This window comes from Curtobacterium sp. MCBD17_035, assembly GCF_003234815.2.
Taxonomy (GTDB): domain Bacteria; phylum Actinomycetota; class Actinomycetes; order Actinomycetales; family Microbacteriaceae; genus Curtobacterium.
Genome location: NZ_CP126279.1, coordinates 2627645 through 2685315 on the forward strand (window position 1 = coordinate 2627645; position 57671 = coordinate 2685315).

Sequence of the window (57671 nt, forward strand, 5' to 3'; positions counted from 1 at the left end):
GCGACGAGCAGTGGATGTTCCTCGGCGACCACGGGAATCCCCCCTCACCAGAACACCATCCACTACTGGTGGACCAAGACGCTCCCTGCCGCCGATGCCGAGCCGACGCGCCTGCACGACTTGCGGCACTTCTATGCCTCGGGACTCATCGCAGCGGGATGCGACGTTGGGACAGTTCAGCGAGCCCTCGGGCACGCGAAGGCGACAACCACGTTGCAGACCTACACACACCTCTGGCCGACGGCCGAGGACCGGACCCGGACAGCAGCCGCAGGCATCATGACCGCCGTTTTCGCGGCTCCCGCGGACTCAATCCGGACTGGGACTACCGAAACCGCGTGAATCCCAGTGTCTGACTGGGGGGTCAGTTGTTAAAGCGGAACTCCACCACGTCGCCGTCCTGCATCACGTAGTCCTTGCCCTCGATCCGGGCGACGCCGCGGGCCCGAGCCTCGGCGATCGACCCCGCGGAGATGAGGTCGTCGAACGAGATCACCTCGGCCTTGATGAAGCCCTTCTCGAAGTCGGTGTGGATGACGCCCGCGGCCTGCGGCGCCTTCCAGCCCTTGCCGATCGTCCAGGCGCGGGACTCCTTGGGACCGGCGGTCAGGAACGTCTGTAGCCCGAGGGTGTCGAACCCGATACGGGCGAGCTGGTCGAGCCCGGACTCCGGCTGCCCGGTGGCCTCGAGGAGCTCCTGCGCCTCGTCCGGCTCGAGGTCGATGAGCTCGGACTCGATCTTGGCGTCGAGGAACACGGCCTGCGCGGGGGCGACGAGCGCGGCGAGCTCCGCCTTGCGGGCGTCGTCGGTGAGCACGGCCTCGTCGACGTTGAACACGAAGATGAACGGCTTGGCCGACAGGAGCCCGAGCTCCTTGATCGGGGCCAGGTCGATGGACGTGGCGGACAGGAGCGTGCCCTGCTCGAGCGCGGCACGGGCCTCCCGAGCGGTCTCGAGGACCGCGGGCTCCGCCTGCTTGAGCTTCACCGTCTTCTCGTACCGCGGCAGGGCACGGTCGATGGTCTCGATGTCGGCGAGGATGAGCTCGGTGTTGATGACCTCGAGGTCGTCGCGCGGCGAGACCTGGCCGGACACGTGCACGACGTCGTCGTCGGCGAAGCCGCGGACGACCTGCGCGATGGCGTCGGCCTCGCGGATGTTCGCGAGGAACTTGTTGCCGAGACCCTCGCCCTCGCTCGCGCCCTTGACGATGCCCGCGATGTCGACGAACGACACGGGAGCCGGCAGGACCTTCTCCGAGTGGAAGAGGTCCGCGAGCTGCTGCAGGCGCGGGTCCGGCAGGTTGACGACGCCGACGTTCGGCTCGATGGTCGCGAACGGGTAGTTCGCCGCCAGGACCTGGTTCTTCGTCAGGGCGTTGAACAGGGTCGACTTGCCGACGTTCGGGAGTCCGACGATCGCGATGGTGAGTGCCACGACGGACAAGCCTAACGGCGGCGGCCGGGAGGAACGGCGCGGGTCCGCCCCGCACTTCCGGTCCGGCGGCGGCCGGGAGGGACGGTGCGGGCCCGCCCCGCACCTCCCGGTCCGGCGGCGGGCGACGGACGCGGCGTGTGACACGAGGGGATGTCGGAGCGTCGTGCGAGCATGGCGACGTGCCCCTGGACTTCACCGCGATCGACTTCGAGACGGCCAACGGATCGAGCGCCTCGGCGTGTTCGGTCGGACTCGTCAAGGTGCGCGACGGCGTGGTCGTGGAACGGGCCTCCTGGTACATCCGGCCGCCGGTCGGGCACGACGCGTTCCTCGAGTGGAACACGCGGATCCACGGCATCGTCGCCGAGGACGTCATCGACGCCCTCGGCTGGGCCGAACAGTACGTCGAGCTGTGTGCCTTCGCCGGCGAGGACGTCCTGACGGCCCACAACGCCCGGTTCGACATGGGCGTCATCGCGGGCGGGTGCGCGGCCACGGGGATCGACGTCGTGGCCCACCGGCACCTCTGCAGCCTGCAGGTCGCCCGACGCACCTACCAGCTCGATTCCTACCGGCTCCCGATGGCTGCGGGCGCGGCCGGGTTCGACGGCTTCCGCCACCACGACGCCCTCGCCGACGCCGAGGCCTGCGCCGCGATCATCGTGCACGCTGCCGCGCAGCACGGCGTCGACTCGCTCGAGGGGCTGTCGACGGCCACGAACGCCAAGCTCGGGACGGTCCAGGCGCGGACGTCCGAGCCCCGCGGCGACCGCGCGATGGCGTTCGCCGACTGAGTTCCCGCTCGGGTCACCCGCCCGCAGCGTGGCCCCGCAGCCGGTGTCGGGGGTCGCTGCCACGCTCGGGGACATGGACGCTCTCCTGCTCGTCGTCGGACTGCTCGTCGGGGCCGCGCTCGGCGCCCTCGTGGCGTGGTCGGTGGTGCGTGGTCGCACCGGCGCCGACCTCGCGACCGCCCGGGCGACGGCCGACGGTCTCCGCGCGCAGCTGGACCGTGCCGTCGCCGACGCTGCCGCGCACGACGCCGAGCGGGCACAGGAGCACGCCGACCGCCTGGCCATGCAGGACGCCCAGTACCGCCGGCAGGTCGAGTCGCTCGAGCGCCGGGCCGCCGAGCTCGAGCACATCGTCTCCCGCATGCACGGTGCCGACACGACACGCACCGAGCAGGAGTCCCGCGTCCTCACGGCGCTCGGGCCGGTCGCGGCCACGCTCGAGCAGATGCAGCGGACGGTGACGGCGCTCGAGCGCAGCCGCGGGGAGCAGTACGGCGCGCTGTCGGCACAGCTCCGTGCCGCGGTCGAGTCGGAGGAGCGACTGCGCGCCACCGCCGAGACCCTCGCGAGCGCGTTGTCGTCGAACAGCACCCGCGGCGTGTGGGGCGAGACCCAGCTGCGGAACGTGGTCGAGGCCGCGGGGCTGCTGGAACGCGTCGACTTCGACGTCCAGTCGAGCGTCACCACGACCGCGGGGGCCGCCCGTCCGGACATGGTCGTGCACCTGCCGGGCGGCAAGTCGATCGCCGTCGACGCGAAGGTCCCGTTCAGCGCCTACCTCGAGGCCACGAGCATCCCCGAGACCGCCACGGGTGAGGCCGCCGCCCGACGCCGGGCACTGCTCGACCAGCACGTCCGCGCCGTCCGCGCCCACGTCGACGCCCTGGCCGCGCGTGAGTACTGGTCCGGGTACGACGCCTCACCCGAGCTGACGATCGCGTTCATCCCGTCCGAGTCCCTGGTGTCGAGTGCACTGGCCGCGGATCCGGGGCTGCTCGACCACGCGTTCCGGAAGCGGATCGCACTCGCCTCGCCGGTGACGCTGTGGTCGGTCCTCAAGACCGTCGCGTTCAGCTGGCAGCAGGACGTCGTCACCCTGGAGGCCCGCGAGCTGTTCCGCGTGTCCCGCGAGCTGTACGGGCGGCTCGCGACGATGGCCGGGCACGTGGACAAGCTCGGTCGGACGATCCGCGGGACCGTGGTCGACTACAACCGCTTCGTCGGTTCGCTCGAGCGGCAGGTGCTGCCGTCGGCCCGTCGCCTGTCGCTGCTCGACGAGGCCAAGGTGATCGCCGAACCCACCCCCGTCGAGGACGAGCCCCGCCTGCTCACCGCGCCGGAGCTCGTCGCCGCGGTCGACGACGACTGACAGCGACCGGCCACCGGCGACGGCGACGGGTCGCTGAGCTCGGTGAGATCGCAGTTGTTGCCGTTCCGACGGTGGTCAGAACGGCAACAGGTGCGATCTCGCGAGGGGGGTGGGGGTCAGAACCACTTCTCGACGCGGTGGTCGGCCTGGATCCGGCGGACCGTACCGGAGTGCGAACGGAGCACGATCGAGTCGGTGTGGATGACACCGCGGGAGCGCCGGACGCCGTCGACGAGCACGCCGTCGGTCACACCCGTCGCCACGAAGAACGTGTTGTCGCCCGTGACCAGGTCGTCCTGGTCGAGCACGCGGTCGAGGTCGTGCCCGGCGTCCATGGCCTTCTGCCGCTCGTCGTCGTCCTTGGGCTGCAGCTGCCCAAGGATCACACCGCCGAGCGCCTTGATCGCGCAGGCGGTGATGATGCCCTCGGGCGTCCCGCCGACACCGACGCACATGTCGATCTTCGATCCGGGCATCGCCGCCGAGATCCCGCCGGCGACGTCACCGTCGAGCAGCAGCCGCGTGCCGGCACCCGCCGCGCGGATCTGCCGGATGAGCTCCTCGTGCCGGGGACGGTCCAGGACGGCGATCTGCATGTCCTCGATGTCCTTGTGCTTCGCCTTCGCCAGCGCACGGATGTTCTCGCCGACGGGCTTGTGCAGGTCGAGGACCCCGCGCCCCTCGGGGCCGGCCGCAATCTTGTTCATGTAGAACACCGCCGACGGGTCGTACATCGACCCCCGGTCGGAGACCGCCATCACCGAGATCGCGTTCTGTCGCCCGGCCGCGGTGAGCGATGTGCCGTCGATCGGGTCGACCGCGATGTCACACGCGGGTCCGTGCCCGTTGCCGACGTGCTCGCCGTTGAAGAGCATTGGCGCCTGGTCCTTCTCGCCCTCACCGATCACGACGACACCGTCGAAGTTGACCGTGCCGAGGAACTTGCGCATCGCGTCGACCGCCGCACCGTCGGCGAGGTTCTTCTCACCCCGCCCCACCCACGGCTGCGCGCGGATCGCCGCCGCCTCGGTCGCACGCACGAGCTCGAGCGCCAGGTTGCGGTCGGGCTGGAGGAACAGGGCACCGGTGTCAGTCGCATTCACCCGTCCAGCGTACCGAGCCCCTTCCCAGTGGACGTTCGGGCGTCCCAGAGCTGAGCGACAGCTGTCGTCCGGAGCCGGACGGCGCGCCGGGCGGGAGGCCGCCCTCGACCACCTGTGACCGGCCTCCCGGCCCCTGGCTACGATCGTGGACGGATCGACACGTCGAAGGAGAGCCGAGATGCCCATCGCAACCCCCGAGCAGTACGCCGAGATGATCGACCGCGCGAAGGCCGGCAAGTTCGCGTACCCGGCCGTGAACGTCTCGTCGTCGCAGACGATCAACGCCGTCCTGCAGGGCCTGACCGAGGCGGGGTCGGACGGCATCATCCAGGTGACGACGGGCGGTGCCGACTACTTCGCCGGCCACACGGTCAAGAACCGGGCCGCCGGCGCGCTGGCCATGGCGGCGTTCGCGCACGAGGTCGCCAAGAACTACCCGATCACGGTGGCGCTCCACACCGACCACTGCCCCAAGGACGCGCTCGACTCGTTCGTCCTGCCGCTCATCCAGGCGAGCGAGGACGAGATCCGGCAGGGCCGCGACCCGATCTTCCAGTCCCACATGTGGGACGGTTCGGCGATCCCCCTCGACGAGAACCTCGAGATCGCGAAGACGATGATCCAGAAGACCCGCAACATCAACGCGATCCTCGAGGTCGAGATCGGCGTCGTCGGCGGCGAGGAGGACGGCGTCAAGCACGAGGGCACGAACGAGGCCCTGTACACGACGCTCGGCGATGTCGAGAAGGCCGTCGAGGCGCTCGGCATGGGCGACGAGGGCCGGTGGATCGCCGCGCTGACGTTCGGCAACGTGCACGGCGTCTACAAGCCGGGCAACGTCAAGCTCCGTCCGGAGCTCCTCGGCGAGATCCAGCGCGGCATCGCCGAGCACCACGGCACCGGTCAGAACCCGCTCGACCTCGTGTTCCACGGCGGCTCCGGGTCGTCCGACGACGAGATCCACGAGGCCGTGTCGAACGGCGTCATCAAGATGAACATCGACACCGACACGCAGTACGCGTTCACGCGCGACATCGCCGACTCGATGTTCACGAACTACACCGGCGTGCTCAAGGTCGACGGCGAGGTCGGGAACAAGAAGCAGTACGACCCGCGGGCCTGGGGCAAGAAGGCCGAGACCGCCATGGCCGCCCGCGTCGTCCAGGCGGCGAAGGTGCTCGGGTCGGCCGGACAGTCCCAGAGCTGAGCGTGACCGACCCCGACGCCCTCGTCCCCGACTTCGCGTCGTTCGTCGTCGACGCGCCCACGGCCCTCCACGCCGCCGACGCTGCGGCCCGCCGGCTCGTGGCGGCCGGGTTCACACAGCTCGACGAGCTCGACGACTGGCCGACCGACGCCGGCGCGTACGTCGTCGTGCGCGACGGCGCCGTCATCGCATGGCGACTGCCGGCGAGCGCGACGCCCACCACCCCGTTCCGCATCGTCGGCGCCCACACGGACTCCCCCGGGTTCCGCGTCAAGCCGAACCCGGTGGTCCGGACCGCGGGGTGGGAGCAACTCGACGTCGAGGTGTACGGCGGACCGATCCTCTCGACCTGGTTCGACCGCGACCTCCGCATCGCCGGACGCGCGGTCCTCGCCGACGGCAGCACGACCCTCGTGGCGACCGAGGCCGTCGCGCGCATCCCCAACCTGGCGATCCACCTGGACCGCGGGGTGAACGAGGGCGCGGCGATCGACCGACAGCGACACGTGTTGCCCGTGGTCGGTACCGACGGCGGCACCCTCGGCGGGCCGGACGTCGTCGAGTGGCTCCGCGCCCGGATCCCCGGCGACGTCGTGGCCTGGGACCTGTTCCTCGCCGACACGCAGGCCCCGGCCCGCATCGGCATCGACGGCGCGTTCCTGGCGTCCGGGCGCATGGACAACCTGACGAGCGTGCACGCCGGGCTCCGTGGGGTCGTCGCGGCGCCGGGGGACGCCGACCACGTTCCCGTGTTCGCGGCGTTCGACCACGAGGAAGTGGGCTCCGCAACCCCGTCGGGTGCGTCCGGACCCTTCCTCGAGGACGTCCTGCGCCGTGTCCAGGCCGGACTCGGCGCGACGGTCGGCGAGGCGGCGCGGGCGTTCCGCGCGTCGTGGCTGCTCTCGAGCGACGCCGGACACCTGGTGCACCCGAACCACGGCGAGAAGCACGACCCGGCGAACCGGCCCCGACCGGGCGCGGGTCCGTTGCTCAAGATCAGCGCGAACCAGCGGTACATGACCGACGCCCGGGGCGAGGCCGTGTTCGCCGCCGCATGCGCCGCGGCCGGCGTCGCGTACCAGCCCTTCGTCAACCACAACGGCATCCCCGGCGGCTCGACCATCGGTCCGCTCGCCGCGACCCGGCTCGGGATCCCCACCGTGGACATCGGCGTCGGGCTGCTGTCCATGCACTCGGCGCGGGAGCTCGTGCACGTGGACGACCTCGCGGCCCTCCACGCGGCGGTGGGCGCGTTCCTGGTCGGCTGAGGCCGGCGCGGTCCGGCCGCTGATCGGCGCGGTGCGGCCACCGGATCGGCGCGATGCGGCCACCGGATCGGCGACGCTCGGCCGCTGGTCCGTGGCGCTCGGTCAGAGTCCGCTGTGCGTGACCATCCAGGTGACGTACGCGGGGTCGTGCGCGAGCACGACGACGTAGACGACGACCGAGAACGCCCCGGCGACCGCACCACCGACGAGCGGCACCCAGAACGTGACCCGGCGACGGCGGAGGCGCGCCACCGACCACCACACCGTGCCGATCAACAACACGAGGTCCACGACGGCGCACAGCGCGCTCGCGGGCACGAGCGCCTCCGGGTGGGCGAGTTGGGTGTAGCGCGCGGCGATCTGGTCGGCGATGGTCGCGGCGGTGTGACTGATGCCGAAGAGCTGCTGCACGACGGTCGTGAACCCGAACGCCAGCAGCAGCACCGTCAGGAGCAGGTCTCCGGGGGACGCACCGAACCGGCCGGACGTCGGCACCGCGGGACGGGATCGCCCCGGTGCACGGCCGGGAGGCCCGACCCGGCCCACCGGAACCGGCCTTCGTTGGTCGTCGGCCTCGGCCCGGCGGCGTTCCGCCGCCTCGCGTTCGCCGCGTGCGCGCTCGACCTCGACCGGATTGACCCAGCCCTCGGGCGCGTACTCGCCGTACTGCGGGGCGGGCCGACCGACGGTACGGCCGGCAGCGTCGGCCGGATCCGGACGGCGTTCGGGAGTGGGACCATCGCCGGACGCGGGAGGGGCCTCCCGGCCGACGGGATCGGAGGGCCGACCGCCGGACGCGGGAGGGGCCTCCCGGCCGTCGGTCGCGTCGCTCACCGGGTACGGCCACCCAGGGCGCGCGCGTCGCGCTGTCCCGTCGCGTCCGTGCGGAGCTCCTTCGGCAGCGAGAACATGAGGTCCTCGTGCGCGGTGACGACCTCGTCCACCGTGCCGAAGCCGGCGTCCGCGAGCTGTTCGAGCACCTCGCGCACCAGGACCTCGGGGACGGAGGCGCCGGAGGTGACGCCCACGGTCTGCACGCCGTCGAGCCACTCCTGTTGGATCTCCTCGGCGTAGTCGACGCGGTGCGCGGCCTTGGCACCGTGCTCGAGCGCGACCTCGACCAGGCGGACGCTGTTCGACGAGTTCGCGGAACCGACGACGATCACCAGGTCGGCGTCGGCCGCCACCTTCTTGATCGCGACCTGGCGGTTCTGCGTGGCGTAGCAGATGTCGTCGGACGGCGGGTTCTCGATGAGCGGGAACTTCTCGCGCAGCAGGCGGACGGTCTCCATCGTCTCGTCGACGCTCAACGTGGTCTGCGAGAGCCAGACGAGGTTCGTCGGGTCCGGGACCTCGAGCGCGGCGACGTCCTCCGGACCGTTGACGAGGATCGTGCGCTCCGGGGCGTGCCCCATCGTGCCCTCGACCTCTTCGTGTCCGGCGTGACCGATGAGGATGATCGTGCGGTCGGCCTTGGCGAACCGCAGGGCCTCGCGGTGGACCTTCGTGACGAGCGGGCAGGTCGCGTCGATCGCGTGGAGGTCGCGGTCGGCCGCCCCCTGCACGACCGCGGGCGAGACCCCGTGGGCGCTGAAGACGACGTGCGCGCCGTGCGGGACCTCGGCGACGTCGTCGACGAACACGGCGCCCGCCTGTTCGAGCGTCGACACGACGTGGACGTTGTGGACGATCTGCTTGCGGACGTACACGGGCTGCCCGTACTGCTCGAGCGCCTTCTCGACCGCGATGACGGCACGGTCGACCCCGGCGCAGTACCCGCGAGGGGCGGCGAGGAGGACCTTCTTGGTGCCGGCGACCGGTTCGTCCCGGAGTCGGCCGCGAGCCGCCGGGACGCGGGGCGGCGCGAGCTGCACGGTGCGTCCGTTGGTGATCGTCACGCGTCGATCCTAGGTGCCGACGCTGACACGTCCCCTGGGCGTCCGCCCTGGGCGGAACCGGTGTGGAGGAACGCCCCGGACGACCGAGACCGTCCGGGGAACGGGGGATGATGGAGACCCTCCGACGACCGGCGGCACGACGTCGGCGCACGACGACAGGAGCAGTGCATGGCGATCGACCAGGGCCCCCCGACCGCGGACAACCCGTGGCCGGTCGCGCTGCTCGGCGCGAAGCTCCGGGACTGGATCGACCGGCTCGGCACCGCGTGGGTCGAGGGCGAGATCACGCAGTGGAACGTGGCCGGCGGCAACGTCTACGGCAAGCTCAAGGACTGCGAGGTCGACGCCACCGTGTCGTTCTCGATCTGGTCGAGCGTCCGTGCGCGGGTCCCGTCCGACCTCGGGCAGGGCGACCGTGTCGTCGCCGCGGTCAAGCCCAACTACTGGGTCAAGGGCGGCTCCCTGACGATGCAGGTCGTCGAGATGAAGCACGTCGGACTCGGGGACCTGCTCGAACGCCTCGAGCGGCTCCGCGCCACCCTGCTCGCCGAGGGGCTGTTCGACGCCGCGCGGAAGCGCCCGCTGCCGTTCCTGCCCCGGCGGATCGGACTCGTGACGGGCAAGGACTCCGACGCCGAGAAGGACGTGCTCCGCAACGCGCAGCTCCGCTGGCCGCAGGTCGCGTTCCGCACCGTGCACGCCGCCGTGCAGGGCGCCCGCACCGTGGCCGAGGTGACCGCGGCGATCCAGACCCTCGACGCCGACCCGGAGGTCGACGTCATCATCGTCGCGCGTGGTGGCGGTGACTTCCAGAACCTGCTCGGATTCAGCGACGAGGGCCTGGTCCGCGCCGCCGCCGCGTGCACGACGCCGATCGTCTCGGCCATCGGGCACGAGGCCGACCGCCCGCTGCTCGACGAGGTCGCGGACCTCCGTGCGTCGACCCCCACCGACGCCGCCAAGCGCGTCGTGCCCGACGTGGCCGAGGAGCTCGCGAACGTCCGCCAGGCCCGCGCCCGGATCGGACTCCGCCTGTCGCACACGCTCTCGGTGGAGGCGGACCGGATCGCCGCGCTCCGGTCCCGTCCCGCGCTCGCGTCCACCGCGTGGCTCGTCGACACCCGGGCCGAGGAGGTCGCGCGCGACCTGTCCCGCAGCCGCGAGCTCCTCGAGCGGACGATCGAGCGCTCCCACCACGAGGTCGGGCACCTCACCGGTCGGCTGCGGGCGCTGTCGCCGCGGGACACCCTCCGGCGCGGCTACGCGATCGTCCAGACCGCCGACGGCGCGGTGGTGCGCTCGTCCGCCGAGGTCGCGACGCCGACCTCGGTACGGGTGACGCTCGGCGACGGCACGGCGGTCGGCACCATCACCGCCGACGGACCCGGTCCGCAGGGCGCGCGTCCGGCGCCGGGCGACGCCGCGGCGTCCGACGGGGCCGAGTCCGACGGGGCCGAGTCCGACGGGGCGGAGTCCGACGGGGCCGAGTCCGACGGAGTGGGTCGGGACGATCCCCAGCTCGACGCCGACGACGCCGTGCTGTCACCGGGTGCTCGGTAGGATCGGACGGTGCCAGCACCAGCCGCTTCCGGAGCCGACCAGGGGTCGGACGTCGCCTCGCTGAGCTACGAGGCCGCTCGCGACGAACTCGTCCGCGTCGTGTCCGAGCTCGAGCAGGGCTCCGCGACACTCGAACGGTCGCTCGCGCTGTGGGAGCGGGGCGAGGCCCTGGCCGCTCGGTGCGAGGAGTGGCTCGTCGGCGCCCGGGCACGACTCGACGCGGCACGCAACGGCGTGCCGCCCGAGGACGACCGATGAGCGACCAACACCCGCAGAGCGCGCCGGTCGTCGCCGAACTCGGACGCCCCGAGACCGCCGAGGAGACCCGGATCCGCAAGGAGGACGCCCGTCGCGTCCGCCGGCAGCACCAGACGGCGCTCAACCTCGTGCTGTCCCTCGCGGCCTCCCTGGCCGTCGTGCTCGCACTCGTCGCGATCGTCGCCCGGCCCGATCACCCGTCGAGCACGTCGACCCACGTCGACTACCGGTCGGTCGCGGCGCAGGCCGACGTCCCGCACGTGACCCTGGCCGCGCCACGACTGCCGTCGGGGTACTCGGCGAACCGCGCGGACTTCCAGGACGACACCGCCGACGGGGTCGACGTCTGGACCGTCGGACTCATCACCCCGGACGACCAGTACATCGGCGTGCACCAGGGCATCAGGGCGAACCAGACGTGGGTCGCCAACCAGCTCGACGAACACGCCGCCACCGGCTCACGCACCATCGACGGCACGAAGTGGGCCGTGTACGACCGGCGCGACGAGGGCAAGGGCGCCGGGAACGAGGCCTACTCGCTCGTCGCGACGTTCGGTGCGAGCACCGTCGTCCTGGCCGGCACGGCGGACGACGCCTCGTTCCGCACCGTCGCACACCGCATCGCCACCCAACTGGAGGACCAGAACCGATGAGCCGCGCCGCCAGCACCCCAGCCGAGGCCCTGCGCCTGCTCGTCGAGGGCAACGCTCGGTTCGCCTCCGACAAACGTCGCGTCGGTCGCACCGACCCCGAGCGCCGGAGCGAGCTGGCCGCGTCCCAGTCGCCCTTCGCGACCGTCCTCGGCTGTTCGGACAGCCGCGTGCCGTTCGAGCACGTGTTCGACGCCGGCATCGGCGACGTGTTCGCCATCCGGAACGCCGGGCAGATCGCGGACGACGTCGTGCTCGGGTCGATCGAGTTCGCGGTGGTCGCGCTCGGCACGCCGCTGGTGGTCGTGCTCCGGCACACCCGCTGCGGAGCGGTCAACGCCGCGTGCTCGGGCGAACCCGTGCCGGCGCCGCACCTCCAGGCCCTCGTGGACGCGATCGCCCCCAGCGTCGAGCGGGTGCGGTCCACGGTCGGCGCCGCCGCGGGAGCCCCGGCGCCGGACGCCGCCGCCGACACCGCCCTCGCCGTCGACCCGGAGGCCGTGGGTGCGGCCCACCTCGAGGCCACCATGCGGACGGTCATCGAGCGCTCCGGTGCCGTGTCGGACGCCATCGCCGAGGGTAGATTGGCCGTCGTCGGTGCGACCTACGACCTCACGACGGGACTGGTCGACATCGACACCGTGGTCGGGGACGCCTGAGTCCTCCCGCCACGGCCGGGCCCCGCGCCCGACGCCTCCGTCGACCGGCGCGCATCGCCGCACTCGGCACCGCAGCCGACCGGCCGACCGCCGGGGACCGGCACCACAGGAAGGACCACGACGACGTGACCGACACCACGACCTCCCCATCCGCCGACGGCAGCACGGCGGACAGCGGCGACTACCGCATCGAGCACGACACGATGGGCGAGGTCCGTGTACCGGCCTCGGCCCTGTACCGCGCACAGACCCAGCGGGCGGTCGAGAACTTCCCGATCTCGGGCAGTGGCCTCGAGCCGGCGCAGATCGTCGCCCTGGCCCGCATCAAGCGCGCGGCGGCGATCGTCAACGGGCAGCTCGGGGTCGTCGGGCCGGAGGTCGCCGAGGCGATCGTGGCGGCAGCCGACCGGATCATCGGCGGCGAGCACCACGACCAGTTCCCCGTGGACGTCTACCAGACCGGCAGCGGCACGTCGTCGAACATGAACATGAACGAGGTCCTCGCGACGCTCGCATCGGACGCCTCGGGGACCGCGGTGCACCCGAACGACCACGTCAACGCGTCGCAGTCCTCGAACGACGTCTTCCCGACCTCGGTGCACATCGCGGTGACCGCGGCGCTCATCCACGACCTGGTCCCCGCGCTCGACCACCTGGCCTCCGCACTCGAGGACAAGGCGGCGCTGTGGGCGACGGCCGTGAAGAGCGGCCGGACGCACCTCATGGACGCCACCCCGGTGACGCTCGGGCAGGAGTTCGGCGGGTACGCCCGGCAGATCCGACTCGGGATCGAGCGCGTGCAGGCGACCCTGCCGCGGGTGGCCGAGGTCCCCCTCGGCGGCACCGCGGTCGGCACCGGGATCAACACCCCCGCCGGGTTCCCGCAGCGCGTCATCGAGCAGCTCGCGTCCGACACCGGCCTGCCGATCACCGAGGCGGCCGACCACTTCGAGGCGCAGGGCGCTCGTGACGGCCTCGTCGAGGCATCGGGGGCGCTCCGGGTGCTCGCCGTGAGCCTGACGAAGATCAACAACGACCTGCGGTGGATGGGGTCGGGTCCGAACACCGGGCTCGGGGAGCTCCGGATCCCGGACCTGCAGCCCGGATCGTCGATCATGCCCGGCAAGGTCAACCCGGTGATCCCCGAGGCCACGCTCATGGTCGCCGCGCGCGTCATCGGCAACGACGCCACCGTGGCCTGGGCCGGAGCCTCCGGCGCGTTCGAGCTCAACGTGGCGATCCCGGTCATGGGCACCGCGCTGCTCGAGTCCATCCGGCTCCTGACGAACAGCACGCGCGCGCTCGCCGACAAGACCATCGTCGGGCTCGAGGCCGACCTCGACCGAGCTCGCGGGTTCGCCGAGTCGTCCCCGTCCATCGTCACACCCCTGAACCGGGTGATCGGGTACGAAGCCGCCGCGAAGGTCGCCAAGTACGCCGTCGCCGAATCGATCACGGTGCGCGAGGCCGTCGTCGCCCTCGGGTTCGTCGAGCGGGGCGAGGTCACCGAGGAGCAGCTCGACAGCGCGCTCGACGTGCTGAGCATGACGCACCCGAACTGACCCAGCTCGGACCGGACGAGGACCCGGGCGACCTCGACTCCCCCACCGGAGGCCGCCCGGGCTGCACACGCCGCGAGCCGGCGGAGGCCGTCCCCAGAGCCGGAACCGACCCGCGGCGTGTACGGATCCAGCATGGCGGGACGACCGACGCCGCCGACCCGTCCCTCCCGGATCTGTGGAGAGACGTGTCGGCGGCGCCGGTGTGGAGGAGGAGTCGGGCGCTCCGCCGGCTCGGCGCTCCGCCGGCGCGGCGCTACGCCAGCTCGGGCGAGTCGAGCATCTCGGTGACGAGCGCCGCGATGGCCGACCGTTCGGACCGCGTCAGCGTGACGTGCGCGAACAACGGGTGGCCCTTGAGCCGCTCGATGACGGAGGCGACGCCGTCGTGCCGACCGACGCGCAGGTTGTCGCGCTGCGCGACGTCGTGGGTCAGGACCACGCGCGAGTTCTGCCCGATCCGGGACAGCATCGTGAGCAGCACGTTGCGCTCGAGGGACTGGGCCTCGTCGACGATCACGAACGCGTCGTGCAGGGAACGCCCGCGGATGTGGGTCAGGGGCAGGACCTCGAGCATCCCGCGCTCCTGGACCTCCTCGAGGACGTTGTCCGACACGAGGGCACCGAGTGTGTCGAACACGGCCTGCGCCCACGGGTTCATCTTCTCGGCGGCGTCGCCCGGCAGGTAGCCGAGCTCCTGGCCACCCACCGCGTACAAGGGGCGGAAGACCATGACCTTCTTGTGCTGCTGCCGCTCGAGCACCGCCTCCAGACCGGCGCACAACGCGAGCGCCGACTTGCCGGTGCCGGCGCTGCCGCCCAGGGACACGATCCCGATCTCGGGGTCGAGCAGGGCGTCGATCGCGAGGCGCTGTTCCGCCGACCGGCCGCGGAGGCCGAAGACCTCACGGTCGCCGCGGACGAGCGCCACCGCTCCCGGCGTGTGGACGCGTCCGAGTGCCGACCCGCGCTCCGAGTGGATCACCACGCCCGTGTTGACCGGCACGCCGTCGAGGCTGGCGGAGCGGACCTCCTCGTGCTCGTAGAGGCCCGCCATCTGGTCGCCCGAGATCTCGAGCGTCGTGACGCCCGTGTAGCCGCTGTCGACCGCGAGTTCCGCGCGGTACTCCTCGGCCGGCAGGCCGATCGACGCCGCCTTGACGCGGAGTGGGAGGTCCTTCGACACGACGACGACGTCGAGGCCGTCGTTCGCCAGGTTCATGGCGACCGCGAGGATCCGGGAGTCGTTGTCGCCGAGCTGCAGCCCCGACGGCAGCACGGTCATGTTGGAGTGGTTGAGCTCGACGCGGAGCGAACCGCCCTCGCCGACCGCGACGGGGAAGTCGAGGCGCTCGTGCTCGACGCGGAGCTCGTCGAGGATCCGCAGGGCCTGCCGGGCGAAGTAGCCGATCTCGGGGTCGTTCCGCTTCGACTCGAGCTCGCTCACCACGACGACCGGCAGCACGACGGCGTGCTCGTCGAACCGGAACAGGGCGCGCGGATCGCTGAGCAGGACGGACGTGTCGAGCACGTAGGTCCGTTGCGCGATACCGGCGGACGCATCGGCGGCCCGTCCCGAGCGGGGTGCGGCCCCCGCTGTCGAGGACGTTCCACGCGAGGTGTTCTGAGAGGTCACGACCACTCCATCCCCGGGCCGCGTTCGACCCGGTCCTTGTCCTCGGAACGGCCACGACGCGGTCTCGAAGCTCCGCCGGTGGCCGCTTCGACCGGGCACGATGCCCGATGTCGCGAATCTACGTCCGCCCACCGACACGCTCCCGGGGACACGCGGCGGCTCCGGGTTACGAGGGCGTGAACGCTCGTCACTCGTGCCCCAGGCCGCGCCGGGCCGGCCCGGCCCGGGCCATTCCGTGAGATCGCAGTAGTTGTCGTTGTGACGGCGCGAGAACGACACCTACTGCGATATCGCGGAGGTTCGGGGCCGGAAGCCGGACGCCGGAAGCCGGACGCCGGAAGCCGGACGCCGGTCGCCGGAGGCCGGTCGCCGGACGCCGGACGCCGGAGCGGGTCAGACCATCGTCGCGAAGGACACGAGCGCGTCCCGCAGCATCGCCAGGGTCTCGTTGGTCGTCGAGACGAAGACCGACACACGCAGCGTCCCGGCGCGGGTCGTCGCGGTCACGCCGTGGTTGTGGAGCGACGCGGCGAGCGCGGTCAACCGCTCGGGTGCGGGCCGGAGCACGACGATGCCAGCGCGCTCACGGCGGTCGCGCGAGGACTCGACGACGACGCCGAACTCGTCCGCCAGGTCGAACACCCGCTCGGCCCGCTCGGCGACGGCGGCCTCGACCGCGGCGACACCGACGCCGGACAGGGACTCGAGGGAGACCGCGAGCCGCGCCTGCGCGACCGGGTCGATGCGCGTCATCTGGTACGCGGCGGCGCCCGGCGCGACGGTCGGGACCTCGCCGGGCTCGCCGACGGTGCCGGCGGGCCCGGAGAGCGCGGGCTGCAGCCGCTCGAGCGCGCGGTCGCTGAACGACACGAACCCGGTCCCCCAGCCGGCGTGCAACCACTTCTGGCCGCCGGTGGCGATGACGTCCGCGACCTCGTACGGCTCGTCGACGGCGCCGAAGCCCTGGATCGCGTCGACGATGAGCAGGCGGTCCCCGATCACGTCGCGGATCGCCGCGAGGTCGGCTCGGTACCCCGTCCGCCAGTCGACGAGGCTGAGCGCGACCGCGGCGACGTCGTCGCTGAGGCGCGAGGCGATGAGGTCCGGCGTCATCCACCCCGCGCCGGACTCGATGACGAGCGGCTGCACGCGCCCCGTGGCGGCGGCGGCGCTCGCGAGCGCGAGCGGCAACGACGGGTACTCGTCCGCGGCGACGAGGACACCGCCGGTCAAGCCGAACGCGGTGTGCAGGAGTCCGGGCGTCGTCGCGGTCTGCGAGACGACCTGGTCGTCGCGACGGCGGACCAGGCGCGCGGCGACGGTGCGCACCCGCGCGTCCTGCTCGTCGAGCACCTCCATGGCGCCGAAGCGGACGTGCTCCTGGATGGTGCCGAGCACGCGCTGCTCCTCGAGCACCGCGGTCTGGACCGGGCCGAACGCCGCGTGGTCGAGGTACCCCGGCTCCTCCTGGAATCCGGCGGCGTACTCGTCGATGGTGGTCACGTCCGGTGGTCTCCTGGTTCTGGTCCGCCGACCGTCCCCATCCCCGGTCGATGCGTCCTCATGGACGCGAGCGCTGTGAGTGTACCGAGAACGCGCTGGTGCCGCTGCACCGGAGCCGCAGAGCGCACGCACCGGCGATCCGGCAGGGTCGGGAGGACCGTGGCCGGGCCGACGCGATCCGGCCGGACCGCAGTCGGGAGGCCCGCAGCCGTCAGCCGCCGAACCGGCGCGACCGCCGCCCGAAGTCCCGCACCGCGCGGAGGAAGTCGACCTCGCGCAGGTCCGGGTAGAACGCCTCGACGAAGTAGAACTCGCTGTGTGCGCTCTGCCAGAGCATGAAGTCGGACAGACGCTGTTCGCCCGACGTCCTGATGACGAGGTCCGGGTCGGGCTGTCCCTGCGTGTAGAGGTGGTCGCCGATGAGCTCGGGCGTCAGCACCTCGGCGAGGTCGTCGAGCGTCCCGCCGCCCGCACCGTGCGCCCGGACGATGCTGCGCATGGCGTCCGCGATCTCGCGCCGGCCGCCGTACCCGACGGCGAGGTTGACGTGCAGCCCCGAGTGCTCGGCGGTCTCGGCCTCGGCACGCTCGAGCGCGCGGACGAGTTCCGGCGGCAGTCCCTCGTTCGACCCGACGTGCTGCACCCGCCACGTTGGATGGGCCGCCAGGTTCGCGGCGAGTTCGGCGATGATCCCGGTGAGTTGTCGGAGCTCGTCCGAGTGCCGCCCCGTCAGGTTGTCGGCGGACAGCAGGTACAGCGTGACGACCTGGACGCCGAGGTCGTCGCACCAACCGAGGAACTCCGGGATCTTCGCGGCTCCGGCCCGGTGGCCGTGCGCGGCCGTCTCGAGCCCGAGCTGCTTCGCCCATCGGCGGTTGCCGTCGACGATCATCGCGACGTGACGTGGGGTGGCGGCGATCTGCGCGCGGATGCGGCGCTGGTAGGCGCGGTAGACCAGGCCTCGCCCTGTCCATCCCGCCCTGGCGCTCACGCGACAACGCTAGTGCACGGACCTGCACCCGGGATCCGGCCGACGCACGCACGACGGCCGGGTCGCCTACCGTTGGACCATGACCGATCCCAGCCCGGACGCGCTCCCGCACGTGCCGTTCGTCGAGGAAGCCGAGGAGGCCCGGGACGCGTCGGTCGCGTCGGCGCCGGTCCCGCCACCCGCCTGGCGTGGGTGGATCCACCTCGGGGCGTTCCCCGTCGCGGCCGCGCTCGGCATCGTGCTCGTCTGCCTGGCTGCGACCCCGGCGGCGAAGGCCGCGAGCGCCGTGTTCACGGCGGCGTCCCTCGTGCTGTTCGGTGTCTCGGCGACCTACCACCGGTTCCGGTGGAGCCCACGCGTCAAGGGCGTCCTCAAGCGGATCGACCACACGAACATCTTCTTGCTCATCGCCGGCACGTACACGCCCGTCGCGGTCTGTGCGCTCGGCGACCGCGACGCGACCGTGCTGCTCGTCGTGATGTGGAGCGGCGCGGCCCTCGGGATGGCGTTCCGGGTGTTCTGGGTCGGAGCCCCGCGCTGGCTCTACGTGCCGCTGTACGTCCTGCTCGGGTGCTCCGCGCTGTTCTACCTGCCGCAGCTGTTCGCCGCCGACACGGCGATGATGGTCCTCGTCCTGACGGGCGGGCTCGCGTACGTGCTCGGTGCGGCCGTGTACGGGTTCAAGCGGCCCGACCCCGCGCCGCGCGTCTTCGGGTTCCACGAGGTGTTCCACGCCTTGACCGTCGTGGCGTTCGTCGCGCAGTGGACGGGCGTGCTCGTCGTCGCGCTCCATCCGGTGCGCTGACCGCGATCCGGCCGGAGGCCTCAGCCGCGCTCGGTGTCGTCCCCGACGTCCGCGCGTCCGGCGTCACCGGTCCCGCGGACGTCTCCGCGGCCTCCCGGGCCCCGGCTGTCGTCCTGACGGCCGCGGCCGTCGAGGTCCCCGACGCCGTCGGCGTCCTCGCCCGGGAGCTCGCCGCGGGCCTCGGCCTCGAGCCGTTCCCGGATCTCCGACCGGTACCGGGTCCGGCGGATGCGCCGGGTCATGTCGACGACGAGCGCGATCGTCGCGACCGCGACGATCGCGATGACGACGAACCCCCACACGCCGGGCGTGACGTCGACGTCGGGGACCGTGGAGGCGGGCGTGGTCGGTGACGTGGCGGCCGCGAGCACGAGGGGCCCGGTCAGGACGGTGGCGCTCATCGGCCGGACTCCTCGTCGATCCCCGCGAACAGGTCGGTCTCCGGCAGTGTCGTCGGCACACGGGACTCGACGAGCTGGAAGTCCTCGGTCGGCCAGATGGCGGCGACGACGTCCGGGGGCCAGAAGAAGAAGCGGCTGTCGGTGGGCACCTGGCTGGCGTGGGCCCGCAGCGCGGCGTCACGCGCGGCCAGGTGCTCGGCCACGTGGACGTGGGAGGTCGACAGGTCCTCGCGCCCCTCGAACCGCTCGAGGAACGTCGCCATCTCGGCGAGCTCCGGCGCGTCCGGGTCGCGTTCGGCCATCGCCGCGTACATCGCGCGGAACCGATCCGGGTTGAACGTGCGCTCGTAGTAGAGCTTGTCGATGGTCCACGGGGCGCCCGCCTCGGGGTAGGCGGTCGGGTCGCCGGACGTGCGCCAGGCCTCCATCGCGATCTCGTGCGACCGGATGTGGTCCGGGTGCGGGTAGCCGCCGTTCTCGTCGTACGCGATCATCACGTGCGGACGGAAGCGCCGCACGATCCGGACGAGGACCGCCGCGCTCGTCGTGATCGGGACGGTCGCGAAGGTCCCCGGCCGCACCGTCTCGCCCTTCTCGGCGTCGGGGAGTCCCGAGTCGTGGTAGCCGAGCCAGACGTGGTCGATCCCGAGGGCCGCCTGGGCCGCCGCCATCTCCGTCCGTCGGTGTCCGGCCATGTCGCGGTGCGCCCGGCTGCGCGCGGGTTCCGGGAGCTGCTCGTTGAGGATGTCGCCCGCCTCACCACCCGTGCACGAGACGACGAGGACCTGAGCGCCCTCCGCCACGTACTTCGCGTACGTCGCGGCTCCCTTGCTCGACTCGTCGTCGGGATGGGCATGGACCGCGATGAGACGCAGGGGCACGACACTCCTCGATGCTGCCGGCGCTGGCCGGGCGGGCGAACCCCGCGAGGGGCCGGGTGAACTACCCTGGGACGAGGATAATCGTTCCAGGAGTCCATGCTGTCCGCTTCGCACACCCCCACGCCAGGCCTCGGATCCGCACAGGGATCGGCTGCAGCCGCCCTCGACGACCGCTACGGTCGCACCCCGGGGCGACGCCGACGGTCCGTCCTCGTCGCGGTCGCCGCGGCGATCGTCATCGTGGTCGTGTTCACGGTCTGGGTCATCTGGGCCGGTCCCGGCCAGACCGACCACGGCCTCGACTCCGAGGACGTCGGGTACCACGTGCAGTCGGACCGTGCGACGCTCGTGCACTCCCAGGTGTCCGTCGACCCCGGCAACCGCGTCGACTGCGCCGTGCAGGTGCTCGACAAGTCGTTCACCATCGTCGGGTGGAAGGTCGTCGACCTGCCGGCGAGCACCCAGCGCACGACCTCGATCGACACGGTCGTCAAGACGAGTTCCCGCGGTGTCACCGGCTTGATCAACACCTGCTGGATCCCTTAGTCTGCTCTGATTCGCCAAGCGAGACCGGCCCCTCCGGCCGGTCTCCTTTTTTTCGGCCGAAGGGAACACCCATGAGCAACGACACCCAGGTCACCTGGCTGACCCAGGAGGCGCACGACCGTCTCCAGGCGGAGCTCGAGCAGCTGCGCGGCCCCGCTCGCACCGAGATCGCGCAGCGCATCGAGGCCGCGCGCGAGGAGGGCGACCTCAAGGAGAACGGCGGCTACCACGCCGCGAAGGACGAGCAGGGCAAGATCGAGGCCCGCATCCGTCAGCTCACCGAGCTCCTCAAGCACGCCACGGTCGGCGAGGCCGACTTCGACGGCACGGTCGAGCCCGGCACGGTCGTCACGGCCACGATCGCGGGTGACGACTCGACGTTCCTCGTCGGCAACCGCGAGATCGTCGCCGACGGCGCCGACCTCACGGTCTACAGCCCGTCGAGCCCGGTCGGCGCCTCGATCATGGGGCTGCGTGCGGGCGACGCGACGAGCTACACCGCGCCGAACGGCAGGGAGATCGCCGTCACGGTGCAGAAGGTCGAGCGGTACGAGCCGTAGGCGGCTCCCCCGATCCACGTCGAACGCCCCCGTCGCTCCGCCGACGGGGGCGTTCGACGTCCCCGCATCTCCTCCCGCGAGATCGCACTCGTTGCCGCTCTGGTGCCTCCAGAGCGGCAACGAGTGCGATCTCGCGGTATGGGGGCAGGCGGGCGGGAGGGGCGGGACCGGTCCGCACCGGCCCTCCCGACCGTCGTCAATGGCGGACGAGTGGACGGAACCCGGCCTCGCGCAGGCGCTCCGTGACCTCGGCCGCGTGCTCGGGCCCCCGGGCCTCGATGCTCAGCTCGAGCGCGACCTCGGTGATCTCGAGCCCCTGCCCGTGCCGCGTGTGCAGGACCTCGACGACGTTCGCACCGGCGTCCGAGATCACCTGCGACACGAGGGCGAGCTGCCCCGGGCGGTCGGGGAGCATGATCCGGATCGCCACGTAGCGCTGCGCCGCGACGAGACCGCGCGTGATCACGCGCTCCATCATGAGCGGGTCGATGTTGCCACCGCTCAGCACCACCACGGTCCTGCCGGAGTCGCGGATGGTCCCGGCCATGATCGCCGCCACACCCACCGCGCCGGCCGGCTCGACGACGAGCTTGGCGCGTTCGAGCAGCACGAGGAGCGCCCGGGCGACGTCGTCGTCGGCGACGGTGACGATCTCGTCGACCAGGTCGCGGACGAGCGGGAAGTTGAGCTCGCCGGGTCGGGCGACCGCGATCCCGTCGGCGATGGTCGGGGTGGTCGTGATGGTGGTCGGCGCACCCGCCTCGATCGACACCGGGTACGAGGCCGTGTTCGCGGACTGGACGCCGACGACCCGGATCGACCGGCCCTGCCGCCGGGCGACGCCCTTGACCGCGAGCGCGACACCGGAGACCAGGCCCCCGCCGCCGATCGGCACCACGACCGTGTCGACGTCCGGCACCTGGTCGACGATCTCGAGGCCGACGGTGCCCTGCCCGGCGATGATGTCCGGGTGGTCGAACGGCGGGATGAACACCGCGCCGGTCCGGGTGGCGAACTCCTGGGCAGCGGCCAGGGCCTCCTCGACGCTGTGGCCGTGGAGGACCGCGTCGGCGCCGTACTGCCGGGTCGCCTGCAGCTTCGGGAGCGCGACGCCGACGGGCATGAAGATCGTCGCCGGCACGCCGAGCTCACGGGCCGCCAGGGCGACCCCCTGCGCGTGGTTGCCGGCGCTCGCGGCGACGACGCCGCGCCGGCGCTCGTCGGCGTCGAGCGCCGCGAGCCGGTTGTACGCACCACGGATCTTGTACGCACCGGTGCGCTGCAGGTTCTCGCACTTGAGGTGCACGGCCGAGCCGAGGATCTCGCCGAGGAACTGCGATGTCTCCATCGGGGTGACGCGCGCCACACCCTCGACGATCGCCCGTGCGGCCTCGACGTCGTCGAGGGTCGGGACCTGCGGCACGGTGCTGGGGATCGTCACCCGACCATCATCGCGTGTCGGCGCACGTCCCGCGACGGGTCACCGTCGCGGGACGACTCACTCGACGTCGACCGCGGTGCCCTTGTTGGCGGTCGGCTGCTTGTCACTGCCCGGTGCCGGCACGTCGTCGCCGATCTTGTGCCGGTGCCACCGCGACCGCGGGATGACCGTGGTGCCATGCTCGGGCTTGGCGTCGCGCACGTGGTCGGAGTCCATGTACTTCCAGCGCCCCTGCGCGACGGTCGTGACCATCGAGTTGAGCACGGCGATGAGCGGCACGGCGAAGAACGCGCCGGCGATGCCGGCCAGACCGGAGAACGCCGTGACGCCGAGCACGACCGCGAGCGGGTGCACCTTGACCGCGTTGCCCATGACGAGCGGCTGGAGGATGTGGCCCTCGATCTGCTGCACGAGCAGGACGACGCCGATGACGAGCAAGGCTGCGACGGGGCCGTTGAAGATGAGCGCGACGAAGACCGCGAGGAAGCCGGTGACGATCGCGCCCACCACCGGCACGAACGCGCCGAGGAACACGAACACGGCGATCGGGATGACGAGCGGCAGCCCGCCGAAGAACAGGCCGACGAACCAGGAGCCGAACCCGATGCCCACCGCGTCGGCGAACGCGACGAAGATCTGCACGCGCACGAAGCTCGAGAGCGTGATCCAGCCGGCGACGCCCGCACCGTCGACCGCCGCGCGGGCCTTGATCGGGAACACCCGAACCGACCAGCGCCAGACGTTCTTGCCGTCGATGAGCAGGAAGATCACCGTGAACAGGATGACGAACAGGCCCTCGGCGACGTGCGTCAGGCTCGATCCGGCGCTCGCGACGCCTGACAGGATCGAACCCGAGTGCGCCTGGAGCCAGTTCGTGCCCTGGTCGAGGTAGCCCGAGATGTCCTTCTGCGTCACGCCGAGGCCCGCGCCCGCGATCAGGTCCTTGATGTTGTCGAACTGCGACAGCGTCTGCTTCTTGAGGGACGGGTAGGACGAGACGATCTGGCTCACGACGAGCCAGAGCAGTGCGGCGACCGCGGCGAGACCGCCGACCAGGCTGATGACGATCGCCGCCCACTTGGGCACGTGGTGCCGCTGCATCCAGTTCGAGATCGGGATGAGGAACGCCGCGATCACGATGCCGACGAGGAACGGGATGAGGATCTCGCTGAACAGCGTCATCAGCCAGATGAAGAGCGCGATCACGCCCACGACGACGAGGATCCGCCAGCTGAAGGCACCGGCGATCTGCATGCCGACGGGGACGTTGTCCTCGACGACCGACGCCGGGTGCCGTCGCGACGGGACCTGCTCTCGACCTGTCCGCGCCTGCTCGCGACCCGCGGGGCGCGACAGCGCTGGTGCCGGCCGCGTCGTCCGGGCGTCCGGTTGCTTCTTCTTGCCCCATGCCATTGCGCCAGTGTATGAGCGCGTGCCCGTTCGTGTTCCGATCCCGGAATACGATGCGCGCGTTCCGGACGACCGGGAGGCAGCGGGCACGTCGGAGGCCGCCGGTAGCGTTGCGGGCATGGTCCGGACCGCACTCTCCGCCGCCCAGGCACGACGCGTCGCGCTCGGAGCGCAGGGCATCGGCCGCGCGGTGCCGGAGGGCGCGGTGTCGAGCCGGACCATCCGCGCCCTCGTCGAGCGGCTGGGGCTCCTGCAGATCGACTCCGTGAACGTGTTCGAGCGGAGCCACTACCTCCCCGTCTTCGCCCGCCTCGGTGCGTACGACAAGGCCCTCCTCGACCGCATGACGATGACGAGGGGCGCCGCCCACCTGGAGTACTGGGCGCACGAGGCCGCGTTCATCCCCCGCGCGAGCTGGCCGCTGTTCCGGTGGGCGATGGACACGCGGCGTGCGCGGGACCACGCCGACCCCGACGGCTTCGCGGCCACCCACGCGCCACTCCTCCGGGAACTCCTCGCCGTGCTCCGCGCCGAGGGGCCCCTGCCCGCGAGCGCGGTGGAGCACGAGAGCAACGTGCGGCGAGGACCGTGGTGGGGCTGGAGCGACGTCAAGCGGGGGTTCGAGCACCTGTTCCGCTGGGGCGACGTCGTGAGCGCCGGGCGGAGCGGCTTCGAGCGCGTGTACGGCCTGCCGGACCAGGTGCTGCCGGCCGAGGTGCTCGACACGATCCCGGACGAGACCGACGCCGTCCGCACCCTCGTCGAGCGCTCGATCCGGGCCTCCGGCGTCGGGACGCTCGCGGACGTCGCGGACTACCACCGCCTCCGGTCGGACCGGACGCGGTCGGCACTGCGCGACCTCGAGGACGCCGGGGTCGTCGTGCCCGTCGAGGTCGAGGGCTGGGGCCGCCCGGCGTGGATGCACGCCGACGCCACGGTCCCCCGCCGTGTCGAGGCCGACGCCGTGCTCAGCCCGTTCGACCCCGTCGTCTGGTTCCGGCCGCGCGCCGAGCGCGTCTTCGGGTTCCACTACCGGATCGAGATCTACACACCGGCCCCGAAGCGCGTGTACGGCTACTACGTGTTACCGGTCCTGCAGGACGACCAGGTCGTGGGCCGGGTCGACCTCAAGAGCGACCGCCAGCACGGTGTCCTCCGCGTCCGGACGGCATGGGAGGAACCCGGCCGACACCTCGATCCCGGGCGTCTCGGCGCACTGCTGCTCCGCACCGCGGACTGGCAGGGACTCGACGCCGTGGCGGTCACCGACCGGGGAACAGCGGCAGCGCGGCTCGCGGACGCCCTCGGTGTGCCGCTCGTGCCGCACGAGGCCGCGGACGACGCCGAGGCCGCGGACTCCCCGCCGGACGGCCCCTGACGACCGCACCCGTCAGAACTGCACGCGCGGGGGTTCGGCGATCGCGGCGGGCTCCGCGGTCTCGAAGAACGGTGCCTCGCGGTACCCGCGGTTCCGCGCGACGGCGGAGCCCGGGAACACGCGGATCTTCGTGTTGAGCTCGCGGACGCTGCCGTTGTAGTAGCGGCGCGCCGACTGGATCTTGTCCTCGGTCGCGACGAGTTCCGACTGCAGCTGCAGGAACGCCTGGCTCGACTGCAGCTGCGGGTAGCCCTCGGCGATGGAGAACACGCGCTTGAGTGCCTTCTGCATGTGCCCCTCCGCCTCCGACGCAGCCGCGGCGTCGCCCGCGGTCAGCGTCTCGGCCCGGGCCTGCGTCACGGTCTCGAACAGACCGTTCTCGTGGGTGGCGTACCCCCGGACGGTGTCGACGATCGTCGGGACGAGCTCGGCCCGCCGGTGGAACTGCGTCTCGATCTCGCTCCACGCCTGGTCGACCCGGCCCTTCAGGGCCACGAGCGACCTCGACGTGGCCCAGACGGCGATGCCGACGACCACCAGCACGACGACGACCACTCCGACGACGATGAGCGTCGTGACGAGACCGGTGTCCATGGCGAGTACTCCTTCTCCGCGACGGACACGCAGGCACATGTGTCCGTATCGACTATACGGGCGGCACCAGGAGCGCTCGGCCGCCGGGGTACTGGCTCTCGGCTGATTCCCGCGCGCCGTTCGGCTGGTTCCCGGGCGCGTGGAGCCTTCGTCACGATTTCGCATCGGCTGGATCCGCCGAGCCGAGCGAGTGGTTGACGTCGGGACGCGGGTGACCTCGAATGGGGGCAGTGGATCAGGGAACACGAGCGGGCCGGGGGGCCGTCGGGTGGCCGGTCGTCCGTCGACCGCCCGCTCGGCGCCGGCGCGCCCTGCGGGGGCGACGGGTCGCACTCGTCACCGCGGCGCCGCTCGCCGTCGTCGTGGCCCTGCTCGCCGCGGCGGCTCCCGCACGCGCCGCCTCGCCCGACGCGACGGCACGTGCTCCGATCACCACCACCATGTCCCGGGCCGTGCCGACCCAGCCGGCGGGCACACAGCAGGCGGCGCCTGCCGCCTCGGCGAGCCCGACAGCTCCGACGCCGGGTCGCACCGTCGATCGACGACCAGTCGGCCATCACCACCGGAACCGGCCGGTTCACGGGCCGCGGGACCCCGGACGACCGAGTGCGCGTCGCCGACCCGAGCACGCCCACGGCGTCGGTCTGCTCGACCACCGTGACGGGCGACGGGACGTGGGCGTGCACCGGACCGGTCCGCTCCGGGCCCCGCCAGGTCTTCACCGTCCTCGCCACGACGCACGACGACCTGGCGCCCGACGACGCCGCACCCGTCGACGTCCTGACACCGCCGGTCGTCACGACGACGGGCCCGACGACCGGGGGCGTGACCGGCACGGGGTACCCCGGAGCGCGGGTGACGGTGGATGCCGGGAGCGCCTCCCGAACGGCCACGATCGCCTCCGACGGGTCCTGGTACGTCTCCTGGTCCGCCGGGCCCGACGCCCTGACGACGGGGACCTGGACGATGACGGCGACCCAGGCCGCGGATCCGGCGCTGGGGTTCGCCGCGACCGTGCGCAGCACGTCGTCGTCACCGGTGGCCGTCAGCGTCGACCGCACCGCGCCCGTCGCCCCGGTCCTCACGCGTCCCGCGGTCGGCACGCACGTCCGGGCGCAGCCAATCACCGTCGCGGGCACCGGCGAGACCGGCGACACGGTCACGGTGTACGTCGACGGCAATCCGGTGTGCCAGAGCGCGGTCACCGCGACCCGCTGGTCGTGCACCACGGTCGGATCGAGCATCCCGGACGGCACACGCAGCTTCGCGGCGGGGCAGCGCGACGCGGCGGGGAACCTCTCGCCGGTGTCGGCCGGGCGCGCGGTGGTCGTCGGGGGCGCTCTGACCGACGCGCCGAGCGGCGGTCCGACGTCGTCCGGTGGTGACGGGGGCGGCACGTCCGGCGCGGCGCCTTCGTCACCGCACGCGACGGGACGGGCCGAACCGGGCCTCCCGGGCGGTTCGGTCCGTGGTGGCCCCGGGTCCGGCGGATCCGGGTCCGGCGCGTCCGGGTCCGGGTCCGGTACGGGCGGCGGACCCGGTGGCTCGACCGGCGACGACACGAGCGGTACCGGCGGTGGCGGTGCGGGCGCCCGACCCGACGACGGTTGGACGGCGGCGACCGCCTACGACGCACACGTGCCGAGCATCCCGGCGAGCGTCTCGCTGCGGACCCTCGTGCTGGTGCTCGTCGGGGTCGCCGCGTTCCTCGTGCTCGTCGCGGTGCCGCTCACCCTGCTCGCCCGGTCCACCCGCGGCCGGTTCCGGTGGCGTCTCGCACGGTTGACCGGGCGGAACCGCCCCGTCGCCCCGACCGCCGAGGGCACGGGGGCGCTCCCGACGTGGGCCGCGGTGTCCGTGTCGGCCGGCGTCGCCAGCCTGCTGACGCTGTTCGCCACCGGCATCGCCGCGGAGCCGCGCTACGCCCGCCTCGCGATCGCGGTCGTCCTCGGGACCGCCGTGCTCGCGGTCGCCGTGGTGGTCGCCGCACGATGGAGCGCGGGACCGTCCCGCGACGCCGTCGTCGTCCGGGTCTCCCCGGCCCTCGTGGTCGCGGCGCTCGTCGCGTGCCTCCTCACCCGCAGCGCGCACCTCGCACCCGCGGTGCTGCTCGGCGTGCTCGTCGTCCCCTCGGTCGGCGGCGGTGGACGCGATCCACTCCCGCACCGGCACGTCCGACTCCCGCGCAGGGTCGTCGCCCTGGGCACCGACGGGGCGAGCGCGAGGAGCGCGACCGTGCAGACGGGCGCGCTCCTCGCGCTCGCGGCGATCGGCTGGCTCCTGTGCAGCGTCAGCGCCGGAGCGGGGTTCTGGCACCAGTTCCTGTCCGAGTTCGCCACCACCCTCTGCGTCGGCGGCCTCGGGTCGGTCGTGACCACGCTCCTCCCCGTCGCCGGGTCGGCCGGCGCCGCACTGTGGGCGACGTCCCGCGCGCGCTACGCCGCCGTCGCGACCGTCCCCGTGGCGCTCGCGGTGGCCGTGTACTCGGGCTCGACCGGCACGCACCTGTCCCTCGCGACCGTCGGGGTCACCATGGGCGGCTGCGCCGCGGTGGCGGTCGCCGTCTGGACCTGGAGCCACGTCGTCGAGCCCGCCCTGCGCGACTGACGGGAGGCCCGACCGGCCGTCCGCGGATCGACCCGCCCCGGCGGTCCCCCGCGATACGCTGACGGACGGTGCGCCGGAGCCCGCCGACGCGCCGACGAGCTGGAGCGACCATGAGCACCGACACCGACCGCACACCGGACACGACGACGCCGTACGACCCCACCCGCTTCCGCGGGGTGTTCGAGGGGCAGTACACCTACGCCAACGGCTTCGCCCGCAACGTGCACCGGTTCGCCGATCGGCCGGCCCTGCGTGATCCGTCCTCCGGACGCTCCTGGACCTACGCCGAGCTCGGCGACGCCGTCGACCGCGTCGGTGGGTGGCTCGTCCGGAACGGCGTCGGACGCGGTGCCGTCGTCATGGCGGAGCTGTTCAACGGTCCGGAGCTCGCGATCGCGTACCTGGCGTGCCACCGCATCGGCGCCGTGTTCTCGCCCACGAACTTCCGCCTGGCCCCCGCCGAGGTCGCGTACATCATCGACGACTCGGCACCGGTCGTGCTCCTCCACGACGCCGCGCGGACCGGGGACATGACCGACGCGCTCGCCACCGCCACCCACGCTCCCGCGCGGGTCGTGGTGGTCGGGGCCGACGGGACGTCCGCGGACACCGAGTCGTTCGAGACCCTGCTGGCGGCCGAGCCCGTCACGCACCTCGAACTCGCGGAGCGCGACGACGCACGGCCGCGGACCACCTACGACGAGACCACACGCCTGTACACGTCCGGCACGACCGGACGGCCGAAGCCCGTGCCGCTGCCGAGCCTCGTCGAGGTGCTCAGCGCACACGACGTCATCATGCACTTCCCGCTGACGCCGTTCGACAAGACGCTCAACATGTCGCCGCTGTTCCACCGAGGTGGCCTGTACTCCGGCGGCCCCAACCCCGTGTTCTACGTCGGAGCGGAGCTCACCACCCTCCGGCACTTCGACGCGGACGCAGTGCTCGACCTCGTCGAGTCCGAGCGGCTGACGTTCCTCATCGGCGCCCCGACGAACCTCGTCCAGCTCGCCGACGCGCAGGAACGCCACGCCCGGGATCTGTCGTCGCTCCACGGCATCGTCACGATGGGCGCACCGCTCGACCGTGCCGCCGCGCTGCGGTTCCAGGAGCTGCTGACCCCGCGGATCTTCAACGGGTACGGCACCACCGAGACCTTCTGGAACACGTTCCTGCGGCCGGAGGACTTCCCCGACGGCGCTGGTTCCACCGGCCGTGCGTCCACCGACGACGACGTGGCGGTGGTCCAGGTGTACGCCGACCGCCTCGCCGATCCGACGGACACGGTCGCCAAGGACGGCACCGAGATCGGCGAGTTCGCGGTCCGCACCGTCAAGTCGGGCTACTCGTACCGGAACCCGCAGCTCGAGGACGAGAAGTTCTCGGACGGCTGGTTCTACCCGGGCGACCTCGCCACCTGGGACACCCAGGAGCGCGTGACGATCGTCGGGCGCAAGGACGACATGATCATCTCCGGCGGCGAGAACGTCCACCCGGTGCAGGTCGAGGCCGTGCTCGGGGAGCACCCCGGCGTCGCCGACTCGGTCGTCGTGGGCGTGCCCGACGAGCGGTGGGGCGAGGTCGTCACCGCCTACGTCGTCCGCAGGCCCGGCGACGGTCTGCCCGAGGACGACGCGGCAGCGGCAGCCGCGCTCGAGTCGTTCACCGGATCCCACCCCGCGCTCGCCCGCTACAAGCGCCCCCGGCTGTACCGGTTCGTCGACAGCATCCCCTACAACGCGACCGGCAAGAAGGTGCACTACGTCGCCAAGGCGACGGCGGCCGAGGACCACGCGGCCGGGCTGCTCATCGCGCCCTGACCCACTGCCCACCGGTCGGGAGGCTCGGGACCGGCTCGCCCCGCGCCTCCCGACCGCGCCGCTGACGGTGCTGCAGCCCCGAGACCTCAATGGTCGCCGTCGGCGGACCGACGAATCGCCGCGGCGAGCTGTGCCGCACCACCCAGGACGGCGGGGACCCCGACGGTGCAGGCCCACCCGGGGTCACCGGCGGCGATCAACACGACTGCGGCACCGAGTCCGCCGAGCGTCAGGGCCTGCGCACCGAACGCGCCGATGAGAACGGCTGTCGCTTCCGCGGCGCTCAGACGCTCGAGTGCGTCCGCGTCGACCGCCTCACGTCGGAGGTGAGCCTCGGCGATCCGCGCCGCAGCGCCGGGCACGACTGTGTCGTACTCGGCGAGTGTCCGCGGGGCAGGAAGCGGGCCGATGAACGATTCGGCTGCCGCCGCTACCTGGAGGCCCCCAACCGCGTCCTGTCGGTCGTCGTCCGTGCTCGCCTCGACGGAGTACGCCGAGTGCGTCGCCTCGATCTCACCGCCACTCGCATCGATGTGGCTCGCGCTGCATCCCCGGTGATCCCGACGTACACGCCGTGCCGGAACCCGTTCGCCATCCGGCTCATCATCGTCCCCCACACCATGGTCCCCTTCCCCGTTCCGTGGCGAACGATCGTCGCACGAGCCGACCGCGGAAACCCAATCGGCGGTATACGAAATGCCGGTGATGTGCGCAATGTCCCGAAGGGCGGCGTCAGCGGTGCGCTGGGACGTCCGCGCGTGGTGTCACGGAGGCACGCGTGCCGGTCAGCCGCGAAGGCGCCGTGAACAGCCAGGGGAACCGGAGCCGCTCGAGGACGATGCCGAGCAGGATCGGACCGACGACGCCCGCGAGCGTGCCGACGACCACGTGGACGACCGGGTCCTGGACGCCGAGGTGCGACAGGACGATCCGGGTGCCCGACGCGAACGTGATGCTGGCGAGGAAGATCTCGAGCGTGCGGCGGCCGACCGCACCGACCCAGGTCAGCCATGACACGGCCGCGAGCAGCCGGGAGACCGCGATCACCGCCACGAGGCCGACCAGGGTCGTGAGCAGACCGAGCGCGACCGCCACCACCCCGTGGTGGTCGCCGGCACTCGGGGTCGGCGTGCCCTCGGACGTGCCGAACACCAGGGCGACGAAGGCGACGGTCCCGACGAGCGCGACGACACCCACCACGGGGAGCCGCACGCGCGCGATGAACTCGATCACGCGGCGCGCGCCGATGCACACGCCGAGGAAGAAGAACACCCAGATCCCGAGGCCCTGGACGAGGGCGACCCCCAGGTCGGTGCCCCAGCCCGCGATGCTCACGACGAGCGCCCCCACGATGCTCGCGATCATGACGGCACGGGACCGCCACGGGCGGACGAGCGCGGCCACCGTCGACACGGCCACGAGCCACGGCAGGAACCAGAGCTGCCCGTCCGGGTGCAGCAGGTCGAGTGTGCTCGTGATGCTCGTGGGCGAGTTCACGAGGGCGCCGGCTGCCAGTTTCACCACGCCCTGCACGAGCGACCACACGACGTAGACGTAGATGAACAGCACGTCGCGGCTGCGGAGGTACCGGCCAACGCCGTCACGATCGACGGCGCGAGCGACGAACAGGCCGCTGATGAACGCGAACACCGTGAGGTGCACGCTGTACAGGAGTCGGTCGGTGTCGATGTAGCCCACCGCGTGGCGGTCGAGGAGGTGTGCGGACGCCAGTCCGCGCAGGACGTGGCCGAGCACGATCATGGTGATCGCGATGCCACGGGCGATGTCGAGGGTCGCGTCTCGGGTCGACGCGGTTCGGGTTCGGGTCGTCACGATCCGCAGCCTAGGGGGTGACGGGCCGTCGCGGGGGCGCCGGCGGTGTTCGGTGCCCCCGGAGGGATTCGAACCCTCAACTCGGCGATTTTAAGTCGCATGCCTCTGCCGTTGGGCCACGGGGGCGGCGCGGGCCAGCCGCGCACCGAGCGTTGCTCGGGAACGCGTTCCAGCCTAGATCGTCGGCACCCCGGACGCGGACGAGGCGGTCACCCCGTGGGGTGACCGCCTCGATCGTGGTCGATCCGCTGGCGCGGACGGAGTCGGCTACTCCGCCTTCGCGCTGACCGGCGCCGACTCCGCGGCCGGCTCGGCGACGGGCTGGGCCGCGGCAGCGGCGTCGGCCTTCGGCGCGGCGGCCTTCTTGGCGGCCGGCTTGCGCGTGGTCGTCTTCGCGGCGGGCGCGGCGTCGTCCTTCTTGACGTCCTTCGAGACGTCGTCGGCGGGGGTCGCGTAGACCGGGCCCGACGCACCCTCGGGCGTACCGGCCTCGGGCATCGGGGGCTTCGGGCGCGACGCGAACGTCTCGAACGCGGCACGCGGGGTCTCGCGGTCGTCGAGCGAGACGATGTCGCGGCCGAACATCGTGCCGGTGAGCCAGTCGCCGACCACGCGGACCTTGCGCTCCCACGACGGCATGGCCAGGCCGTGGTACCCGCGGTGCGCGCCCCAGGCGAGGAAGCCCTTCATCGCGAACTTGCCCGACTGGAACACACCGATGCCGAGGCCGAGGCCCGCCACCGCGCCGAGGTTCTCGTGCTTGTAGTCCTTCGGCTCCTCACCGCGGATGACCGCGACGAGGTTCTTCGCCAGCTGCTTGGCCTGGCGGACCGCGTGCTGGGCGTTCGGCACGCACATGCCGCCCACACCGCCGCCCGTGAGGTCCGGCACCGCCGCGACGTCACCGCAGGCCCAGGCGTCCGCGACGATCCCGTTGTCGTCCACGACACGGAGGTCCGGCTGCACACGGATGCGTCCGCGCGGCTCGAGCGGGAGGTCGGTGCCCTTGACCATCGGGTTCGCCATGACACCCGCGGTCCAGATGATGAGGTCGGACTCGACGGTCTGGATCTCGCCCTCGTTCGGCTTGAACTGGCAGACGCCGCCGACCGCCGAGGCGAGCTGCGTGTCGAGGTGGACCTCAGCGCCGCGCTCGGCGAGGTTCTTGAGCACCCAGTGGCTGGTCTCGAGGGAGACCTCGGGCATGATGCGCCCCATCGCCTCGACCAGGTGGAAGTGGGTCTCGTCGAACGAGATGGTCGGGTAGTTCCGGAGCAGGTTCGTGGCGAACGACCGCAGCTCGGCGAAGATCTCGATGCCGGCGAAGCCACCGCCGACGACCACGACGGTGAGGAGACGCTCGCGCTCCGGGCCGGCGGGCAGGTTCGCGGCCTTCGCGAAGTTCGTGAGGATCTTGTCGCGGATCGCGGCGGCTTCCTCGATGGTCTTGAGGCCGATGGCCTCCTCGGCGACGCCGGCGATCGGGAACGTGCGCGAGACGGCACCGGCGGTCATGACGAGCGTGTCGTAGGTCTCCTCCCACGGCTCGCCGACCTGCGGCGTGATCGTCGCGGTCTTCGTGGCGTGGTCGACCTTGGTGACCTTGGCCGTGACGACACGGGTCTTGCCGAGGTGCCGACGGTGCGCGACCACCGCGTGCCGCGGCTCGATCGACCCGGCCGCGACCTCCGGCAGGAACGGCTGGTAGGTCATGTAGGGCAGCGGGTCCACCATCGTGACCTCGGCCTCGCCCGGGCGGAGCGCCTTCTCGAGCTTCCATGCTGTGTAGAAGCCGGCGTAGCCGCCGCCGACGATGAGGATCTTGGGCACGAGTGATGTCTCCTTGGATGGGGGTTTGCCGAGAGTTTACTCTCTGCCTCCGCCCACCCCGACTCCGCCGTCGTCCACCCCATCGTACGTCACGCAGGCGCACCGCTCGGGGCTCCAGGCCGCCCGTTCGAGCGCGAGGTCGCCGATCGGGTTCACGCCCGGCCCCGCGGCGAGGGCGTGCCCCACGAGCGCGTGCAGGCACTTCACCCGGTTCGGCATGCCACCCGCGGTGACCCCCGCGATCTCCGCGACGACCTCGATCGACTCGCGGTCCGCCAGGTACGCCTCGTGCGCGGCACCGTACGCGTCGGCCACGGACTGCTCCTCGAGGAGGGCCGCGAGCTCCGGCATCGCACCCGTCGCCTCGAGCGTCGACACCGCGGCCGTCGCCGCGGGGTGCGTCAGGTAGTACAGGGTCGGGAAGGGCGTGCCGTTCGACAACCGGGGCTGCGTCGCCACGACCGTCGGCGCACCGCACACGCAGCGCGCCGGGATGCCGATGACGTCACGCGCGGGACGCCCGAGCTGGGCCGAGACGACGGCGACGTCACGGGCGGTGGGCGGATCGAACGGAGGAGTTGCCACGGGACGGTGATCCTACCCGGTGCACGATCCGTCCTCGGGCCGTCCGGCGCTGGGTACCCGCAGGTCGGCGCGCGATGCCCGCGCGATCAGCGATCAGCGATCAGCGATCAGCGATCAGCGATCAGCGCCCGGCGCCCGTGCCCGCGGTCGCACCCGTGGTCGGCGTCCCACTGCCCGAGACGTCCGGGGCGACGAGCTCGGACGTCGTCTTCTCGGTCAGCCCGGACTCGAGCACCGACGACAACATCGCCTGCACCCAGTCGACCTTCGGCGTCTGGAGCTTCGAGCTCACGGGGGTGCCCGAGTCGGTCGTCACGGCACTGGTCGAGCCCGACGAGGACCCGCTCCCCGCGCCCATGACGAGGTAGCTCGTCTCGCCCGGGTACACGTACAGCAGGCGGTCGCGCGCCTGGGCCTCGATGTAGGCGGGGTCGTCCCACCGCGCCACGTCCCGCTTCTTCGTCGCGACGTCCGCACGCTGCGCGGCGACCTGCTGCTCCTTCTGCGCGATCTCCTGCTGCTGCTGGATCAGCGTCCGCAGCGACGGCGCGAGCACCACGACGAACAGCACGACGATGCCGAGCATGAGGACGCTGAAGCCCGAGAACCGGATGTTCCGGAACCAGGCGCCGGACGGACTCGTGGCGGCGGGCATCGCTATCGGCACGCGACGGACGCGGGGCTTCGTCGAGGGCATGGAGCGACGATAACCCGGGCGCCGGTCCGGTCCGGGCAGCGGCACGGTCCGGACCCGTCCCCCATCCCACGCGCAACCGACCACCGAGGACGCCGGGCACTGCCTCCCGCGCCCGTGCTCACACCGGTGATTCCACTGACGCGTCGTCCACCAGCCGACACACGGAACGGCCCCTGGGCCTCCCGGTCGGGAGGCCCAGGGGCCGGAGCGGCATCCGCTGGTCCGACGGTCCGGACCAGCGGGTGCTCAGCTCACAGGTGGGCGCTGCGCGGGAACGAGCTGCGGCCGGCGTACACGGCGGCGTCGCCCAGCTCCTCCTCGATCCGGAGGAGCTGGTTGTACTTGGCGACGCGGTCCGAGCGGGCCGGCGCACCGGTCTTGATCTGGCCGCCGTCCACCGCGACCGCGATGTCGGCGATCGTCGTGTCCTCGGTCTCGCCCGAGCGGTGGGACAGGATCGCGGTCATGCCGCTGCGCTGTGCGAGCGCGACGGCGTCGAGGGTCTCGGTCAGGGTGCCGATCTGGTTCACCTTGACGAGGATCGAGTTCGCCGCCCGCTCCTGGATCCCCTTGGCGAGGCGCTTCGGGTTCGTCACGAAGAGGTCGTCACCGACGATCTGCACCTTCGACCCGAGCTCGGCGGTGAAGTGCGTCCAGCCCTCCCAGTCGTCCTCGGCGAGCGGGTCCTCGATGGTGACGAGGGGGTAGTTGCCGACGAGGTCCACGAAGTACTGCGTGAACTCCTCGCTCGAGAGCTGCCCGCCCTCGAACGCGTACGTGCCGTCGGCGTAGAACTCCGTCGAGGCGACGTCGAGGCCGAGCGCGATGTCCTTGCCGGGGGTGAACCCGGCCTTCTCGATCGCGGCGACGAGGAAGTCGAGCGCGGCGCGGTTCGAGGCGAGCTCCGGGGCGAACCCGCCCTCGTCGCCGAGGCCGGTGGCGAGCCCCTGCTTCTTCAGCTCGCCCTTGAGCGCGTGGTAGGTCTCGACGCCCCACCGGAGGGCCTCGGAGAAGGACGACGCGCCGTAGGGCACGAGGAAGAACTCCTGGATGTCGACGTTCGTGTCGGCGTGGGCGCCGCCGTTGACGACGTTCATGAGCGGCACGGGCAGGGTGTGCGCGTTCGGGCCGCCGAGGTAGCGGAACAGGGGCAGGTCGGCGGAGTCCGCCGCGGCGCGGGCGACCGCGAGCGAGGCGCCGAGGATCGCGTTCGCGCCGAGGCGGGACTTGTTCTCGGTACCGTCGAGCTCGATGAGCGCCGCGTCCACGAGACGCTGGTCGGTGGCGTCGAAGCCCTCGAGCGCCGGGCCGATCTCGTCGAGGACACCCTCGACGGCCTTGAGCACGCCCTTGCCGCCGTAGCGTCCGGCGTCGCCGTCACGCAGCTCGTAGGCCTCGAACGCGCCGGTCGAGGCGCCGGACGGGACCAGGGCGCGCGAGACCACGCCGTCGTCGAGGAGCACCTCGACCTCGACGGTCGGGTTGCCTCGGGAATCGAGGACTTCGCGTGCTCCAACGGCATCGATCACGGCCACGGGGTACTCCTAACAAGCGGTAGTGGTGGTTGGACGAATCCGGGACCGATCCTAGCGAGCGGGGTCACTCGAGCGGTCGGAAGGCGAGGTCCTCGAGGGTGCTGTCGGTGTCCACCGTCGCGAAGGCGGTGAACCCCGCGGCGGCGAGCCCGGCCAACAGGTTCTTCATGTTCTTGGTCCGGCGTTCGAGGCGCACCCGGGCGTGGCCGGCCAGGACGTCCTGCTTGAGCGCGGCGAGGCGGGCGGGCGGGACGTCGCGGTCGTGGACGAGCACGACGGCGTCGGCGGTGGCGTCCTCGGGCAGCGTCACGAGGTCGACGAGGCGCTCGAACCCGAGCGAGAACCCGACCGCGGGGACGTCCTGGCCGAGGAAGCGCCCGATCATGCCGTCGTACCGCCCACCACCGCCGAGGCTGTACCCGAAGTCGGGGTGCGCGACCTCGAAGATGGTGCCCGTGTAGTACCCCATGCCCCGGACGAGCGTCGGATCGAACTGCAGTCGCACGCCGGGCAGGGCCGCACGCAGGGCCTGCAGGTCCCCGAACGCCTCGGCGTCGAGCCAGTCGGCGCCCACGACGCTGTCCCAGTCGGCCGTCGCGAGGTCGCGCAGCACGGCCTCGAGCTCGGAGGCGTCGTGTCCGGCCAGCCCCGGCAGTGCCACGAGTTCGCGCGCGACGCCGTCGGGGCCGATCTTGTCGAGCTTGTCGACGACGACGAGGGCGGCGTCGGCATCGGGCCCGTCGACGCCCCACGAGCCGAGCAGCGCCACGAGGATCCGCCGGTCGTTGACGCGGATGGTGGTCCCGGTGATGCCGAGGGCGTCCACGGCGTCGGTCGTCGCGCGGATGAGTTCGATCTCGGCGAGCGGCCCGGCCTCACCGAGGATGTCGATGTCGCACTGCACGAACTGCCGGTAGCGGCCTTTCTGCGGACGCTCCGCGCGCCAGACGGGCGCGATCTGCACGGACCGGAACACCGTCGGCAGCTCGGAACGGTGGCTCGCGTAGAACCGGGCGAGCGGGACCGTGAGGTCGAACCGGAGTCCGAGGTCGGCCAGGTCGAGCGGCGCCTCGGCGACGCGGAGGTCCTCGACGGTGAGCCCCCGACGCATCACGGCGAAGGCCAGCTTCTCGTTGTCGCCGCCGAGGCCCGCGTGCAGCCGCGAGGCGTCCTCGACGACGGGGGTCTCGATCTCGTCGAAGCCGTGGCGCGTGTACACGCCACGGATCACGCCGAGCACGTGGTCACGGCGCGCCTTCTCGGCTGGGAGGAAGTCCCGCATCCCGCGGGGAGCCGTCACGACAGTCGCCATGGCCCCATCTTCGCAGAGCGCTTGCCGCCGCGCCGTCGGCGATGATATGCTGTATTCCAGTCGATCACCGCTCCACTGATCCATCACGGTGGTCGATCGTCCGCCCGCGTGGCGGGCCGCGGGGGGCCAGTGCTGCGGACTCCCGCGTCCGGCGTGGCGGCTGCGTGCCGCGGTCGCCGCGCGGAGGGCGCCCTCCTTTTCGGGTTGGGAGGGCGCCCTCACCTCGTCGTGTCGCCATGCGTCCGACGCCCGGGCCCCAGGTCGCGCTCGGAGCCCCGCTGCATTCAGCGCGACCGCTCGCGCTCCGTCGCGCGGCCAGCCGCCTCGAGCGCGACGACCGCAGCGCGGAGGCTCGCCACCGGATCGACCCCGTCCGCCCGGGCCGCCGCGATCCGGTCGAGGAGCTCACCGCCCCACGCGGGGTCGACGGCACCGTGACCGTCCGCGCCGTCGGTCACCCCGGGCGTACGGTCCTGCCGAGCGGCGCCCGCGACGGCCTGCGCGAGGGGCACGGAACCGAGGCCGTGCTCGTCGATCCGCTCGAGGAGCTTCACGGACCGCTCGAGTGGGGGCATCGCCCGGGGCACGCCGTCGAACACGCTCGTGCGCGCTGCCTTCTCGGCCGACTTCGCCGCGCGCCACACCCGGACCACGTCGGCGAACGTCTCCGCGTGCTCGTCGCCGAACACGTGCGGATGGCGGCGGACCATCTTCTCGCGAGCGTGCTCGGCGACGTCGGCGAGCGTGAACGCGCCGCGACGCTCGGCGATCCCCGCGTGGAGCACGACCTGGTACAGCACGTCGCCGAGCTCCTCGCGGATCTCGACGTCGTCGTCCACGTCGATCGCGTCGACGAGCTCGTACGACTCCTCGACCGCGTACGCCGCCAGGCTCCGGTGGGTCTGCGCTCGGTTCCACACGCAGCCGTCGTCCGGCGCGAGCAAGCGATCGACCACCGCGGCGAGGGCCTGGACGGCTGCGGCTCGGTCGGCGGGGTCGGCCTGGTCCTCCTGATGCGGGGTCATGCTCCATCGTCGCACCTCGCGTGTGGACGTCGAGCGGACGTGTAACGCCAGCGGGGCGGCCGGACACTACTCAGTGTGGAGGACGAACCGGACGACGGCCCGCTCTGGGTCCTGGCGCAGCGCAACGATGGCGCCGCCTTCGCTGCGCTGTTCGATCGGCACCGTCCGCGTGTCTACCGACGGGCGACAAGCCTGCTGCAGACGCCGCACGACGCCGAGGACGTCACCGCCGCAGCGTTCTACGAACTCTGGCGGAAGCGGAGGACCGTCGTCCTGGTTGCGGGCTCCGTCGTGCCGTGGCTGCTGGTCACGACCGTCAACCTCGCGCGGAACCATCGTCGGGCGACCGCCCGGTACCGCCGGTTGCTCGACGAGCTCCCGCGGGACGACGACACGACGCCAGCGGTCGACGCGGAGGACCTCGAGGTCCGCGATCGCTTGCGCGCCTCCGTTCGCGCGCTCTCCCCGGTCGATGCAGCGCTCTTGGTCCTGACGAGCCTCGAGGGCATGCCGGTGTGGGAGGCGGCACAAGCGGTGGGCCTCAATCCGCCCGCCGCACGCGTCCGCCTCCACCGCATGCGCCGACGCCTCCGCGACGACCTGCACGACCTCGACCCGTCCATCCGAACCGCACCGGAAGGCAGCAACCCATGAGCATCGACATGCAGCCCCAGACCGCCCTCGCCATCCGAGCCGAGCTCGCTGCCATCGGGACGCGGGCCAGCGGCCTCCAACGCCGCCAGCGCCGAGCACGCGTCACGGCTGCCCTCGTCGGCGTCGCGGCGGTCGGTCTGACCACCAGTGCGGCAGCACTCGTGGCGTCTGGTGTGCCCGGGTCCACGACGACCGCCGCGATCGGGGCCGCCACCACGGCGACGCACACCGGGCCGGCCCTGGTCGACATCGGGAAGGCGCCCGACAGGGCGGGCGCGGTGATCGTCGACATCACCTGCCTCAACCACGTCGGGATGGTGAAGGTGTCGACGGTCGACGGCGGCGGCGCCGGGTACAGCTGTCGCGACGGCGGCAGCATGCACGTCACGGATGGCCGAACACCAGCGGAGGGTCGGTCCCGGTTCAGCATCGAGGCCTCGCCGGGCACGCGGTGGCGCGCGGTCCTGCGGTACGCCAGCTCGGTCACGAGCGTGTGGGGCCTGAATGCCGAGGGACAGACGTACGGCGTCGAGAACGAGCACGGACACCCCGACCTCGTCCCGGCGACGGCGGACAACGGCCGCGAGGGCTGGGTGTTCTGGAACGACGTCGACCTGGCCGAGGAGACCGCGACGGTCGATGTGTACGAGTCCGACGGTGAAACGGTCATCGGGCACACCACGGTCATCGTGGGACTCCCGGGGGTACCGCTCGACCAGCGGTACATCGACGACCTCGACCCCGTCCGGACGGCCTCGCCCTCCCCCCACGGCACCAGGTGAACGCAGCCCCGACCACGCCGCCGTCGCCTGGTAGCGTCGGCGTGGCGTGTCGGGAAGTCTGGTCGACGGACCATCGACCGACCCCAACGAGACGGAGTCACCGTGCCCGCCATCGTCCGCTCCGAGCGCTTCAGCGCCGTCGCCCTGCTCACCGCCGCGGTCCTCGGACTCGCCGCCGCGAACTCCCCCCTCGGGCCACGACTCGAGCACCTGCTGGCGCTCCACACACCCTGGTCCGCGGTCGGACTCGACCTGTCGATCGCACACTGGGTCAGCGACGGGCTGCTCGTCGCGTTCTTCCTGCTCATCGCGATCGAGCTCAAGCACGAGCTGACGATCGGGCAGCTGTCGGATCCCCGGACCGCGATCGTGCCCGCGATCGCCGCCGTCGGGGGCGTCGTCGTGCCGGCGGTGCTCTACCTGGCGGTCACGCAGGGCAGCGGGCTCGAACACGGCTGGCCGATCCCCACCGCGACCGACATCGCGTTCGCGCTCGGGATCCTCGCGATCTTCGGCCGCGGGCTGCCGTCACGCCTCCGGGTGTTCCTCCTGGCGCTCGCGGTGCTCGACGACCTCATCGCGATCGTCATCATCGCGGTGGTCTTCGCGCACGGCACCGACTTGGGACTCCTCGGGCTGGCGGTCGTGGCCCTCGCGGCGTTCGCGGTGCTGGCCCGGTCCCTGCGCCGCGTCGGGCGCGCCCGGCCGTGGATCGTGGTCGGCCTCGTCGTGCTCGGCGTCGTCACGTGGTGGCTCGTCCTGCACTCGGGGGTCCACGCGACGATCGCCGGGGTGGCGCTCGGTCTGGTGCTCCCCCGGCGCGCCGGGCACACGGTCCGGCACGCTGTCGAACCCTGGTCGAACGGGGTCGTCCTGCCGGTGTTCGCGTTCACCTCGGCCGCGGTCGCCGTGCCCGCAGTGGGGTTCGGTGCGCTGTCGCCGGCGTTCTGGGCGATCGTGCTCGCACTCCCGGTGGGCAAGGTCGTCGGCATCACGCTCTTCGGCGGGGTCGCGACCCATGTGTTCCGGCATCCTGAGCGCCCGACGCTGTCGCTCTCGGCGGTCGCCACCGTCGGCGTCCTCGGCGGGGTCGGGTTCACCGTCTCGCTGCTCATGAACGAACTCGCGTTCGTGCGCACGCCGCAGGTCGCGGACCAGGGCACGCTCGCGGTCCTCGTCGGCTCGGGCGTCGCGATGGTGGCGTCGGCCGTCGTCGTCGCGCTCGGGGCACGCCGTGCTCGGTCCGAGCGCGCGGCCGCTCCCGGCGCGCCCTGACCGGGAGCACGATCCGGCGGTTCCGCCGCCGGCCGGCCGGACGGGAGGCGCGGGGCGGGCCCGTACCGTGCCTCCCGACCGGCGGTCCCGCCCCCGCCTACGCGGCCGGCGCCTGCTCCGGCACGTTCGCGCCGTAGATCGCCGTGAGGATCGACTCCACCCAGTCGATGAGCGCATCGTCCGGTAGCGGCTCGCCGTTCCGCTTCGGGAGCGGGATGCTCGTCGCGTTCTGCTGGGCGAACCACCGCGACCCCGGGAACATGCGGGTGAGCCGGACCTGCTGGGAATCGGCGAGCTCCTTGCCCGCGACCCGGAGGTTCGACCCCATCACGACGACGTCGGACAGGCCGACCTGCTGCGCCATGCGCCGGAGCCGCGAGACCTCGATGAGCGTCGTGACCGCCTTCGGGGGCGTGCCGTACCGGTCGGTGAGCTCGTCGAGCACCATGTCGATCGCGGCGTCCTGCGCCGAAGGAGCCGACGCGGCCGAGAGCTTCTGGTACGCCTCGAGCCGGAGCCGCTCGCTCTCGACGTAGTCGTCGGGGATGCGGGCGTCGACCGGGAGCTCGAGGCGGAGTTCCGTCTGCCCCTCGGCGACGTCGCCGCGGAACTGCCCGACGGCCTCGCCGATCATCCGGAGGTAGAGGTCGAACCCGACCCCCGCGATGTGACCGGACTGTTCGCCACCGAGCAGGTTGCCCGCTCCGCGGAGCTCGAGGTCCTTGAGGGCGACCTGCATGCCCGCACCGAGCTCGTTGTTCGCCGCGATGGTCTCGAGGCGGTCCTGCGCGGTCTCGGACAGGGGCTTGTCGGCGTCGTAGAGGAAGTACGCGTACCCGCGCTCGCGCCCGCGGCCGACACGACCCCGGAGCTGGTGCAGCTGCGACAGCCCGTACTTGTCGGCGCGGTCGATGATGAGGGTGTTCGTGTTCGCGATGTCGAGGCCGGTCTCGATGATCGTGGTCGACACGAGGACGTCGAACTTGCGCTCCCAGAAGTCGACCATCACCTGCTCGAGGGCCTGCTCGGACATCTGGCCGTGCGCGACCGCGATCCGGGCCTCGGGCACGATCTCGGCGAGGTGCGCGGCGGTGCCCTGGATGTCCTTGACGCGGTTGTGCACGTAGAACACCTGGCCCTCGCGGAGCAGCTCCCGCCGGATCGCCGCCGCGACCTGCATGTCCGACTGCGGCCCGACGAAGGTCAGGATCGGATGGCGGTCCTCGGGCGGGGTGGCGAGGGTCGACATCTCGCGGATGCCGGTCACGGCCATCTCGAGTGACCGCGGGATCGGGGTCGCGCTCATGGCGAGGACGTCGACGTTCGTCTTGAGCTTCTTGAGCTGGTCCTTGTGCTCGACGCCGAAGCGCTGTTCCTCGTCGATGATCACGAGGCCGACGTCCTTGAACTGCACCTGCTGGGACAGGATGCGATGCGTCCCGATCACGATGTCGACCGTGCCGTCGGCGAGGCCCGCGATGGTCTCCTTCGATTCCTTCTCGCTCTGGAACCGGCTCAGGGCGCGCAGGTGCACGGGGAACCCGGCGAAGCGCTCCTGGAAGGTCTCGAAGTGCTGGCGGACCAGCAGCGTGGTCGGCACGAGGACCGCGACCTGCTTGCCGTCCTGCACGGCCTTGAACGCGGCGCGGATCGCGACCTCCGTCTTGCCGTAGCCGACGTCGCCGGACAGCAGGCGGTCCATCGGGATCGGCCGCTCCATGTCGGCCTTGATCTCGTCGATCGTGGTGAGCTGATCGGGCGTCTCGGCGAACGGGAAGGCTTCTTCGAGCTCACGCTGCCAGGGGGTGTCCGGCCCGAAGGCGTGGCCCTTCGACGCCATCCGCGCCGAGTAGAGCTTGACGAGCTCCACCGCGATGTCGCGGACCGCCTTGCGCGCCTTGCTCTTGGCCGACGCCCAGTCGCTGCCGCCCATCTTGCTGAGCGTCGGGGCCTCGCCGCCGACGTAGCGCGAGAGCTGGTCGAGCTGGTCCGTCGGCACGTAGAGCTTGTCGCCCGGGTACCCGCGCTTCGATGGCGCGTACTCGAGCACGAGGTACTCGCGCTGCGTCTTGACCGCGTTCCGACCACCCGACGAGACCTCGCGCGAGACGAGCTCGACGAACTTGCCGATCCCGTGCGTGGTGTGCACGACGACGTCACCCGGCTTGAGCTGCAGGGGGTCGACGACGTTCTTCCGGCGGCTGGCGAGCTTCTTCACCTGCCGGGCTCCCTGCTGGGCGCTCCGGCCGTAGAACTCGGCCTCGGACATCACGAGCAGGCGGAGCTCCGGCACGGCGAACCCGTGCTCGACCGACGCGGTCGTGAGCAGCACGGCGCCGGGCTCCGGGGGCTCGGTGACGTCCTCGACCCGGGCGGCGACGCCGGCGTCCGCGAGGACCTGCACGGCACGCTCGACCAGACCGGCGCCCTGCGCGGTGACCACGACGGACCAGCCGTCCCGCGTGCGCTCGGCGACGTGCTCGATCGCGCCCTCGGCGCTGCCGGTGAAGCTCGGGACGGTCTCGGCGGGCACGCGGAGGTAGTCGCCCGCCGACTCGACCGCCTGCTCGTCGGTGAGGTCGGCACCGGAGTCGAACGGCGACACCGTCCACCAGGTGCGGTCGCCGCGGGACTGCTTGAGCGCCCCGAGGGACAGGAAGTTGCCGGCGTCGAGGTCGATGGGGGCCTGCGCCCCGGCGGTCGCCGCACTCCACGCGGCCTGCAGGAACTCCTGGTTCGTCTCGGCCAGGCTGTGCGCCCGGGCGACGACACGCTCGGGCGAGAACACCGCGACGACCGCCGAGGACGGCAGGTAGTGGGTGACGGGCACGAGGCGGTCGACCAGGGCGGGCGCGAGGGACTCCATGCCCTCGACCGGGATGCCCTCGGCGATCTTGGCGAGCATCTGGGACAGGCTCGGGAACTCGTGGAGCATCTCGCGCGCCCGCTGCCGGACGCTCTCGCCGAGCAGGAGCTCGCGGCTCGCGGTGAGCTCCACCTGCCCGAGGTCCTCGTCCGTCGAGCGCTGGTCCGCGACGCTGAACGCCTTGATCGCGTCGATCTCGTCGCCGAAGAAGTCGATGCGGACCGGGTGGTCGGCCGTCGGAGGGAAGACGTCGAGGATGCCGCCGCGGACCGCGAACTCGCCACGGCGGGACACGAGGTCGACCCGGGCGTAGGCGAGGTCGACGAGGGCGCCGGCGAGCTGCGTGAGGTCGTTGCCCCGCGAGTTCGTCCGGAGCACCAGGGGTGCCATCGCGGTCATGTTGTCCGCGATGGGCTGGAGCGCGGCGCGCACGCTCGCCACGACGACGATCGGCCCACGGGGTTCGCCCCGGTCGGCGGCGGCCTGCCAGTCGGCGAGGCGCCGCAGGGTGTTGATGCGCGTGCCGACCGTCTGCGCGCTCGGGCTCAGGCGCTCGTGCGGCAGGGTCTCCCACGCCGGGAACTCGAGGACCTCGGCCTCGGGCACGTAGCACCGGACGGCGTCACGCACGCCCTCGGCCTCGCGCCCGGTGGCGGTCATCACGAAGGCGCACTGCGGGCCGTCCCGCTCGGCGAGCAGTGCCGCCAGCAACGGGACGCGGAGGCCGTCGACGACGGAGAAGTCGGCGTCACGCGGGGCGGCGGCGAGGACACGATCGAACGCGGAGGCGCGCGAGAGCGCAGGGATGATGCCCGAGATCGTCACTCATCCGATGGTACCGGCGCCCTCCGACAGGCGATCCGGCCCGCCGCGTGCTGTGGGCGAACGGGAGGGAGGTGACGGGCGCACACCGAGCCTCCCGGTCGTCCTACGACGGTCAGGCCGGCGCGTGGAACCGCTGTTGCGCGGCGAGGAGGCCGTCGGTCGCGATCGCCTCGACCGCGTCGGCGGCCTCGGCCAGGAGCGACGGCAGCACCTTGCGCTCGGTCGACGAGAAGTCGCGGAGCACGTAGTCGGCCGGGTCCTGCCGACCGGGCGGGCGGCCGATGCCGACGCGGACCCGCGCGAACTCGTTCGTACCGCAGGCCTTGATGATGTCGCGGAGCCCGTTGTGCCCGCCGTGCCCGCCACCGGATTTGAGCCGGAGCGTGTCGAACGGCAGGTCGAGCTCGTCGTGCACGACCACGAGATCGGCGGGCGTCAGACCGTAGAACGACAGGGCAGCCGACACCGGGCCGCCGGACGTGTTCATGAACGACGCGGGCTTGACCAGGATGAGCTTCGGCCCACCCGGGGCCGTGCGGCCCTCGGCGACCTGCGCGGGGGTCTTGTGCTTCCGGAAGGTCGCATCGATCCGCACCGCGAGGTCGTCGAGGACCATCTGTCCGACGTTGTGCCGGTTGCCGGCGTAGTCGGGCCCGGGGTTGCCGAGCCCGACCACGAGCAGCGTTCGTTCCGCCATGGGCGTCGGGAGGCTCGCGGACTACTCCGCGGCGTCCTCGCCGGCCTCGTCGCCCTCGTCACCGGCACCGCGGGGCGTGCTGATGCTGACGACCAGGGCCTCCGGGTCGGTGTCGAGCTCGGCGCCCTCGGGGAGCGTGATGTCCGAGGCGTGCAGCTGGGCACCGTCCTCGAGGCCCGTGACGTCGACGACGACGTGCTGCGGGATGTTCGTCGCGAGGACCACCAGCGACAGCGTGGACTCGTCCTGCACGTGGATGGTGCCCGGAGCCGACTCGCCCTCGACGACCACGGGGACCTCGACGGTGACCCGCTCGCCCTGACGGAGCACGACGAGGTCGATGTGCTCGATGATCTGCCGCACCGGGTCACGCTGGACGTCCTTGACGAGCACGAGCTGCGTGGCGCCCTCGATGTCGAGCTCGATGATCGCGTTCGCGCGGCGGACGACGAGCATCGTGTCGTGCCCGGGCAGCGTGACGTGCTGCGGGTCGGTGCCGTGACCGTAGACGACGGCGGGGATCTTGTCGGCGGCGCGGAGCTTGCGTGCCGCGCCCTTGCCGAATGCGGTGCGGTGCTCGGCGGCGAGCTGGTACTGGTCGGCCATGGTGGTGCCTCCTGGGTGGGGACGACCGCCATGCGGCCGTCGTCGGTCAGTGTGTTCGACTCGAACGCGTCACAGCGCCAGGAGGGCCCGTGATCCGGGGCCACCGCCGGTCACCCGCACGAAGCACGGGACCGGATCTCCTACCGCGTCGATCACGGCCGCGCCTGCGCACGACCCTCGCCGAAGTCCAGTCGGTCACTCTAGCGCATGTCGTGCGCCTCGTCCGCGCCGGGCGTCGGGAGCGCGGTCACGAACGCGTCGACCGCGGCCAACGTGGCGTCGGCGCGCTCGAGCTGCGGCAGGTGGCCCGCCGCCTCGACCACGACGAACCGCGCGTCGGGCAACGCATCCGCGAGCGCGGCCCCGTACGCGGGGGTGACGATGCGGTCGCTGTCACCCCACAGGACGAGCGCCGGGACCCGCACGTCGGCGAGCCGGGAGGCGAGGGTCGGGTCGGCCATGGCGGCGCCGCCCGCGTAGGTCCGGAGCGCGACCATGTTCGCCGCCTGGACGCGCCGGCGCTCGTCCGAGAGGGTCGCCGGGTCGAGGTACCCGCGCTCCGGGTCGTGCCAGGCGTACTCCGCCACCCCGCGCGCGTCGAGCGCGAAGAAGTCGCGCACCGGCTCGTCGGGCACCGTCACGCCCACCGCGTCGACGACGACGAGCGCGCCGACCGCGTCCGAGCCGCGCTCTGCCGCCTGGACGGCCATCTCGAGCGCGATCCAGCCGCCGAGCGAGTTGCCGACGAGCACGGCGTTCCGGGCGTCGCGCTGCTCGAGCAGGTCGAGGTACACGCCGGCGAGCGCCCGCACCGTGTCGAGGTCGTCCGGACGGTCGGTGCCGTTCCACCCCGGGTGCGTCGGTGCGATGACGTGGTGCGTGTCGGCGAGGTGCGCCACGAAGGGCGCCACCGTCGCGGGGCCGCCGCCGCCGTGCAGCACGAGGACGAGGGGGCCGTCGGTGCCGCGTTCGTCGAGGGTGATGTCCATGGTGTCGCTCCTGTCTCAACATGTTTATCTAATGCTGCTGATACGGTAGCACCATGACGACGGACCTGCGACGACTCGGCCGGATGGTGAAACAGGCGCAGTGGCGTGACCACCGTGCGGTCGACGCGGCCCTGCACGGTGTCGGGACGACCCTCGCCCAGTGGGACGCCCTCCGCGCGATCGCCACCCGCCCCGGGGCCTCGGCGCACGCGCTCGCACTCGTGACGTTCCAGAGCGACCAGGCGTTCGGGACCCTCACGACGCGCATGGCCGCGCGGGGCCTCGTCGAGCGCCATCCCGGGGTGGGCCGCCGGGTTCGGTACGAACTCACCGCCGAGGGTGAACGGCTCCTCGTAGCCGGACAGGAGGCCGCGGACCGGACGCTCGCGACGCTGTTCGCGCCCCTCGACGAGGCGGACCGGGCGGCATTGACGTCGATCCTCGGCCGGCTGCTCGGCGAGGACGACGACGGGGGCAGCGCCGACGGCGATGGTGGTGCCGACGGTGGTGCCCGCGTGGGCTCGGACACGCCGGAGGACGACCGGTAACAGACGCGGGCTCAGCCCACCTGGCGCCGGTGCGCGCGGGCCCGCCGGAGCGCCGTCCGCGCCTCGTCCGCGCGTTCCTCCGCGGCGTCGCGATCGTCCTCGAGCCGCTGCGTCTCCCGTTCGGCGTCGTCGAGGTCCCGGCGGACCGCGGCGAGTTCCTCCTCGAGGTCGTGCCGGCGCCCCTCGAGGTCACGACGGCGCTGGTCGGCGTCGTCGAGCGCGTCCTCGAGGCGCTCGAGGTCGTCGTCGGCGGCCCGGGCGGCGTCGCGCGCCGCCGCCTCGGCCGCCCGGGCCTCCTGGCGGACGTGGTCGTGGTCGTGGTCGTGGTCGTCGCTGTCGTCGCCCTGGGTCGGACGGGAGGACCGGGGCGCGTCCGCCGGATCGCCACCGGTCGCGCGGCGCGGACGGCCGGTGCCGCCGTGCGGACGGCGGGGCGGCGTGGGCTCGGGCTCCGGCTCCGCGTCGGGCTCCGGCTCGGGCTCCGGCTCCGGCTCGGCGTCCCTCCCGTCGATGTCGGGCACCGCCTCGGGCACCGCCACGGCGCCGTCGAGGTCGACCGGCTCGAACCCGACGGCCTCGAGCGCGCGGACGAGCATCCCGGACCGCACGGCAGCACCCGCACGGGGGTCCGCCATGGCCGCCTCGACCGTCGCCCCGACCTGCTCGAGCACGACGTCCGACGGCTCGTGCCCGGCGTCGCGCGCCAGATCGGCCCCGGCATCCGTGAGCGACGCCACGAGCGAGGCCCGCTCGCGCCGGAGCTGGCTGATCGCCCGCGGGTCGGCCTGCTCCTGCGCAGCGCGGAGCGCCGGTCCGAGGTCGACCGCGTCGTCGAGGGCGCCCTGCGCCGCGAGCAGGTCGACGACCCACGCGGCGGGCGAGGGCTTGCGGAGCGCCTTCACGCCGTCCGACAAGGCCCGGTCACGCTTCCGGAGGTCGCGTGCCCGCGCGGTCCGCTCGGCGACGAAGTCCTCGGGGCGTCGCCGGTACAGCTCGCGCGCGACGGCGGCGAGCTGCTCGGGGTCCATGCCGCCGAGTCTGCCCCACGCCGCGACCGCCGGCTCGCGCATCACCCGCCGGCTCGCGCCGCATCCACCGCTGCGGACGTCGCCGCCCTGCAAAGGTGCCCCCCGACCGGGTCGCGAGGCCGTGCGCGACCTGTCCGAGCGAATCGGATCCTGCGAACTCGTACAGGTAATTCGCCTGACCCCCGAACAGGTGACAGGGCGCTCCACGGACCCTCACATCCGCGCTCGGCAGTCAACAGGCGTGCCTGAGAATCAGCCGAATCCGGGGGTACGGAAAACCGTTACGTTTCTGGTCGCTCACGACCTTCAGGGAGGAACGAGCCCATGGACAACACGGACCCGACCATGAACGAGACCACGACGAGCGGAACGGACCGCTCGGCCCGACGCCGCGTGCGCTGGGCGCTCCCGGTGACGGTCGCCGCGGTGGCGTCGTCGGTGGCGCTGATGGCATGTGCGCTGCCCCAGGGCGGCACGACCGCCGACGCTGCGACCACCGCCTCCTCGAAGCCGAGTGCCACTGCCGCCCCCGCGGCGGCGTCGCCCGCGCCGACGACGGCCACCCCGGTAGTGCGGGCGGACGTTGCGTCGCCCGCCCCGCGCACCATCACCGCGACCACGGCCGCCGCGAGCGCGTCGGCGGTACCGGCGTCGGCAGTGACGGCCACGACCGCCGCAGCATCCGGGATCGTGCACGGCAAGGGCATCTCGCCCGGCGGCCTGTACGAGTCGGAGATCAACACGATGTCCGCCAGTGGAGCGCGCTCGGTGTTCCAGGACATGCGCTCCGCGGGCGTGCAGTGGGTCCGGCTCGACTACAACTACGCCGGCAACCCCACCGGGCACGGCGGCGCCTCCGACCAGACGATCACGCAGGCCCGGATGGCGGGTCTCAACGTCGAGGTCATCTTCGGTGACGGCACGGCATCCATGCCGGAATCCGCCGGGTACTCGGCGCAGAACGGCTGGATGACCTACTCCGTGCGGCGCCTCGCGGCCGGGGGCATCCACGACTTCGAGATCGGCAACGAGGTCAACCTCGGCTGGACGTGGGCGGGCGGCCACGCGAACCCCGCTGCCTACGCCGGTCTGCTGCGCACGGTGTACCCCATCATCCACCAGGCCGACCCGCAGGCCACCGTGCTCATGGCGGGCATGGCACCGTTCGGGCGGCAGGTCTCGGGGAGCGGCCCCCAGGGCAACGACTACAACCCCATCGACTTCATCCGCCAGATGTACTGGAACGGTGCGGCGGGCTGGTTCGACGCCGTCAACCTGCACCCGTACACCTACCCGGTGATGCCGATGACCGCAGACGGCGGCTACAACCTGCTGTCCGTCCTGCCGGACCTGCTCGCCGTCATGCGCCAGTACGGGGACGGTTCGAAGCCGATCTGGTGGACCGAGAGCGGCATGCCGACCGGCTCGGACGGCAACTACCCGGCGTTCTCCGTCGCACAGCAGCAGGAGACCATCAAGGAGCTGTACCAGATCGCCGCGCAGTACCCGCAGGTCGGGCCGGTGTTCCTCTACGGCTGGCAGGACGACGGCCAGGACGGCGACTTCGGGCTCTACACCTGGTCACACCAGCGCAAGGCGTCCTTCGACACCTTCGCCGGGATCGCCGCGCAGTAGCGACATCGCGCGACGTCCTCCGCGGGGTCACCAGTCGTGCACGGTGCCGTCCGCCAGGCGGTTGTACGGCAGGTACGCCTGCTCGTACGGGTACTTCCCCGCCTCGTCGACGTCGAGGTCCACCCCGATGCCCGGCTGGTCGCCCGGGTGGAGCAGACCGTCCTCGAACGTGAAGGACTGCTGGAACACGGCGTTCGTCCGAGCCCCGTGCTGCATGTACTCCTGGATCCCGAAGTTGTGGATCGCGAGGCCGAGGTGCATCTGGGCCGCCATCCCGACCGGTGAGATGTCGGTCGGCCCGTGGAACCCGGAGCGGATCTGGTACTGCGCGGCGTACTCGACGAGCTTCCGCAGGTGGCTGATCCCGCCGGTGTGGGTGACCGCGCTCCGGACGTAGTCGATGAGTTGCTCGCGGATGATCTGCTGGTAGTCCCAGAGCGAGTTGAACACCTCGCCGATCGCGAGCGGTGTCGTGGTGTGCTGGCGGACGAGCCGGAGGGCCTCGGGGTTCTCGGCGGGGGTGCAGTCCTCGAGCCAGAACAGGTCGTACGGCTCCAGGGACTTGCCGAGCTGCGCGGCCTGGATCGGGGTCATCCGGTGGTGGGCGTCGTGGAGCAGCGGCAGCTCGGGCCCGAACTCGTTCCGCACGGCCTCGAACACGGTGGGCACGTGGCGCAGGTACGACCGGGTGTCCCAGTCCTCCTGCGCCGGCAGGGCCCCGCGCTGCGCGGGCTCGTGGTCGTACCGGACGCCCTGGTCGCCGTCGAGCCGGGCGTTCGACGCGATGCCGTAGATGCTCTTGAGCCCGGGCACGCCGGTCTGCACGCGGATCGACCGGTAGCCCTGCTCCTGGTGTTCCCGGATCGAGTCGAACAGCTCCGGCAGGTCCTTGCCCGACGCGTGTCCGTACGCCATGAGCCCCTCACGCGAGGCGCCGCCGAGCAGCTGGTACAGGGGCATGCCGGCGGCCTTGGCCTTGATGTCCCAGAGCGCGATGTCGACCGCGGCGATGGCGGCCATCGTGACGGGACCGCGGCGCCAGTACGCCCCGCGGTACAGGAGCTGCCAGGTGTCCTCGATGCGCGAGGCGTCGCGGTCGATGAGCATCGGCACGACGTGGTCACGCAGGTACGACACGACGGCGAGCTCACGGCCGTTCAGTGTCGCGTCCCCGAGACCGGTGATGCCGTCCTCGGTCGTGAGCTTCAGGGTGGTGAAGTTCCGGTCCGGGCTCGTCACCACGACCTCGGCCTTCGTGATGCGCATCCCCCGCGCACCCCGGGTGGAGCTCGTGGAGGGGAGGTCGGTGGCGGTCATGCGGTCGCTCCTCGTGTCGGATCGACGGCCTCGTCGCCGTCGTCGGTGTCCATCATGGTCCTGATGCGGGTCGCCGCCGCGGTGATCGCGGCCACGACCGGGTCGGTGTCGAGGTCCGGGTCGAGCACCGCCAGCACGTCGTGCACGTCGGCGTCCGGGGCGGGGGCGCCGTCGTCCGACACGAGGTCGGCCTGCAGGGCGCAGTGCAGCCACCACGCCGCGACGACCGTCGCCGTGCCCGGTCCGACGCCGGCGTCCGGATCGCGCGCGAGTCGCCGTCGCAGGGGGTCGACGATCCGCACGGGGAGCTTGCGCGACCCGTCGCTCGCGATCTGTCGCAGCGTGTGACGGATCCGCGGGTTCGCCCACCGCTCGAGCATCGCCGCACGCGCGGCGGCGATCTCGTCGGCCGGGAGGCGCACCTCGGCTCCGGCCTCGTCCCACAGCTGGTCGACGCGGCCGCGGCAGCGCGGGTCGGCGATCGCCTCGGCCACCGTGGTGTGCCCGAGCAGGAGGCCGAGGTAGGCGAGCAGCGAGTGCGCGGCGTTGAGGAGCCACAGCTTCCGCTGCTCGTACGGCTCGACGTCGTCGACGATGCGGACCCCGGCACGCTCCCATGGCGGCCGGTCCCCCGCGAAGCGGTCGGCGAGGACCCACTCGGCGAACGGCTCGGTGACGACCGGCACGCGGTCGTCGGGCACCGCGCCGGGCAGCTCCTGGACGGCGGCGCGGTCCTCGTCGGTCGTGGCCGGGGTGATCCGGTCGACCATGGCGTCGGGGAACGTCACGTTCCGGTCGATCCAGGCGAGGAGGTCCGGGTCCGCCCCGACGGCCTCCCGCACGGCACCGGCGAGGACCCGGCCGTTCCCGGCGAGGTTGTCGAGGCTGATGAGCGTGAGGGGGCCGCCCTCCGCGGTCGCCCGCGCCCGGAGGCCGTCGACGAGCCGGTCCGCGACGCCGGACCCCGACCGGTAGCCGGCCTCGGTGACGGTGAGCGTGACGATCGCCGTCGTCGGGGACGCGAGGGCGGTCCTCCAGGCCGATGTGTCGGACCCGGGGTGCGCGGCGACGACGACGTCCATGGCGGTCGCGGTGTCGCCGTCGGCCGCGCGCTCGACGAGCGTGTACCGGCAGTCCTGCGCCGCGAGCGTGGTGGCGGCGTCGGGTGACCGCCCGGTGAAGCCGACGATGCCCCAGGCGCGTCCGTCGTCGTCGGTGCCGGCGCGTTGCGTGTACCAGGCGAGGTGGGCGCGGGCGAACGCACCGATCCCCAGGTGGACGATGCCCGGTCGGCGGTCGGGTGTGGTGCCGCCCGTCACGGGGTGTCCGTCGACACGAGCGAGCGGAGGAACGCGAGGTCGTCGGCCGTGCGGTCCACGAGGGGCAGCTCGGTCGAGAAGTCCTCGACCGTGACCCAGCCGTCGTACCCGACGGTCCGCAGGTCGGCGAGGTAGTCCGCGACGGACTCCTGCCCGGTTCGGAGCGTCGCCCACTCGTGCACCCACACCGTGCTGCCGTCCGCGCGTCGGTCGTCGGTCGGCACCCAGCGGACGTTCTTGACGTGCACGTGCGCCAGGTACGGGCCGAGCAGCTCGAAGGCGGCGAGGTGGTCCTCACGTCCCTCGATGACGAGGTTGCCGAGGTCGTGGATGACCCCGACGTGCGCGGGGTCGAGACCGTCGACGAGCCGGAGCGCCGCGGACGCCGACGCGGTGATCGTGCCGTGGTGGAGCTCGACGAGCGCCTGCACGCCGAGCTCCGCGGCCCGCGCGGCGATCCACTCGAGGTCGGCGCGCGTGCGGTCGAACAGCTGCGGGTACGGGGTGCCCGTCCGGGTGTGCGGCATCGTGACCCGGACGCGCTCGGCCCCGAGCTCCGCGGTGGCCCGGAGCATCCGCAGGACCGCGTCGTGGTCCGACGCCTGCTGGTACCCGCCGATGCCGGAGTACGCGAGCCCCGAGCCGGCGGTGACGCGCGCGATCTGCCCGAGCTGGTCCTCCAGGCCCGTGAACGGCCAGGTGGCACGGTTGCCGGCCCAGAACCCCGGTGCGCCCTGGGCGTCCGGTTGGTCCGTGACGCGCCACTCGACGCCGTCCCAGCCCTGCGCGGCGAGCATCGACACGGCCTGGTCGGGGCTCCACTCCGGCGTCGCCGCCGTGAACACCGAGAACCTCATGCGAGCACGCTCCCCGGGCCCGGGCCGACCATGGGTTCGACGTCGTCGTACCGGCCGCTCAGGACGTCGTCGACACGGACCGGCACGCCGAGCGTCGCCGACACGTACAGGGCCCGCACGGTCGCCAGGGACAGCAGGGCGGCCTCGACCGTCACCCCGGGCTCGCGCCCGTCGCGGATCGCGTCGACGAGGTCGTCGTACTGCCGAGCGTGGCCGTGGAGGAACGCATCCGGCTCCGACGGGCCGCCGACGACGTGCTCGGGCGGCACCACCTCGGCCCGCTGGTCCGTGGCACCCGCGACGGCCTGGGCGCCGCTCGTCGTCGACGCGGACACCAGGGCCGCGTCGTCGGGCGCCATGTGGAAGAAGGCGAGTCGGTCGTCGTCGACGATCGCCGAACCGCGCGTGCCGTGCACCTGGTACCGCGCGGACAGCCCCGGGTAGGCGGCCGTCGTGCAGTGGACGACGGCGAGGGCGCCACCGTCGAACAGGACCGTCGCGACCGCGGTGTCCTCGACCTCGATCCGCTCGTGGGCGAGTCGACCGGTACGCGCCGACACCTCGACCGGGCGCCCGAGCGTCCAGACGAGCAGGTCGACGGTGTGCACACCCTGGTTCATGACCGCGCCACCGCCGTCGAGCGCCCAGGTACCCCGCCAGTCGCCGGAGTCGTAGTAGCCCTGCGAGCGGTACCAGGCGACGCTCGCGACGCCGCTCGTGAGGGTGCCGAACCCGCCCGAGTGCGCGGCCCGGGCCACCGCGACCGAGGCCGGGTCGAACCGGTGCTGGCTCACGACGGACACGACGAGCCCCCGGTCGCGAGCGGGCGCGGCGAGCGCCGCGAGCTTCCGTGCCCGCGGGATCGTCGTGTCGAGCGGTTTCTCGATGAGGACGTGCTTGCCGGCCGCGATCGCCGCGGTCGCGAGGTCGACGTGCATCCCGGACGGCGAGCAGATCGCGACGATGTCGATCGCCACGGCGTCGACGGCCTCGCGGATGGTCGTCGCCGTCAGGGGTCGATGCACGCCGGTCGCGGTGATCTCGTCCGCCAGGGCCACGGCCGCCGCGGGGACGGCGTCGACGAGGGCGACGAGGTCGAGGTCCGGGTGCTGTGCGGCGACACGGGCGTGGTGCTGGCCGATGACGCCCGCGCCGACGACGGCGAGGCGGAGCGGTGGGGTCGCGTCGGTGGGGCTGGTGCTCATCGCAGGGTGACTCCGATCTGTCGCGTGAGGTCCCGGAACGCGCGGGCGGCACGACCGAACGCGGCCGGTCCGCTCGATCCGCCGAGCCGGGTGGCACTCGCCAGGTGGGGCTCGAGGGAGGCGTGGCCGTCGTACCCGGCGTCGCGGAGCGCCGCCAGGGTCTCGCGGAGCTCGCCGTCGCCCTCGCCCGCGGGGACGACCGTGCCGTCGGCGGCCAGGGCGTCCTTGACCTGGAGGTAGACGACGTACGGGGCGAGGAGGCCCCAGCCGTCGGTGAACGGGTGCACCCCGCACTGGACGTAGTTCGCGTTGTCCCAGGCCAGGCGGAGCGCGTCCGATCCGACGGACTCCACCACGTCGAGCACCCGCTCGGGGACGTCGCCGTAGATGTCCTTCTCGTTCTCGTGCAGCAGTCGGACGCCCTCGCGCTCGGCGACGTCGGCGAGGGCCCGCATCCGCGTGAGGACCGCGTCGCGGACGTCCTCGGGCGTCTGCTCGGGCGACCGGTAGAACGAGAAGACCCGGATGTCCCGGGTCCCGAGGGCGTGCGCGGCGGCGATCGCCCGCTCGAGCCGCGTGACCTCGTGCTCGACAGGCAGGCCGACGTCGACCTTGCCGATCGGGGAGGCGACGGCCGAGACGGACTGGCCCCGGTCCTCCAGGAGGCGGTGCAGGCCGGCGAGCTGGTCCTCGTCGAGGTCCACGACGTTGACGCCCCACGCGCTGCGGACCTCGATCGCGCTCGCGCCGAGGGCCTGGAGCACGGCGACCTGGACGACCGGGTCGTCGTCGATCTCGTCGCCGAACCCGGAGAGGGTCCAGGCGGGTGCCTCGGTCATGTCGTCCTCCACGCCTCATGCTGGACCGGTCGGGATGCGGCACCGCGGAGGGTCCGCACCGACCGGTGTCGATGCTGCCGCTGTGGCAACGCTGTGGCAACCCGTTGCCATCGCGTTGCCACGGGCCCTACGGTCGGTGGCACGACCGAGCGCGCGAGGAGGCCGCCACGTCCGAGATCCAGGAGCCCCGCCGCGTGACGATCCGGGACGTCGCGCGGGCGGCCGCGGTCGCGCCCTCCACGGTCTCGCGGGCACTGGCCCGGCCGGGTCGCGTCAACGCCGCGACGCGCACCCGCATCGAGGCCGCCGCGCGGGCCCTCGGGTACACGCCGCCGCGCAGCGACCGCGGCAGCCGGGATGTCGGGGCGGTCGCGGTCGTCGTGCCGGACGTGACGAACCCGTTCTTCTTCGACGTGATCCGCGGGGCACAGCACCGGCTCGCCGCGGCCGGCCGGACCCAGCTGCTCGTGGACACCGAGGAGTCCGCGGCGACCGAGGCAGCCACCCTCGGCGCGATCGCGTCGCGGGTGGACGGCGCGGTGCTCGCCGCCTCGCACCTGAGCGACGGCGAGATCGCACGGTTCGCGGGCCTCCTGCCGGTCGTCGTCCTGAACCGGCGCGTGCCGTCCGTGTCGAGCGTGCTCATCGACACGCCGGGCGGGGTCGGGCGGGCGCTCGAGCACCTCGTCTCGCTCGGACACCGGCACGTGCTGTACGTCGGCGGCCCCGAGACCTCGTGGTCGAACGAGCGACGGTGGCGGGCGCTCGTCGCCGCCGCCGCGCGGCTGCGCGTCCGGGTCGACACGGCTGGGCCGTTCGCGCCGGTCGTCGACTCCGGTGCGGCCGCCGCGGACGCCGCCGTCACCGCCGGGGTCACCGCGTGCATCGCGTTCAACGACCTCATCGCGATCGGGATGCTGCGCCGCCTGCGGGAGCGGTCGGTGCGCGTGCCCGTCGACATGAGCGTCGTCGGGTGCGACGACATCTTCGGCGCCGACTTCTGCGATCCGCCGCTCACCACCATGACGTCGCCCATCGAGCAGGCCGGACGCGTCGCCGTGACGATGCTGCTGCGG

At 72.4% G+C, this 57671-nt stretch carries 52 protein-coding genes, 1 tRNA gene and 1 pseudogene (2 of these 54 running past the window's edge); 22 read left to right on the forward strand and 32 right to left on the reverse strand.

Annotated features, from left to right (window positions below; genetic code table 11):
- A protein-coding gene (locus tag DEI93_RS12350) for a tyrosine-type recombinase/integrase (protein WP_258372289.1) crosses the window boundary here: on the forward strand, positions 1-342 show its 3' portion. It extends 24 nt beyond the left edge of the window; only the last 342 of its 366 coding nucleotides appear in the window; the start codon falls outside the window, past its left edge; the stop codon is at positions 340-342.
- Between the two features lie 22 nt (positions 343-364).
- On the opposite strand, the gene ychF is transcribed toward DEI93_RS12350, so the two are convergent.
- Positions 365-1438, reverse strand: a complete 1074-nt coding sequence (gene ychF / locus DEI93_RS12355; RefSeq protein ID WP_111120230.1) for a redox-regulated ATPase YchF — start codon at positions 1436-1438, stop codon at positions 365-367.
- A gap of 179 nt (positions 1439-1617) precedes the next feature.
- Between ychF and DEI93_RS12360 the strand changes: the two genes are divergently transcribed.
- Together DEI93_RS12360 and DEI93_RS12365 are read left to right on the forward strand one after the other, a co-directional pair.
- The gene (locus DEI93_RS12360; protein ID WP_111120205.1) at positions 1618-2232 is read left to right on the forward strand and encodes an exonuclease domain-containing protein; all 615 of its coding nucleotides are present in this window, start codon (positions 1618-1620) and stop codon (positions 2230-2232) included.
- Between the two features lie 73 nt (positions 2233-2305).
- Positions 2306-3601 (forward strand): DNA recombination protein RmuC, encoded by a 1296-nt coding sequence (locus DEI93_RS12365; protein ID WP_111010915.1) that lies wholly within the window; start codon positions 2306-2308, stop codon positions 3599-3601.
- 116 nt (positions 3602-3717) lie between these two features.
- Here the strand turns inward: DEI93_RS12365 and glpX are convergent, their stop codons facing one another.
- A complete protein-coding gene (gene glpX, locus DEI93_RS12370) occupies positions 3718-4704 on the reverse strand; it encodes a class II fructose-bisphosphatase (RefSeq protein ID WP_111010889.1) in 987 nt (328 codons plus the stop codon).
- Between the two features lie 178 nt (positions 4705-4882).
- On the opposite strand from glpX, the gene fbaA reads away from it, so the two are divergent.
- Both fbaA and DEI93_RS12380 read left to right on the forward strand, forming a co-directional pair.
- Positions 4883-5911: a class II fructose-bisphosphate aldolase gene (gene fbaA / locus DEI93_RS12375; protein ID WP_111010890.1), complete on the forward strand. Its 1029-nt coding sequence runs from the start codon at positions 4883-4885 to the stop codon at positions 5909-5911.
- Between the two features lie 2 nt (positions 5912-5913).
- Positions 5914-7179, forward strand: coding sequence for a M18 family aminopeptidase (locus DEI93_RS12380; protein ID WP_111120206.1), 1266 nt, complete (start codon positions 5914-5916; stop codon positions 7177-7179).
- Positions 7180-7281: 102 nt separating this feature from the next.
- Here the strand turns inward: DEI93_RS12380 and DEI93_RS12385 are convergent, their stop codons facing one another.
- Both DEI93_RS12385 and DEI93_RS12390 read right to left on the reverse strand, forming a co-directional pair.
- Positions 7282-8013 carry a DUF6264 family protein gene (locus DEI93_RS12385; RefSeq protein WP_111120207.1) on the reverse strand — a complete coding sequence of 244 codons (732 nt, stop codon included), beginning with the start codon at positions 8011-8013 and terminating at the stop codon, positions 7282-7284.
- Positions 8010-9077, reverse strand: coding sequence for a 4-hydroxy-3-methylbut-2-enyl diphosphate reductase (locus tag DEI93_RS12390; RefSeq protein ID WP_111010893.1), 1068 nt, complete (start codon positions 9075-9077; stop codon positions 8010-8012). The genes DEI93_RS12385 and DEI93_RS12390 overlap by 4 nt, the downstream gene beginning before the upstream one ends.
- Positions 9078-9245: 168 nt before the next feature.
- Between DEI93_RS12390 and xseA the strand changes: the two are divergent.
- From xseA to DEI93_RS12415, 5 genes and pseudogenes are all read left to right on the forward strand, one after another.
- Positions 9246-10386 (forward strand): annotated as a pseudogene (gene xseA, locus DEI93_RS12395) (exodeoxyribonuclease VII large subunit); the annotation flags it as partial.
- A 260-nt stretch (positions 10387-10646) separates the two neighbouring features.
- Positions 10647-10895 (forward strand): exodeoxyribonuclease VII small subunit, encoded by a 249-nt coding sequence (locus DEI93_RS12400; protein ID WP_111027076.1) that lies wholly within the window; start codon positions 10647-10649, stop codon positions 10893-10895.
- A complete protein-coding gene (locus DEI93_RS12405) occupies positions 10892-11548 on the forward strand; it encodes a DUF4245 domain-containing protein (protein ID WP_111120209.1) in 657 nt (218 codons plus the stop codon). The genes DEI93_RS12400 and DEI93_RS12405 overlap by 4 nt, the downstream gene beginning before the upstream one ends.
- A complete protein-coding gene (locus DEI93_RS12410; protein ID WP_111036520.1) occupies positions 11545-12204 on the forward strand; it encodes a carbonic anhydrase in 660 nt (219 codons plus the stop codon). Before DEI93_RS12405 ends, DEI93_RS12410 begins: the two co-directional genes overlap by 4 nt.
- A gap of 125 nt (positions 12205-12329) precedes the next feature.
- Positions 12330-13766, forward strand: coding sequence for a class II fumarate hydratase (locus tag DEI93_RS12415; protein ID WP_111010897.1), 1437 nt, complete (start codon positions 12330-12332; stop codon positions 13764-13766).
- 253 nt (positions 13767-14019) lie between these two features.
- Here DEI93_RS12415 and phoH2 read toward each other — a convergent pair whose 3' ends face one another.
- The 3 genes from phoH2 to DEI93_RS12430 all read right to left on the reverse strand — a co-directional run bounded on the left by phoH2 (position 14020) and on the right by DEI93_RS12430 (position 17893).
- Positions 14020-15312, reverse strand: a complete 1293-nt coding sequence (gene phoH2 / locus DEI93_RS12420) for an RNA 5'-3' helicase PhoH2 (RefSeq protein WP_258372293.1) — start codon at positions 15310-15312, stop codon at positions 14020-14022.
- Between the two features lie 480 nt (positions 15313-15792).
- Positions 15793-16902 (reverse strand): aminotransferase class V-fold PLP-dependent enzyme, encoded by a 1110-nt coding sequence (locus DEI93_RS12425; RefSeq protein ID WP_111010898.1) that lies wholly within the window; start codon positions 16900-16902, stop codon positions 15793-15795.
- A gap of 211 nt (positions 16903-17113) precedes the next feature.
- Positions 17114-17893: an isoprenyl transferase gene (locus DEI93_RS12430; protein ID WP_111120210.1), complete on the reverse strand. Its 780-nt coding sequence runs from the start codon at positions 17891-17893 to the stop codon at positions 17114-17116.
- Positions 17894-17972: 79 nt separating this feature from the next.
- Between DEI93_RS12430 and trhA the strand changes: the two genes are divergently transcribed.
- Positions 17973-18698 (forward strand): PAQR family membrane homeostasis protein TrhA, encoded by a 726-nt coding sequence (trhA, locus tag DEI93_RS12435; RefSeq protein ID WP_111013680.1) that lies wholly within the window; start codon positions 17973-17975, stop codon positions 18696-18698.
- A gap of 20 nt (positions 18699-18718) precedes the next feature.
- Here the strand turns inward: trhA and DEI93_RS12440 are convergent, their stop codons facing one another.
- Positions 18719-19099 carry a hypothetical protein gene (locus DEI93_RS12440; protein ID WP_258372290.1) on the reverse strand — a complete coding sequence of 127 codons (381 nt, stop codon included), beginning with the start codon at positions 19097-19099 and terminating at the stop codon, positions 18719-18721.
- Entirely contained in the window at positions 19096-19980 is an 885-nt protein-coding gene (mca, locus tag DEI93_RS12445; protein ID WP_181436087.1) for a mycothiol conjugate amidase Mca, read from the reverse strand. Before mca ends, DEI93_RS12440 begins: the two co-directional genes overlap by 4 nt.
- A 96-nt stretch (positions 19981-20076) precedes the next feature.
- Between mca and DEI93_RS12450 the strand changes: the two genes are divergently transcribed.
- Both DEI93_RS12450 and greA read left to right on the forward strand, forming a co-directional pair.
- A complete protein-coding gene (locus DEI93_RS12450) occupies positions 20077-20526 on the forward strand; it encodes a DUF4307 domain-containing protein (protein ID WP_111010901.1) in 450 nt (149 codons plus the stop codon).
- Positions 20527-20597: 71 nt separating this feature from the next.
- Positions 20598-21086: a transcription elongation factor GreA gene (gene greA / locus DEI93_RS12455; RefSeq protein ID WP_111010902.1), complete on the forward strand. Its 489-nt coding sequence runs from the start codon at positions 20598-20600 to the stop codon at positions 21084-21086.
- Positions 21087-21282: 196 nt separating this feature from the next.
- On the opposite strand, the gene ilvA is transcribed toward greA, so the two are convergent.
- Both ilvA and DEI93_RS12465 read right to left on the reverse strand, forming a co-directional pair.
- Positions 21283-22527, reverse strand: a complete 1245-nt coding sequence (gene ilvA, locus DEI93_RS12460; protein WP_111120211.1) for a threonine ammonia-lyase — start codon at positions 22525-22527, stop codon at positions 21283-21285.
- Between the two features lie 57 nt (positions 22528-22584).
- Positions 22585-23940, reverse strand: coding sequence for an AI-2E family transporter (locus DEI93_RS12465; RefSeq protein ID WP_258372291.1), 1356 nt, complete (start codon positions 23938-23940; stop codon positions 22585-22587).
- 115 nt (positions 23941-24055) lie between these two features.
- Here DEI93_RS12465 and DEI93_RS12470 point away from each other — a divergent pair, with 115 nt between their 5' ends.
- Entirely contained in the window at positions 24056-25315 is a 1260-nt protein-coding gene (locus DEI93_RS12470) for a winged helix-turn-helix domain-containing protein (RefSeq protein WP_111120212.1), read from the forward strand.
- A 12-nt stretch (positions 25316-25327) separates the two neighbouring features.
- On the opposite strand, the gene DEI93_RS12475 is transcribed toward DEI93_RS12470, so the two are convergent.
- Positions 25328-25909 carry a LemA family protein gene (locus DEI93_RS12475; protein ID WP_111120213.1) on the reverse strand — a complete coding sequence of 194 codons (582 nt, stop codon included), beginning with the start codon at positions 25907-25909 and terminating at the stop codon, positions 25328-25330.
- Between the two features lie 606 nt (positions 25910-26515).
- On the opposite strand from DEI93_RS12475, the gene DEI93_RS12480 reads away from it, so the two are divergent.
- Positions 26516-28516, forward strand: coding sequence for a hypothetical protein (locus tag DEI93_RS12480; protein WP_111120214.1), 2001 nt, complete (start codon positions 26516-26518; stop codon positions 28514-28516).
- 110 nt (positions 28517-28626) lie between these two features.
- Entirely contained in the window at positions 28627-30336 is a 1710-nt protein-coding gene (locus DEI93_RS12485; protein WP_111011423.1) for a class I adenylate-forming enzyme family protein, read from the forward strand.
- An 86-nt stretch (positions 30337-30422) separates the two neighbouring features.
- Here the strand turns inward: DEI93_RS12485 and DEI93_RS12490 are convergent, their stop codons facing one another.
- From DEI93_RS12490 to DEI93_RS12530, 9 genes are all read right to left on the reverse strand, one after another.
- Positions 30423-30698 carry a hypothetical protein gene (locus tag DEI93_RS12490; protein ID WP_111120215.1) on the reverse strand — a complete coding sequence of 92 codons (276 nt, stop codon included), beginning with the start codon at positions 30696-30698 and terminating at the stop codon, positions 30423-30425.
- Positions 30699-31068: 370 nt separating this feature from the next.
- Positions 31069-32169: an acyltransferase family protein gene (locus tag DEI93_RS12495; RefSeq protein ID WP_111120216.1), complete on the reverse strand. Its 1101-nt coding sequence runs from the start codon at positions 32167-32169 to the stop codon at positions 31069-31071.
- A 53-nt stretch (positions 32170-32222) separates the two neighbouring features.
- Positions 32223-32295: transfer RNA gene (locus DEI93_RS12500), tRNA-Leu, on the reverse strand.
- Between the two features lie 141 nt (positions 32296-32436).
- Positions 32437-33999 (reverse strand): NAD(P)/FAD-dependent oxidoreductase, encoded by a 1563-nt coding sequence (locus tag DEI93_RS12505; RefSeq protein ID WP_111011426.1) that lies wholly within the window; start codon positions 33997-33999, stop codon positions 32437-32439.
- A 36-nt stretch (positions 34000-34035) separates the two neighbouring features.
- A complete protein-coding gene (locus tag DEI93_RS12510) occupies positions 34036-34584 on the reverse strand; it encodes a DUF501 domain-containing protein (protein WP_111011427.1) in 549 nt (182 codons plus the stop codon).
- A 121-nt stretch (positions 34585-34705) separates the two neighbouring features.
- Positions 34706-35281, reverse strand: coding sequence for an FtsB family cell division protein (locus tag DEI93_RS12515; protein ID WP_111011428.1), 576 nt, complete (start codon positions 35279-35281; stop codon positions 34706-34708).
- Between the two features lie 251 nt (positions 35282-35532).
- Positions 35533-36816 (reverse strand): phosphopyruvate hydratase, encoded by a 1284-nt coding sequence (gene eno, locus DEI93_RS12520; protein ID WP_111011429.1) that lies wholly within the window; start codon positions 36814-36816, stop codon positions 35533-35535.
- A gap of 64 nt (positions 36817-36880) precedes the next feature.
- The gene (hisS, locus tag DEI93_RS12525; protein WP_111011430.1) at positions 36881-38128 is read right to left on the reverse strand and encodes a histidine--tRNA ligase; all 1248 of its coding nucleotides are present in this window, start codon (positions 38126-38128) and stop codon (positions 36881-36883) included.
- Positions 38129-38412: 284 nt separating this feature from the next.
- Positions 38413-39153, reverse strand: a complete 741-nt coding sequence (locus DEI93_RS12530; protein WP_111120217.1) for a MazG family protein — start codon at positions 39151-39153, stop codon at positions 38413-38415.
- Positions 39154-39228: 75 nt separating this feature from the next.
- Here DEI93_RS12530 and DEI93_RS12535 point away from each other — a divergent pair, with 75 nt between their 5' ends.
- From DEI93_RS12535 to DEI93_RS12545, 3 genes are all read left to right on the forward strand, one after another.
- Entirely contained in the window at positions 39229-39807 is a 579-nt protein-coding gene (locus DEI93_RS12535) for an RNA polymerase sigma factor (protein WP_111014239.1), read from the forward strand.
- Positions 39804-40589 carry a hypothetical protein gene (locus DEI93_RS12540; RefSeq protein WP_111120218.1) on the forward strand — a complete coding sequence of 262 codons (786 nt, stop codon included), beginning with the start codon at positions 39804-39806 and terminating at the stop codon, positions 40587-40589. The genes DEI93_RS12535 and DEI93_RS12540 overlap by 4 nt, the downstream gene beginning before the upstream one ends.
- A 102-nt stretch (positions 40590-40691) precedes the next feature.
- Positions 40692-41864, forward strand: a complete 1173-nt coding sequence (locus DEI93_RS12545; protein WP_111120219.1) for a Na+/H+ antiporter NhaA — start codon at positions 40692-40694, stop codon at positions 41862-41864.
- A 97-nt stretch (positions 41865-41961) separates the two neighbouring features.
- On the opposite strand, the gene mfd is transcribed toward DEI93_RS12545, so the two are convergent.
- The 4 genes from mfd to DEI93_RS12565 all read right to left on the reverse strand — a co-directional run bounded on the left by mfd (position 41962) and on the right by DEI93_RS12565 (position 47847).
- A complete protein-coding gene (gene mfd / locus DEI93_RS12550) occupies positions 41962-45555 on the reverse strand; it encodes a transcription-repair coupling factor (protein ID WP_111120220.1) in 3594 nt (1197 codons plus the stop codon).
- 112 nt (positions 45556-45667) lie between these two features.
- A complete protein-coding gene (gene pth, locus DEI93_RS12555) occupies positions 45668-46252 on the reverse strand; it encodes an aminoacyl-tRNA hydrolase (RefSeq protein WP_111120221.1) in 585 nt (194 codons plus the stop codon).
- Positions 46253-46273: 21 nt separating this feature from the next.
- Complete coding sequence (locus DEI93_RS12560; protein WP_111011437.1) at positions 46274-46858, reverse strand: 50S ribosomal protein L25/general stress protein Ctc; 585 nt, start codon at positions 46856-46858, stop codon at positions 46274-46276.
- Between the two features lie 200 nt (positions 46859-47058).
- Positions 47059-47847, reverse strand: coding sequence for an alpha/beta fold hydrolase (locus DEI93_RS12565; protein WP_111120222.1), 789 nt, complete (start codon positions 47845-47847; stop codon positions 47059-47061).
- Positions 47848-47900: 53 nt separating this feature from the next.
- Here DEI93_RS12565 and DEI93_RS12570 point away from each other — a divergent pair, with 53 nt between their 5' ends.
- Entirely contained in the window at positions 47901-48395 is a 495-nt protein-coding gene (locus tag DEI93_RS12570; RefSeq protein WP_111014246.1) for a MarR family winged helix-turn-helix transcriptional regulator, read from the forward strand.
- Between the two features lie 11 nt (positions 48396-48406).
- Here the strand turns inward: DEI93_RS12570 and DEI93_RS12575 are convergent, their stop codons facing one another.
- Both DEI93_RS12575 and DEI93_RS12580 read right to left on the reverse strand, forming a co-directional pair.
- A complete protein-coding gene (locus DEI93_RS12575) occupies positions 48407-49423 on the reverse strand; it encodes a hypothetical protein (protein WP_146244451.1) in 1017 nt (338 codons plus the stop codon).
- A gap of 281 nt (positions 49424-49704) precedes the next feature.
- Entirely contained in the window at positions 49705-50091 is a 387-nt protein-coding gene (locus tag DEI93_RS12580; RefSeq protein ID WP_111120224.1) for a hypothetical protein, read from the reverse strand.
- Here DEI93_RS12580 and DEI93_RS12585 point away from each other — a divergent pair.
- On the forward strand, positions 50081-51058 hold the full coding sequence (locus DEI93_RS12585) for a hypothetical protein (protein ID WP_111120225.1): 978 nt from the start codon (positions 50081-50083) through the stop codon (positions 51056-51058). The two genes, DEI93_RS12580 and DEI93_RS12585, sit on opposite strands and share 11 nt — an antisense overlap.
- Positions 51059-51085: 27 nt before the next feature.
- On the opposite strand, the gene manD is transcribed toward DEI93_RS12585, so the two are convergent.
- Genes manD through DEI93_RS12610 form a run of 5 tightly spaced genes read right to left on the reverse strand, consistent with a single transcriptional unit; the run spans position 51086 to position 56595 of the window.
- On the reverse strand, positions 51086-52324 hold the full coding sequence (gene manD / locus DEI93_RS12590) for a D-mannonate dehydratase ManD (protein ID WP_111011447.1): 1239 nt from the start codon (positions 52322-52324) through the stop codon (positions 51086-51088).
- Between the two features lie 47 nt (positions 52325-52371).
- Positions 52372-53694, reverse strand: coding sequence for a mannitol dehydrogenase family protein (locus tag DEI93_RS12595; RefSeq protein ID WP_111120226.1), 1323 nt, complete (start codon positions 53692-53694; stop codon positions 52372-52374).
- Positions 53691-54551, reverse strand: a complete 861-nt coding sequence (locus tag DEI93_RS12600; RefSeq protein ID WP_111120227.1) for a sugar phosphate isomerase/epimerase family protein — start codon at positions 54549-54551, stop codon at positions 53691-53693. Before DEI93_RS12600 ends, DEI93_RS12595 begins: the two co-directional genes overlap by 4 nt.
- Positions 54548-55756 (reverse strand): Gfo/Idh/MocA family protein, encoded by a 1209-nt coding sequence (locus DEI93_RS12605; protein ID WP_111120228.1) that lies wholly within the window; start codon positions 55754-55756, stop codon positions 54548-54550. The genes DEI93_RS12600 and DEI93_RS12605 overlap by 4 nt, the downstream gene beginning before the upstream one ends.
- Positions 55753-56595, reverse strand: coding sequence for a sugar phosphate isomerase/epimerase family protein (locus tag DEI93_RS12610; protein WP_111120233.1), 843 nt, complete (start codon positions 56593-56595; stop codon positions 55753-55755). Before DEI93_RS12610 ends, DEI93_RS12605 begins: the two co-directional genes overlap by 4 nt.
- 194 nt (positions 56596-56789) lie before the next feature.
- Here DEI93_RS12610 and DEI93_RS12615 point away from each other — a divergent pair, with 194 nt between their 5' ends.
- Positions 56790-57671: the 5' portion of a LacI family DNA-binding transcriptional regulator gene (locus DEI93_RS12615; protein ID WP_349815062.1), read on the forward strand. It continues 141 nt past the right edge of the window; only the first 882 of its 1023 coding nucleotides appear in the window; it begins with the start codon at positions 56790-56792; the stop codon falls past the right edge of the window.

Excerpts from the sequence above, each read along its gene's own strand:
- DEI93_RS12440 (WP_258372290.1), bottom strand. The coding sequence starts at position 19,099 with ATGAGCGCCACCGTCCTGACCGGGCCCCTCGTGCTCGCGGCCGCCACG.
- DEI93_RS12470 (WP_111120212.1), top strand. The coding sequence starts at position 24,056 with ATGGTCCGGACCGCACTCTCCGCCGCCCAGGCACGACGCGTCGCGCTC.
- DEI93_RS12515 (WP_111011428.1), bottom strand. The coding sequence starts at position 35,281 with ATGCCCTCGACGAAGCCCCGCGTCCGTCGCGTGCCGATAGCGATGCCC.
- trhA (WP_111013680.1), top strand. The coding sequence starts at position 17,973 with ATGACCGATCCCAGCCCGGACGCGCTCCCGCACGTGCCGTTCGTCGAG.
- fbaA (WP_111010890.1), top strand. The coding sequence starts at position 4,883 with ATGCCCATCGCAACCCCCGAGCAGTACGCCGAGATGATCGACCGCGCG.
- DEI93_RS12565 (WP_111120222.1), bottom strand. The coding sequence starts at position 47,847 with ATGGACATCACCCTCGACGAACGCGGCACCGACGGCCCCCTCGTCCTC.
- DEI93_RS12560 (WP_111011437.1), bottom strand. The coding sequence starts at position 46,858 with ATGGCCGACCAGTACCAGCTCGCCGCCGAGCACCGCACCGCATTCGGC.
- greA (WP_111010902.1), top strand. The coding sequence starts at position 20,598 with ATGAGCAACGACACCCAGGTCACCTGGCTGACCCAGGAGGCGCACGAC.
- DEI93_RS12610 (WP_111120233.1), bottom strand. The coding sequence starts at position 56,595 with ATGACCGAGGCACCCGCCTGGACCCTCTCCGGGTTCGGCGACGAGATC.
- DEI93_RS12475 (WP_111120213.1), bottom strand. The coding sequence starts at position 25,909 with ATGGACACCGGTCTCGTCACGACGCTCATCGTCGTCGGAGTGGTCGTC.
- DEI93_RS12600 (WP_111120227.1), bottom strand. The coding sequence starts at position 54,551 with ATGAGGTTCTCGGTGTTCACGGCGGCGACGCCGGAGTGGAGCCCCGAC.
- DEI93_RS12485 (WP_111011423.1), top strand. The coding sequence starts at position 28,627 with ATGAGCACCGACACCGACCGCACACCGGACACGACGACGCCGTACGAC.
- pth (WP_111120221.1), bottom strand. The coding sequence starts at position 46,252 with ATGGCGGAACGAACGCTGCTCGTGGTCGGGCTCGGCAACCCCGGGCCC.
- DEI93_RS12365 (WP_111010915.1), top strand. The coding sequence starts at position 2,306 with ATGGACGCTCTCCTGCTCGTCGTCGGACTGCTCGTCGGGGCCGCGCTC.
- DEI93_RS12405 (WP_111120209.1), top strand. The coding sequence starts at position 10,892 with ATGAGCGACCAACACCCGCAGAGCGCGCCGGTCGTCGCCGAACTCGGA.
- manD (WP_111011447.1), bottom strand. The coding sequence starts at position 52,324 with ATGCGCATCACGAAGGCCGAGGTCGTGGTGACGAGCCCGGACCGGAAC.
- hisS (WP_111011430.1), bottom strand. The coding sequence starts at position 38,128 with ATGGCGACTGTCGTGACGGCTCCCCGCGGGATGCGGGACTTCCTCCCA.
- DEI93_RS12410 (WP_111036520.1), top strand. The coding sequence starts at position 11,545 with ATGAGCCGCGCCGCCAGCACCCCAGCCGAGGCCCTGCGCCTGCTCGTC.
- DEI93_RS12570 (WP_111014246.1), top strand. The coding sequence starts at position 47,901 with ATGACGACGGACCTGCGACGACTCGGCCGGATGGTGAAACAGGCGCAG.
- DEI93_RS12575 (WP_146244451.1), bottom strand. The coding sequence starts at position 49,423 with ATGGACCCCGAGCAGCTCGCCGCCGTCGCGCGCGAGCTGTACCGGCGA.
- DEI93_RS12450 (WP_111010901.1), top strand. The coding sequence starts at position 20,077 with ATGCTGTCCGCTTCGCACACCCCCACGCCAGGCCTCGGATCCGCACAG.
- DEI93_RS12540 (WP_111120218.1), top strand. The coding sequence starts at position 39,804 with ATGAGCATCGACATGCAGCCCCAGACCGCCCTCGCCATCCGAGCCGAG.
- DEI93_RS12465 (WP_258372291.1), bottom strand. The coding sequence starts at position 23,940 with ATGGCATGGGGCAAGAAGAAGCAACCGGACGCCCGGACGACGCGGCCG.
- DEI93_RS12530 (WP_111120217.1), bottom strand. The coding sequence starts at position 39,153 with ATGACCCCGCATCAGGAGGACCAGGCCGACCCCGCCGACCGAGCCGCA.
- DEI93_RS12605 (WP_111120228.1), bottom strand. The coding sequence starts at position 55,756 with ATGAGCACCAGCCCCACCGACGCGACCCCACCGCTCCGCCTCGCCGTC.